At 71.4% G+C, this 42,946-nt stretch carries 35 protein-coding genes and 1 pseudogene; 14 read left to right on the top strand and 22 right to left on the bottom strand.

Going from position 1 to position 42,946, the window contains the following annotated elements:
- Positions 1–222: 222 nt before the first annotated feature.
- Entirely contained in the window at positions 223–2,613 is a 2,391-nt protein-coding gene (locus tag JHN45_RS33535; protein ID WP_307783268.1) for a DUF5682 family protein, read from the bottom strand.
- Between the two features lie 66 nt (positions 2,614–2,679).
- Positions 2,680–3,819: an AAA family ATPase gene (locus JHN45_RS33530; RefSeq protein ID WP_201052816.1), complete on the bottom strand. Its 1,140-nt coding sequence runs from the start codon at positions 3,817–3,819 to the stop codon at positions 2,680–2,682.
- 156 nt (positions 3,820–3,975) lie between these two features.
- Here JHN45_RS33530 and JHN45_RS33525 point away from each other — a divergent pair, with 156 nt between their 5' ends.
- Positions 3,976–5,328, top strand: a complete 1,353-nt coding sequence (locus JHN45_RS33525) for an SWIM zinc finger family protein (RefSeq protein WP_200714158.1) — start codon at positions 3,976–3,978, stop codon at positions 5,326–5,328.
- 67 nt (positions 5,329–5,395) lie between these two features.
- Positions 5,396–7,000, top strand: coding sequence for a DUF5691 domain-containing protein (locus JHN45_RS33520; protein ID WP_201052811.1), 1,605 nt, complete (start codon positions 5,396–5,398; stop codon positions 6,998–7,000).
- Positions 7,001–7,052: 52 nt separating this feature from the next.
- Here JHN45_RS33520 and JHN45_RS33515 read toward each other — a convergent pair whose 3' ends face one another.
- A complete protein-coding gene (locus JHN45_RS33515) occupies positions 7,053–7,469 on the bottom strand; it encodes a cobalamin B12-binding domain-containing protein (protein WP_019066802.1) in 417 nt (138 codons plus the stop codon).
- 401 nt (positions 7,470–7,870) lie between these two features.
- Here JHN45_RS33515 and JHN45_RS33510 point away from each other — a divergent pair, with 401 nt between their 5' ends.
- Positions 7,871–8,737, top strand: coding sequence for a triacylglycerol lipase (locus JHN45_RS33510; RefSeq protein ID WP_200714160.1), 867 nt, complete (start codon positions 7,871–7,873; stop codon positions 8,735–8,737).
- Positions 8,738–8,767: 30 nt separating this feature from the next.
- Here JHN45_RS33510 and JHN45_RS33505 read toward each other — a convergent pair whose 3' ends face one another.
- Positions 8,768–8,971, bottom strand: coding sequence for a hypothetical protein (locus JHN45_RS33505; RefSeq protein WP_201052809.1), 204 nt, complete (start codon positions 8,969–8,971; stop codon positions 8,768–8,770).
- A 331-nt stretch (positions 8,972–9,302) separates the two neighbouring features.
- Between JHN45_RS33505 and JHN45_RS33500 the strand changes: the two genes are divergently transcribed.
- Complete coding sequence (locus JHN45_RS33500; protein WP_201052818.1) at positions 9,303–10,835, top strand: M23 family metallopeptidase; 1,533 nt, start codon at positions 9,303–9,305, stop codon at positions 10,833–10,835.
- Between the two features lie 12 nt (positions 10,836–10,847).
- Here JHN45_RS33500 and pcrA read toward each other — a convergent pair whose 3' ends face one another.
- Positions 10,848–13,352: a DNA helicase PcrA gene (gene pcrA, locus JHN45_RS33495; protein ID WP_201052807.1), complete on the bottom strand. Its 2,505-nt coding sequence runs from the start codon at positions 13,350–13,352 to the stop codon at positions 10,848–10,850.
- 232 nt (positions 13,353–13,584) lie between these two features.
- Here pcrA and JHN45_RS33490 point away from each other — a divergent pair, with 232 nt between their 5' ends.
- On the top strand, positions 13,585–14,394 hold the full coding sequence (locus tag JHN45_RS33490) for a C40 family peptidase (protein WP_236584390.1): 810 nt from the start codon (positions 13,585–13,587) through the stop codon (positions 14,392–14,394).
- Positions 14,395–14,519: 125 nt separating this feature from the next.
- Positions 14,520–15,509 carry a tellurite resistance/C4-dicarboxylate transporter family protein gene (locus JHN45_RS33485; RefSeq protein ID WP_201052798.1) on the top strand — a complete coding sequence of 330 codons (990 nt, stop codon included), beginning with the start codon at positions 14,520–14,522 and terminating at the stop codon, positions 15,507–15,509.
- Here JHN45_RS33485 and JHN45_RS33480 read toward each other — a convergent pair.
- Positions 15,487–15,840, bottom strand: coding sequence for a hypothetical protein (locus tag JHN45_RS33480; RefSeq protein ID WP_200714165.1), 354 nt, complete (start codon positions 15,838–15,840; stop codon positions 15,487–15,489). The genes JHN45_RS33485 and JHN45_RS33480 overlap by 23 nt on opposite strands.
- Before the next feature lie 414 nt (positions 15,841–16,254).
- Between JHN45_RS33480 and JHN45_RS33475 the strand changes: the two genes are divergently transcribed.
- On the top strand, positions 16,255–17,331 hold the full coding sequence (locus tag JHN45_RS33475; RefSeq protein ID WP_201052796.1) for a C40 family peptidase: 1,077 nt from the start codon (positions 16,255–16,257) through the stop codon (positions 17,329–17,331).
- A 56-nt stretch (positions 17,332–17,387) separates the two neighbouring features.
- Here JHN45_RS33475 and JHN45_RS33470 read toward each other — a convergent pair whose 3' ends face one another.
- On the bottom strand, positions 17,388–18,107 hold the full coding sequence (locus tag JHN45_RS33470) for a response regulator transcription factor (RefSeq protein ID WP_201052794.1): 720 nt from the start codon (positions 18,105–18,107) through the stop codon (positions 17,388–17,390).
- Positions 18,104–19,396: an ATP-binding protein gene (locus JHN45_RS33465; RefSeq protein ID WP_201052792.1), complete on the bottom strand. Its 1,293-nt coding sequence runs from the start codon at positions 19,394–19,396 to the stop codon at positions 18,104–18,106. The genes JHN45_RS33470 and JHN45_RS33465 overlap by 4 nt, the downstream gene beginning before the upstream one ends.
- Positions 19,397–19,617: 221 nt before the next feature.
- Here JHN45_RS33465 and JHN45_RS33460 point away from each other — a divergent pair, with 221 nt between their 5' ends.
- Together JHN45_RS33460 and JHN45_RS33455 are read left to right on the top strand one after the other, a co-directional pair.
- On the top strand, positions 19,618–21,054 hold the full coding sequence (locus JHN45_RS33460) for a PspC domain-containing protein (protein WP_201052790.1): 1,437 nt from the start codon (positions 19,618–19,620) through the stop codon (positions 21,052–21,054).
- Entirely contained in the window at positions 21,041–21,283 is a 243-nt protein-coding gene (locus JHN45_RS33455; protein WP_201052789.1) for a hypothetical protein, read from the top strand. Before JHN45_RS33460 ends, JHN45_RS33455 begins: the two co-directional genes overlap by 14 nt.
- A 7-nt stretch (positions 21,284–21,290) precedes the next feature.
- Here JHN45_RS33455 and JHN45_RS33450 read toward each other — a convergent pair whose 3' ends face one another.
- The 3 genes from JHN45_RS33450 to JHN45_RS33440 form a co-directional block, all read right to left on the bottom strand.
- On the bottom strand, positions 21,291–21,821 hold the full coding sequence (locus tag JHN45_RS33450; protein ID WP_200714171.1) for a DoxX family protein: 531 nt from the start codon (positions 21,819–21,821) through the stop codon (positions 21,291–21,293).
- 140 nt (positions 21,822–21,961) lie between these two features.
- Positions 21,962–22,450, bottom strand: a complete 489-nt coding sequence (locus tag JHN45_RS33445; protein ID WP_201052787.1) for a hypothetical protein — start codon at positions 22,448–22,450, stop codon at positions 21,962–21,964.
- Between the two features lie 8 nt (positions 22,451–22,458).
- On the bottom strand, positions 22,459–23,739 hold the full coding sequence (locus tag JHN45_RS33440) for a hypothetical protein (protein WP_200714173.1): 1,281 nt from the start codon (positions 23,737–23,739) through the stop codon (positions 22,459–22,461).
- Between the two features lie 218 nt (positions 23,740–23,957).
- Between JHN45_RS33440 and JHN45_RS33435 the strand changes: the two genes are divergently transcribed.
- Positions 23,958–24,851 carry a DUF4429 domain-containing protein gene (locus JHN45_RS33435; RefSeq protein WP_201052785.1) on the top strand — a complete coding sequence of 298 codons (894 nt, stop codon included), beginning with the start codon at positions 23,958–23,960 and terminating at the stop codon, positions 24,849–24,851.
- Between the two features lie 25 nt (positions 24,852–24,876).
- Here the strand turns inward: JHN45_RS33435 and JHN45_RS33430 are convergent, their stop codons facing one another.
- Entirely contained in the window at positions 24,877–25,671 is a 795-nt protein-coding gene (locus JHN45_RS33430; RefSeq protein ID WP_201052783.1) for a class II aldolase/adducin family protein, read from the bottom strand.
- A 120-nt stretch (positions 25,672–25,791) separates the two neighbouring features.
- Here JHN45_RS33430 and JHN45_RS33425 point away from each other — a divergent pair, with 120 nt between their 5' ends.
- Positions 25,792–26,265 carry a pyridoxamine 5'-phosphate oxidase family protein gene (locus JHN45_RS33425; RefSeq protein ID WP_201052781.1) on the top strand — a complete coding sequence of 158 codons (474 nt, stop codon included), beginning with the start codon at positions 25,792–25,794 and terminating at the stop codon, positions 26,263–26,265.
- A gap of 18 nt (positions 26,266–26,283) precedes the next feature.
- On the opposite strand, the gene guaA is transcribed toward JHN45_RS33425, so the two are convergent.
- A complete protein-coding gene (gene guaA / locus JHN45_RS33420; RefSeq protein WP_201052769.1) occupies positions 26,284–27,852 on the bottom strand; it encodes a glutamine-hydrolyzing GMP synthase in 1,569 nt (522 codons plus the stop codon).
- A gap of 345 nt (positions 27,853–28,197) precedes the next feature.
- Between guaA and JHN45_RS33415 the strand changes: the two genes are divergently transcribed.
- Positions 28,198–28,461: a chorismate mutase gene (locus JHN45_RS33415; protein ID WP_201052756.1), complete on the top strand. Its 264-nt coding sequence runs from the start codon at positions 28,198–28,200 to the stop codon at positions 28,459–28,461.
- Between the two features lie 611 nt (positions 28,462–29,072).
- Here the strand turns inward: JHN45_RS33415 and JHN45_RS33410 are convergent.
- Complete coding sequence (locus tag JHN45_RS33410; RefSeq protein WP_374195656.1) at positions 29,073–30,236, bottom strand: hypothetical protein; 1,164 nt, start codon at positions 30,234–30,236, stop codon at positions 29,073–29,075.
- A gap of 175 nt (positions 30,237–30,411) precedes the next feature.
- On the opposite strand from JHN45_RS33410, the gene JHN45_RS33405 reads away from it, so the two are divergent.
- On the top strand, positions 30,412–31,470 hold the full coding sequence (locus JHN45_RS33405) for an LAETG motif-containing sortase-dependent surface protein (protein ID WP_200716678.1): 1,059 nt from the start codon (positions 30,412–30,414) through the stop codon (positions 31,468–31,470).
- 118 nt (positions 31,471–31,588) lie between these two features.
- Here JHN45_RS33405 and JHN45_RS33400 read toward each other — a convergent pair whose 3' ends face one another.
- The 4 genes from JHN45_RS33400 to JHN45_RS33385 form a co-directional block, all read right to left on the bottom strand.
- On the bottom strand, positions 31,589–33,367 hold the full coding sequence (locus JHN45_RS33400) for a GMC oxidoreductase (RefSeq protein ID WP_201052752.1): 1,779 nt from the start codon (positions 33,365–33,367) through the stop codon (positions 31,589–31,591).
- A gap of 47 nt (positions 33,368–33,414) precedes the next feature.
- Entirely contained in the window at positions 33,415–35,046 is a 1,632-nt protein-coding gene (locus JHN45_RS33395; RefSeq protein ID WP_201052751.1) for a succinic semialdehyde dehydrogenase, read from the bottom strand.
- A 126-nt stretch (positions 35,047–35,172) separates the two neighbouring features.
- Positions 35,173–36,681: a serine/threonine-protein kinase gene (locus tag JHN45_RS33390; protein WP_201052749.1), complete on the bottom strand. Its 1,509-nt coding sequence runs from the start codon at positions 36,679–36,681 to the stop codon at positions 35,173–35,175.
- A gap of 44 nt (positions 36,682–36,725) precedes the next feature.
- Positions 36,726–37,619 (bottom strand): MBL fold metallo-hydrolase, encoded by an 894-nt coding sequence (locus JHN45_RS33385; RefSeq protein WP_201052747.1) that lies wholly within the window; start codon positions 37,617–37,619, stop codon positions 36,726–36,728.
- 102 nt (positions 37,620–37,721) lie between these two features.
- On the opposite strand from JHN45_RS33385, the gene JHN45_RS33380 reads away from it, so the two are divergent.
- Positions 37,722–38,615 (top strand): AraC family transcriptional regulator, encoded by an 894-nt coding sequence (locus JHN45_RS33380; protein WP_201052745.1) that lies wholly within the window; start codon positions 37,722–37,724, stop codon positions 38,613–38,615.
- On the opposite strand, the gene JHN45_RS33375 is transcribed toward JHN45_RS33380, so the two are convergent.
- The 4 genes and pseudogenes from JHN45_RS33375 to JHN45_RS33360 form a co-directional block, all read right to left on the bottom strand.
- Entirely contained in the window at positions 38,616–38,960 is a 345-nt protein-coding gene (locus JHN45_RS33375; RefSeq protein ID WP_201052743.1) for a hypothetical protein, read from the bottom strand.
- Positions 38,961–38,988: 28 nt separating this feature from the next.
- Positions 38,989–40,668, bottom strand: coding sequence for a LamG domain-containing protein (locus tag JHN45_RS33370; RefSeq protein ID WP_200716670.1), 1,680 nt, complete (start codon positions 40,666–40,668; stop codon positions 38,989–38,991).
- A gap of 126 nt (positions 40,669–40,794) precedes the next feature.
- Complete coding sequence (locus tag JHN45_RS33365; RefSeq protein WP_201052741.1) at positions 40,795–42,396, bottom strand: serine/threonine-protein kinase; 1,602 nt, start codon at positions 42,394–42,396, stop codon at positions 40,795–40,797.
- Positions 42,397–42,479: 83 nt separating this feature from the next.
- Positions 42,480–42,946, bottom strand: a pseudogene (locus JHN45_RS33360) (serine/threonine protein kinase); the annotation flags it as partial.

The following is a 42,946-nucleotide window of genomic DNA, read 5'->3' as shown; positions in this document are numbered from 1 at the left end:
CCCGCCCCCGCCGACTCGCCCACCGCCGACCCCGTCGCACCGGTCGCCGTCATCCGCGCACCCCGTCCCGCAGCCCTTCCCACAACGGGACGACCCGCACGGCAGTCGCGGGACGATCCTCGGTCCGACAGCCGGCACCCGCCGCCGTCCGCCGCCCGGCACCCGAGGCCTGAGCCCGCTCCCCCGGCCTCCTCGTGCCCTGCCTACCGCTGCTCGCCGTCATCATCCCGCCACCCCCACAAGCTCGTTGTCGCTGTTCCCCGCCAAGTCGTCCAGCCCCAGCATCAGTCGCAGCACCGGCACCACCGCGTCCGCCCGCCCGGCGTCCAGCTCCGCGCCGAACCCGGATATCCCGACCGCCGTCGCCACCGCTCCCGTCTGCTTCCCGGGCCCGCGCCGCACCAGCTCGCCGAGCGTTCTGCGCACCCCCGGCTCGTACGCCGAGAACGTGCGCCGCAGCAGCGGCAGTACGTCCGTGAACGCCTCCGCCGGCACCCCGGTCAGCCATGCGTCCACCAGCCCGAGCAGTCGCTCGTCGTGCACGAGGAGCAGCCCGCCCCCGCCGCCGACGAAGCCCTCGATCCACGCCGCCGCGTCCGCCGGCGGTGTCCCGGGCGAGAGCACCAGCCCCATCAGCCGGGCCGCCTCGTCCGGCCCCAACTCCCCACCGTCCAGCAGAAGTCGTACGGCACGTCCCCGGATGACGCCCGGCACGGTGTCCCGCGCGGAGAGCGTCCGAAGCACCGCACGCCAGCGGCCACTCAGGTCCGAGGTCTCACCGCCGGCATCCCCCAGCAGTCCCACCGCCCCGTGCACCGCGTCCACATGGCGTCGCATCTCCTCGGCCGCGTCCGCGTCGAGGGCCGTGCAGGCCGGGGGCAGGCCGACGAAGATCCGCTCGGCCAGGCCCGCGGCGACCTCCGTCAGCGCGCCGGTGTCGGTGCCGCGTACGTCGCCGTAGCGCAGTGAACGGACCAGGGCGGGCAGCGCCTGGGCGAGGTGGCCGACGTCCGTGTCGAGGGCGGCGCGGTCCGCGAGGATCCGCATCACCACGGGGAGCGTGTCCGGCAGTTCGGCCAGCAGGCAGTGCTCGGCGAGGGCGGTGACGTCGGCGAGGCTCTGCGCCCCGATCGCGTCGGCCTCCGCCTTCGCGGTCGCCGCGGCGAGCACCGTGGTGCCCCAAACGCCCGCCTCGGCGACCCGCACCGCCAACTCCGGTTCCCAGCGCAGCCGCCACGTCTCCCGGAACGTACCCGTGCTGCCCCGCGAGGCGATCGGCTCGCCCCACTCGACCGCCAGCAGTCGCAGGCGGTGCAGCAGTCTGCTGCGCGCGGCGTCGGTCTCCTTGCGCAGGTCGAGCTCCAACTCCCGCTCCAGCGCCTCCGGTTTGAGCCGCAGTCTGCGCTGCTGCCGGTCGAGGTCGCGCTGCAACGGCACGGCGGGGGCGCCCGGCGGCACCTCGCCCAGCACATCCCCGACGACGAGCCGGTCGCGCACCAGGGACAGCGGGACGTCCGAGCCCTCGCACATCACCGCGCGGATCGCGTCGGTGGTCTCGCCGAGCCCCGCCAGTGGACGGCCCCGCATCACCGCGAGGGTCTCCGCCAGCCGTACCGCCTCGATGACATGGGCCGGGGAGACGATCCGGTCCTCCTCCCGCAGCAGCCCCGCGACCTTGGTCATCCAGCGCTCGACGGGCCGGTCCGGCGCGGCGAACAGATGGCCGTACCAGCCCGGCGAGTCGATGCCCGCGCCGTACCCGCCGGCCCGGGACAGGCGGCGGTGTGTCCAGGGCACCCAGGTCAGCTCGGCCTTGACCTTGGGCAGCCCCTTCAGCAGCGCGCGGTCCGCTGCGACAGCCGTCCGCTGCCGTAGCGCGGGCACATGCCAAGCCCCGCACACCACGGCTACGTCGTCCTCGAACTCCCGCTGTGCCGCGCGCACTTGGAGTCGCATGTACGCCTCGCGCACCAGGTCCCGGTCGTGCCCGCCGGCCCCGTACGTCTCGCGGAGCGCCCCCATGGCCTCCTCCAGCGCGGTGAACGGCGCGAACGGGTCCCGCTCCCCCGCACCCCGGTGCTCGACGACGTCCTCCCACCAGCGCTCGGGGTCGTCGTACCCCGCGGTCTCGGCGAGCACGGCGAGGGGATCGACGCGGATGTCGGGGCCGGAGGGTGTGTCTGGGTCGGAGGGCGTATCGGGGGCAGTCGGGTCCGGCTGCCGCTTCTCTCCCGTGGGCTCGCCCTCGGTGTCCGGTGTTTCCGAGGTGTCCTTCTCTTCCCTCCCCCACGCCAGTGTGTGCGTGGCCGGAAGGTCGATGAAGCGGGCCGGTACCCCGTGTTCCAGGGCCCAGCGGATCGCGACCCATTCCGGGGAGAACTCGGCCAGCGGCCAGAAGGCCGAACGGCCGGGCTCGTCGACGGCGTGGGCGAGGAGCGCGACCGGTGGCCGCATGTCCTCGTCGGCGGCCAGCGGAATCAGCGGGTCGGCCTCGGGCGGCCCCTCGATCAGTACGACCCGCGGCCAGGCGGCCGCCAGTGCCGCCCGCACGGCCCGCGCCGAACCGGGCCCGTGATGCCGCACTCCGAGCAACAGCGGCTCAGTTCCGGTCACTTCGTCCCCCTCCTCTCCGGGTCCAGCTCCAAGTGGAGTCCTCGTCGACGGTCCCCCTGGCCGCGCTCACGCGCTCACCTCGCGGCAGGCCCGGTAGAAGTCCTTCCAGCCGTCGCGCTCCCGGACGACCGCCTCCAGGTACTCCTGCCAGATGACCCGGTCGGCCGCCGGGTCTCGGACGACGGCGCCGAGGATGCCCGCGGCGACATCGCTCGGCCGCAGCAGTCCGTCGCCGAAGTGGGCTGCCAGGGCCAGTCCGTTGGTGACGACGGAGATCGCCTCGGCCGTCGAGAGCGTGCCGCTGGGCGACTTCAGCTTCGTCCGCCCGTCCGCCGTGATCCCGTCGCGCAGCTCACGGAAGACGGTCACCACCCGGCGGATCTCGTCGACCCCTTCGGGGACCGCCGGCAGGTCGAGCGAGCGGCCGATCTGGTCGACGCGGCGGGCGACGATGTCGACCTCGGCGTCCGCGCTCTCCGGCAACGGCAGCACCACCGTGTTGAAACGGCGGCGCAGGGCGCTGGAGAGGTCGTTGACACCGCGGTCGCGGTCGTTCGCCGTGGCGATCAGGTTGAAGCCGCGGACGGCCTGCACCTCCCCGCCCAACTCCGGTATGGGCAGCGTCTTCTCCGACAGGATCGTGATCAGCGAGTCCTGTACGTCGGCGGGGATCCGGGTCAGTTCCTCGACCCGTGCCGTCATCCCCTCCGCCATGGCCCGCATGACGGGGCTGGGCACCAGGGCGTCGCGGCTCGGGCCGTTGGCGAGCAGCTGTGCGTAGTTCCAGCCGTAGCGGATCGCCTCCTCCGGTGTGCCGGCCGTGCCCTGCACGAGCAGCGTCGAGTCGCCGCTGACGGCGGCGGCCAGGTGCTCGGACACCCAGGTCTTGGCGGTGCCGGGCACGCCGAGCAGGAGCAGGGCGCGGTCGGTGGCGAGTGTGGTGACGGCGACCTCGACGATGCGGCGCGGGCCGACATACTTCGGTGTGATCACCGTGCCGTCCGGCAGGATGCCGCCGAGGAGGTAGGTGGCGACCGCCCACGGCGACATCTTCCAGCGGACCGGGCGCGGCCGGTCGTCCTGTGCGGCGAGCGCGGCGAGCTCGTCGGCGAAGGCGTCCTCGGCGTGCGGACGCAGTGCCTCCGGCCGCTCGGCCGTCTGCTTCTCACACGCCTGCGCGTTCATGGATTCTGCGGACACAGTCATGGCTGAGGCCCCCTCCAGCTCGGCCGGTTCGGATCTGGTGTCCACCGTGCACCACGCCACTGACAACGCGATCTGACCTGCGGAAACGCGCTGGCGGAGGCATCCGCCGAACCGCTCGCGGCCCGATTGTCAGTGCCGGGATCTACCTTCGATGTCATGACTCAGCAGGGGGTGCGCTGGACGGCTGACCAGGTGCTGGCACTGGCGCCTGACGCAGCGTCACGCAAAGCGGGAAGCAAGCTCGGGGCGGCGGGGCCGTGGTCCGAGGCGGGGAGTTCCGACGAGGGGACGGTGTGGGGGCTGTGCAAGGGCAGCGGCAGCAAGCCGTATCAGACGGTCGTCGACATCGCGGACGCCGCGGGGCCGGCGTACAAGTGCAGTTGTCCGAGCCGCAAGTTCCCGTGCAAACACGCGCTGGGACTGCTGCTGTTGTGGGCGGGCGAGGACGGCGCGGTGCCGGCGGGGCAGGCGCCGGACTGGGCCGAGCAGTGGCTGGCGGGGCGGCGGAAGCGGACGGAGGAGAAACGGGCGGCGGACGCGTCCGGTTCCCCGGCCGCCGCTGATCCGGAGGCGGCCCGGCGCAGGGCGGAGCGGCGGGCCGAGCGGATCACCGCGGGCGCGGGCGAGTTGGAGCAGCGGCTGACGGACCTGCTGCGCACCGGGCTGGCCTCGGCGGAGCAGGCGGGGTACGGGCTGTGGGAGGAGACCGCGGCCCGCATGGTCGACGCGCAGGCTCCCGGACTGGCCGCGCGGGCACGGGAGTTGGGGGCGATACCGTCCTCGGGACCGGGCTGGCCGGTGCGGCTGCTGGCGGAGTGCGCGCTGCTCCACCTCCTCGACCAGGCCTGGTTGCGCCGCGAGCTGCTGCCAGACGGTCTGGCGGCGACGGTCCGTTCCCGTATCGGCCTGCCCGGTTCGGCGGACGGTCCGCCGCTGCGGGACAGTTGGCTGGTCCTCGCCCAGTACGACACGGCGGACGCGAAACTGACGACGCGCCGCATATGGCTGCACGGCACGGCGTCGGACCGCACGAGCCTGCTCCTCTCGTACGGCGCGGCGGGCCGTGCCCCGGAACTCGCGCTGCCGGTCGGGCTGGCCCTGGAGGCGGAGGTCTCGGCGTTCCCCGGTGCCGGGCAGCTGCGGGCGGCCCTGGGCGAGCAGTTCGCGCCGCCCGGTCCTACGACGGCACGGCCGCGAGGTGTGACGACGGCACAGGCCGCCGTCCGCTACGGGGAGGCGCTGCGGGACGACCCGTGGCTGGACGCGGTCCCGGTGACCCTGGACCGGGTGGTGCCGACCCCGGACGGCGACTCCTGGCAACTGGCGGACGCCGACACGGAGTTGGCGCTTCCTCTCACTCCCGCCGCCCGTTCCCGGCCCGGACTGTGGCGGCTCGTCGCGCTCTCCGGCGGCGCCCCGGTCAAGGTCTTCGGCGAACTGGGCCACCGGGGCTTCACGCCGCTGACGGCCTGGCCGGAGACGGCGGGAGAGCCGGTGTCCCTGTGCTGAGCGCATCCACCAACTCACCGGTGTCGCCGTGCTGAGCGCACCCACCAACTCGACGGAAAGGCACCGCATGAACAGCACCTCCGCCGCGGGCGACTGGGAGGAACTCGTCACCACGGCGCTGCTCGGCACGGACCGCCGTACGCCTGCGTGGTGTGCGCCGGGCCAGGACGCGCCCGTGACGCTGCTGGACGCGGCGGCCGTGGAGACCGTACGACGGCGGGCCGGGCTCCGTCCGGCGCGGGCGGCCGAACGGCCGGAGCCGGCCGTGCCCGACACGCGTCCGGCGCTGCCCGTGGCGGCGGCCCGCAGGCTGGTGATGCTGCTGACCGACCGTCCGGGCACGGGCGGTGGGGGACGGCGGGGCAGCTCGCCCGATCTCATGGAGTTGCTGCCCCAGTGGCTGGCGGCGGCCAACGCGCGCGGTTTCGGTGCGCCCGTCCAGGTGCTGCCCGCGCTGCTGGACGCGGCCCGGGGGCGTACTGATCTGCGGCCGGCGGCGCTGGAGTTCGCGGGCCCGCGCGCGTTGTGGCTGGCCCGGCTGAACCCGGACTGGCGGTTCGCCCTGCGCGCCACCCCGGGCGGCGGCACAGCCCTGCCAGATCTCGACGACCCGGGCCAGGTCCAACAGCTTTGGCAGGAAGGGCTGTTCGCCGAGCGGGTCTCCCTGCTCGCGGCGATACGCGCACAACAGCCTGCGGTCGGACGGGAGTTGCTCGTCACCACGTGGGCGACGGAGCGGGCGGAGGACCGGCTGATGTTCCTCGACTCGCTGCGGACGGGGCTCACGGCCGAGGACGAACCCTTCCTGGAACAGGCGTTGGCCGACCGGAGCCGCAACGTACGGGCCACGGCCGCGGAGTTGCTGTCGGCGCTCCCGGACTCGGCGCTCGCCGCGCGGATGGCGGTCCGGGCCACGGCCTGCGTGGCCGTCGACCGCACGAGCGGGGAACCCGGACTGGTCGTGGAGGCGCCGCACGAGTGCGACCCGGGCATGGAGCGGGACGGTGTGGTCGCCAAGGCTCCGGCCGGGCGCGGTGAACGGTCGTGGTGGCTGGGCCAGTTGGTGGAGGCGACACCGCTCGGGACCTGGGAGCGACGACTGGGCGGCCGTACGCCCCGGGAGATCGTGGCGCTCGCGGTGGCGGACGACTGGCGGGGCGAGCTGCACGCGGCGTGGTGCCGGGCGGCCGTACGGCAGCGGAACGCGGAGTGGTCCCGGGCGTTGCTCGGGTCGCCGTCGGCGCCCGAGGCGGGCGGGCCGGGGGCGGTGTCGCTGGCCGAGCGCGCCAAGCTGCTGAGCACGCTCGGCGGGGGCGAACGGGCCGAGTGGGTGGCCGGGTTCATCGCGGCGCAGGGCCTGTCCGAGGCGTTTCAGCTGCTCGGGGTGTGCGCGGTGCCGTGGGCCGCGCCGCTGGGGCGGGCCGTGGTGGACGCGCTCAACATCGCGCGGGACGCGGGGAGTTACCCATGGAGCTTCAGTGGGGTGATGGGACTGGCCGAGCGGTGCCTCGACCCGGCCGAGGCGAGCCGGCTCGACGGGTTGCTGGCGGTGCCGGACGAGTCGGAGGACGCGGCACCGGGAGCGGGGGGCTATTGGGCGGAGGCGTTTCAGCGGTTGGTGACGACGTTGCGGTTGCGGGGCGCGATGGCGGCGGAGTTGGAGGCGCCGTAGATCGGATGATCACCGGCATCGCAGAGTGAAGCCCCTGGCCTTACGCCCCGCCTTACGCCCCGGCCGGTTGCCGCACGTTCTCCCGTACCCAGTCGACGATGGACTGCGTGGTCGCCCCGGGGGTGAAGATCTCCGCGACGCCCTTCTCCTTGAGGGGGGCGATGTCCGCCTCGGGGATGATCCCGCCGCCGAACACGAGGATGTCCTCCGCCTCGCGCTGCTTCAGCAGGTCGATCACCGCGGCGAAGAGCGTGTTGTGGGCGCCGGAGAGGATGGAGAGGCCGATCGCGTCGGCGTCCTCCTGGATCGCGGTGTCCACGATCTGCTCGGGGGTCTGGTGGAGGCCGGTGTAGATGACCTCCATACCGGCGTCGCGCAGCGCCCGCGCGATCACCTTGGCCCCGCGGTCGTGGCCGTCGAGCCCCGGCTTGGCCACCACCACGCGGATCGGACCGGCTGCCACACCCATCACTGCCTCCATGAAGCGACTGCGTTCATCCCTACCGACGGGTACCGCGGCACCCGCTCCGGCGCGGGGAGTGAACGAACGTTATCTCCAGCATCCCGCAACCGGCAGTTTCGCGGTGGATACCGAGGGGGAAATCACACGATGGGACACGTTCACCGCGCAGCGTTCCAGCGGGAACAAGCGCAACGGGAGCCGCAACGAGGTCGCCGCACCACCGCGCCGCAGGCCGCGCGCCGTGGTGGTGCGGCGCATCGGCGCAGGCACGAAGGGCACGCAGGGCAGGTGCGCCACGCCCGCCCCGCGCGTACCCCTCGCGCTCCGTCGGTGGTCCTCGCGGTGGCCTCCCACGAGGGCACACGGGGGACGGAGCTGTCGATCCGTGTGCCGACAGGAGGTCGGCCATGAAGGTCACCAGGGCGGTGCAGCCCCTTCTCCCCCTCTGTCAGCGCCTTCTGCCCAGCAGGCTGGCGGGGCTCTCCATGACCCTCCTGAAAGCGACGGCCCTGGAGATCGCGATCCTCGCGGGCCACCTTCTCCTCTATCCGTCCGGCATCACCCAGGAACGCAGGCTGCCGCTTCCTCCGGCCCCCTCCCCGGAGGACGCGGCACCCCTGCCGACCGAGGCGAAGCCCCCGGTGGTGCTGTTGCACGGGTTCATCGACAACCGCTCGGTGTTCGTGCTGCTGCGCCGGGCTCTGGCCCAGCACGGCCGCCGGCCGGTCGAATCGCTCAACTACTCGCCGCTGACCTGCGACATCCGTACCGCGGCCGAGCTGCTCGGCCGGCACATCGAGGAGATCTGCGAGCGCACGGGCAGTGAGCAGGTGGACATCGTCGGGCACAGCTTGGGCGGGCTGATCGCGCGCTACTACGTGCAGCGGCTCGGCGGTGACCTGCGGGTCCGCACGCTGGTGACGCTCGGGACCCCGCACTCCGGCACCGCCGTGGTCCCGCTGGCCAACGCCCATCCGATCGTCCGCCAGATGCGCCCCGGCTCGGCGGTGATCGAGGAACTGGGCCTGCCCGCCCCCGGCTGCCGTACGCATTTCGTCAGTTTCTGGAGCGACCTCGACCACCTGATGGAGCCACTGGAGACCGCCCGTATCGACCACCCGGACCTGATCGCAGAGAACGTGCAGGTCAGCGGCATCGGCCATCTAGCGCTCCCCGTACACCCGGCCGTCGCGTCGGGCATCCGCCAGGCTCTCGACACGCCACGCACGCAGGCACCGGCCGCCACTCGCCGGGGCGGCCTGACGGTGGCCTGACCGACGCCGCGATTCAACGGCGCGCGACTCCTACTGGTAGCAGGGAGACCCGCACCGCACACTGACGGTGCCCGCCGCCCCGGCCGGGAGCACCGCCGCGCCCTGTGCCGGCGTGGGCCGGTGGGCGCGGCTGATGTCCCACGGCGCGGGGGCGGCCGATGCCGCAGGCCCCACGAGGCCGACCGTCGCCGCGGCCAGCACGACAGCGATCCCCGCCCGTTTCCACACCCTCATGACGTTCTCCCCACGCCGAATGCCGTCGACCGCAGTCAACGCGCCCGGCCTCCGGCACGGGAAGCATTTCCATGCTCTTCGAAGCGTGCGCACAGGTCGCCTACAGCGCCCGAACAGCCTCCGACCTCGAACGTCATTCGAACGCAAGGCCAAACCCGTGCCCGCCGTCCCCCGAAACACGGCCGAATGCCCGTTTCCGGCGGACGCGAAACCTGAGGAAGATTGTCGGGCCCGCGTACTGCCGGGTACAGTCGCCGCACTGCTCTGCCAGCCCCTGTTGTCGAGGCGAAAGAGAAGGAAGTTGGTGAACGACCGTCACCCGTCGGGGATCATGACCACCCCGGCTCCGGCTTCCGATGCCACCTCGGCGCAGTACGCGTCGTACGGCGGACAGGACGCTCAGTACGGTGACTTCACCACGTACGGCGACCACTCCGCCACGGGTTTTCACCCCGGCGCGGACAGCGGCCAGGCCACCGCGAGCTTCGCGACCGACCCGCTCTTCGGCGACATGCAGAGCCACGACACCGTCTCGCACGCCACCGGCGCCTACGACTCCTCGGCCTGGTCCACGGGCGGTCAACACACCCTGAACTACGACCCGTACGCGGCCCAGCACCACGCCGCCTACAACGACACGGGCGCGTACGAGACCACCGCCTGGGCGGCCGACTACCAGCAGCTGTCCGCGATCCCGCCGCAGGCCACCGGCCACGACCACAGCGGTCAGTGGGATGCCAACGCCTGGCTCCAGCCCGACCAGTCGGCCCATTCCGCCGCCCCCGCCGACCAGACCCAGCAATGGGTATGGGGCACGCAGGCCTTCGACACGGGCGCCTACGACGCCACGCAGTGGAACGCCGACGGCAGCCCCGCCGACGCGACCACCACCTTCGAGCAGGCGTCGTACGACATGACGCACGAGGGCGCGTACGACGGGACACACGGGGACTCGTACGACGAACCCGCCCCGGAAGACGGCGAGTTGACCGCCACCGGTGAGCTGCCCGCCCTCGACGAGGCCGAGCAGGACCGGGACGGATCCGAGGCGCAGCCCGAACTCCTCGAGGACCAGGAGGAGTTCACCCCGGCCCCGGCGACCGCCTCGCGGGCCGCGGGCCGCAACGGGAGCCGTTCGCGGCGCCGTACGCCTCCGAAGCGGTCCGCGCTGATGACGATCGCCGTGCCGTCCGCGTGTGTGATGGGGGTGGCGGGGATCGCCGCCGCGTCCGTCGGCACCCTGACCGGCGGCAGCGACACGACGGCCTCCGCCTCCGACGCGACCACGGTGAAGCCGTCCGTCGCGAACAACAAGCTCGACGCACAGATCAAGAGCCTGTCGGCCGGTGCCGACGACTTCGCCGACCGGGCCAGCCGTACGCAGGAACGCATCGACCTCAAGGCCCAGCAGGAGGCCGAGAAGAAGAAGGCGGCGGCGGAGGCGGCCCGCAAGGAGCGGCTGCGCCCCAAGTACGTGCTGCCGGTGACGCAGAGGGGCCTCAGCGCCTACTTCGGCCAGGCCGGCGTCAACTGGATGTCCGTGCACACCGGCATCGACTTCCCCGTCTCGTACGGCACGACGGTGATGGCCGCGACCGACGGCGTCGTCAGCACGAAGTGGAACAGCGCGTACGGCAACATGCTGATCCTCACGGAGAAGGACGGCACGCAGACCTGGTACTGCCACCTCTCCAGCTACCGCGTCCCTTCGGGGACCACGGTGAAGGCCGGCGACCCGATCGCGTACTCCGGGAACTCCGGGAACTCGACCGGCCCGCACCTGCACTTCGAGGTGCGCCCGGCGGGCGGAGCGGCGATCGACCCGCTCCCGTGGCTTCGCAGCCACGGGCTCGACCCGACGTAACTCCCGCTCCCCCTACAGCTTTTCCACCGGCGCGTACCGCAGCAGCAGCCGCTTCGGCTTGGCCTCTCCGAAGTCGACCGTCGCCTCCGCGTTCGCCCCCGTGCCGTTCACACCGACGACCGTGCCGAGGCCGAACTGGTCATGGGTGACCCGGTCGCCGACCGCCAGGGACACGACCGGCTTCTCCGAGGCCCTGCGCGTGGCGAAGCCCGACGCGCCCGAGGCCGACGAACGCGAACGGGTCGAGGACAGCGAGGCCGCGATGCCCGAGGCCGGACCCGTGGACGGCGGGGCCGCCATGGCGCCGGTCCGCTTCCACTCCACGTGTGCCGCCGGGATCTCCTCCAGGAAGCGGGAGGGCGGGTTGTACGACGGCTGTCCCCACGCGCTGCGCAGCGAGGACCGGGTCAGGTATAGACGTTCCCGCGCGCGCGTGATGCCGACGTAGGCGAGGCGGCGCTCCTCCTCCAGCTCCTTGGTCTGGCCGAGGGCGCGCATGTGCGGGAAGACGCCGTCCTCCATGCCGGTGAGGAAGACGACCGGGAACTCGAGTCCCTTGGCGGTGTGGAGAGTCATGAGGGTGATGACTCCGGAGCCGTCCTCGTCCTCGTCGGGGATCTGGTCCGAGTCGGCGACCAGCGCCACCCGCTCCAGGAAGGCCGCGAGCCCGACGGGCGTCTCGCTCTCGCCGTCCCCCGCACTGTTCTCCTGCTCGAACTCCAGCGCCACGGCGGCGAGTTCCTGGAGGTTCTCGATGCGGGTCTCGTCCTGCGGGTCGGTGGAGGCCTGCAACTCGGCGAGATAGCCGGTGCGTTCGAGGATGGCCTCCAGGACCGTCGCCGGTCCGGCGCCGGACTCGACGATCGTACGGAGGTCCTCCATCAGCGTGTTGAACTTCTTGACCGCGTTCGTCGACCGCGCGGCCATGCCGTAGGCCTCGTCGACGCGCTTCAACGCCTGCGGGAAGCTGATCTTCTCGCGCTGCGAGAGGGCGTCGATCATCGCCTCGGCGCGCTCGCCGATGCCGCGCTTGGGGACGTTGAGGATGCGGCGCAGCGGGACCGTGTCCTCCGGGTTGGCCAGGACGCGGAGGTAGGCCAGGACGTCCCGGACCTCCTTGCGCTCGTAGAAGCGGACGCCGCCGACGACCTTGTAGGGCAGGCCGACGCGGATGAAGATCTCCTCGAAGACACGGGACTGGGCGTTCGTCCGGTAGAAGACGGCGACATCGCCCGCCTTCGCGTCGCCCGCGTCGGTGAGACGGTCTATCTCCTCGGCGACGAACTGCGCCTCGTCGTGCTCGGTGTCGGCGACATAGCCGGTGATCTGCGCGCCCGCGCCCGCGTTGGTCCACAGGTTCTTGGGGCGGCGGGACTCGTTGCGCTCGATGACCGCGTTGGCGGCGGAGAGGATCGTCTGGGTGGAGCGGTAGTTCTGCTCCAGGAGGATCGTCGTCGCGTTCGGGTAGTCCTCCTCGAACTGGAGGATGTTGCGGATCGTCGCGCCCCGGAAGGCGTAGATCGACTGGTCGGCGTCGCCCACGACGCACAACTCGGCGGGCGGCAGGTCGTGTTCGCTCGGCGGTACGTCCTCGTCGTGCTGGGCGGCGCTGCCGACGAGTTCCCGTACGAGCGCGTACTGCGCGTGGTTGGTGTCCTGGTACTCGTCGACCATGACGTGCCGGAAGCGGCGGCGGTAGTGCTCGGCGACGTCCGGGAAGGCGCGCAGCAGGTTGACCGTCGTCATGATCAGGTCGTCGAAGTCGAGGGCGTTGGCCTCGCGCAGCCGCGACTGGTACATGGCGTAGGCCTGGGCGAGGGTCTTCTCGAAGCCGTCGACGGCCTGGGCGGCGAAGTCCTCCTCGTCGATCAGCTCGTTCTTCAGGTTGCTGATCTTGGCGCTGAAGGACTTCGGCGGGAACTTCTTCGGGTCCAGGTCCAGGTCGCGGCAGACCAGTGCCATCAGGCGCTTGGAGTCGGCGGCGTCGTAGATCGAGAACGAGGAGGTGAAGCCGAGCTTCTTCGACTCGCGGCGCAGGATGCGCACGCACGCGCTGTGGAAGGTCATCACCCACATCGCGTTGGCGCGCGGGCCGACGAGCTGCTCGACGCGCTCCTTCATCTCGCCCGCGGCCTTGTTGGTGAAGGTGATCGCGAGGATCTGGCCCGGGTGCACATGGCGCTCGCCGAGGAGGTGGGCGATGCGGTGGGTGAGCACACGGGTCTTGCCGGAGCCCGCGCCGGCCACGATGAGCAGCGGGGTGCCGGAGTGGACGACGGCCGCGCGCTGGTTCTCGTTCAGCCCGTCCAGGAGGGCTGCCGGGTCCACCGCCGGGCGCGGGGCGCCGTCCCGGTAGTAGGCGTCTCTGCTCGCGGGCACGTCGAACTTCCCGCCGAACAGGTCGTCCGGAACCGGCTCCGGTCCGTGCTCGTCCTCGGGCGGTGGCGGGGGCTCTTCATCGTGGGCCCGAGGGGCCTTGAGATCCGCCAGGAAGCTGTCGTCAAAGAGGCTGCTCATCGCCCTCCGAGTTTAGGGCGCCCCACTGACAACCGGCCGCCACCCCGAGAACTGGGGAAAAATCACGGACCAGAACCGGTCGATAGCGATCAGCGACGGCCAGACCCACTCATGACCGAGTTCACACAAACGTATCAGGCATATCAGCCATCGACCTTCACACAAGCCACACAAGTTGGTTAGCGTGCGATCAAGCTCCATGGCCCCACCGACCTCGGAAGGAGTCGCCTCCTTGGCGTCGTCGCACCGCAAGCCGCGTTCCGCGGGCTCGCGCATCGCAGGCATATGGACCCCCGCCGACGACGGCGGCGACCGGAGCCCCGGAGAGGTCGAGCAGAAGATCGACGACCTCTACCGCCGGGCGGATTCGGCGACCGAGAGGCGCAGCGCGCCCAAGCGAACCCAGAAATTCAACTCCGTGCGGGGAAAGCCCAGTTCGTTCACCGCCACCCCGCACGACCACTACGACCAGGCCCAGTTGATGAGCCGACTGGCCGCCCGCCGCAAGGCCGCGGCCGACGCGCACGTCACGGAGCGGTCCACGACGACGGAGAGCCTCCAGAGCACCGGCGGGACGCGGAGCGACCCGAGGACGGCCAAGGTCGCCGTCCAGAAGAAGCTCTCCACCGCACGCGCGCTGTTGTCGCGGTCGGCCGCGCGCCAGCAGCGCCAAGAGGCGGCAGCGGCACTCGCACGGCAGGCCGTCGCCTTCGCCCGCGCCCAGGTCGGCAAACCGTACGTCGTGGGTGCCGCGGGCCCCGGCTCGTACGACTGCTCGGGCCTCGCCCAGGCCGCCTGGAAGGCCGCCGGAGTCACCCTCCCGCGCGGGACCACCGGCCAGGCGAACGCGGGCACGACGGTCCCCCTGGCCGACGCGCAACCCGGTGACCTGGTCTTCTTCCACGACGACGTCAGCCACGTCGGTGTCTACGCGGGCGACGGCATGATGATCCACGCCCCGAAGCCCGGCGCCTACGTCCGCGAGGAGTCGGTCCACTACGGGGACGCGTCGGTCATCCACCGCGTGGTGCGGCCGGCCTGAGCGGAATCCGTGGGCACGCACGCGTGCGGCTGTTTTTGACGGCCACGCACGCGTGCAGGTGTTTTTGAGCTCCACGCGCGCGTGGCCCCCTGCCTGCACCGGGACGGCTCCCTAGCATCGAAACCATGTCCGGTACCGGTACCTCCCGTTTCCGCGCCTGGTGGGCGCAGCGTCCGCCGGCGGCCGGGGCCGTCGTCATGGCGACCGGCATCGTCTCGGTCGGCCTGCATCTCACCGGGTACGAGGTGCTGTCCCGTATCGCCTTCGCGCTGGCCTGCGCCTTCTGGCTGGGACTGGCCGCGGACTTCGCCGTACGGCTGCTGCGGGACCGGCGGAGGTGGCTCACGGAGGCGGGGACGCCCGGTGCGCTGACCGCAGTCGCCGCGACCGCCGTACTCGGCACCCGGTTCTCCATCGCGGGCCGGCAGACCGTGGCCGAGGCGCTGCTCGCACTGGCGGTGGTGCTGTGGCCGGGGCTGCTCGTACGGGTCCTGGGGAACTGGCGGGGGCGGATGCCCGGGACGGTGTTCCTCGGCTGTGTGGCCACCCAGTCGCTGGCCGTGCTGGGGGCCACGATCGCCGGGGCCGAGTCGGTGGCCTGGCTCGCGCACACGGCCCTGGTGCTGTTCTGGTTCGGGCTGGTCCTCTACGGGTTCGCGCTGGCCCGTTTCGAGTGGCGGCAGGTGATCATCGGAGCCGGCGACCACTGGATCGTGGGCGGCGCCCTGGCTGTGTCGGCACTGGCCGGGTCGAAGCTGATCGCCGCCGACAGCGCCCGCCTGTACCTGTGGAACTCCGACGACCGGGGCGTCCTGCGAGCGGTGACCGTGGCGCTGCTGGTGCTCGATGTGGCCTGGTGCGTGGTGCTGCTGGCCGCCGAGATCGCCTGGCCCCGGTTGCGCTACGACGTGCGCCGCTGGTCGACGGTGTTCCCGCTCGGGATGACGGCGGCGACCACGCTGTCCGTGGGCAGCGCCGTGGACGACCCGTGGCTCAGGACGCCCGGGCAGGTGGTGCTGTGGATCGCGGTGGCGGCCTGGCTCGTGGTGGCCGCGGGGACGGTCCGGTTCTATCGCGCCGGCACGTCCGGGGTCACGTCCACAGGACCGCGATGAAGATGTTGACCATGGTGAGGCCGCCGACCAGCGCGAACTGGTTCCTGTCGACGGTCTCCTCGTCCCGCTTCACATAGACGAGCCCGAGGATCACGACCAGCAGCGCGAGCTTGATGCCGATCTTGATGTTGTTGACGTGCTGATCGTCGGCCTGGTTGAGGCCGACCAGGATCGCGCCGGTGACCAGCATGGTCAGCGCGCCGTGCAGCATGCCGGGGACGAAGCGGGCCGTGCCCTGGCCCATCGCCTTCATCTGGGTGAGGAAACCGCCGAGCAGCGCGGCGATGCCGATGATGTGCAGGCCGACGAAGAGATGGATGAGTACGTCCATGGTTCCGGAGCCTATGCAGGGGTCCGGGACCGGCCGACACCGGGCTGCCCTGCCACCCACATGACCTTGCATATATGCGGCCCATAGCACCGCGTCACCACCCGCCGCGCCGGAACCGCCGCATCGGTCAGCGCGCCGCGCGAAGGCGGTGGCCCCGGACCGGAATCACAGTCACTTGACGTCAAAAGACGATCACCTCACATCATTTCCGTACATGCGTTACCGGGCCGTCATCTTCAGGTTTAGCGTCCTCCACCAGGTGACCGGCTCCCCACCGCCGCCCGGACCAGGGGCGGCCGTCGGACACCACCGCCGAGAAGGTCCGGCGGCGGCCTGCTCCCCCTGTGCGGGCCGCCGCCGGACGCGCAAACCGCCCGCTCCCCCGGCGGTCGTACGAAAGGACGTGCAGTCCACGTGGCAGCGCACCGCAAGCCCCGACAGCGCTCGCTCAGCGGCCATACGGCCCGCACCGCCGCCACGATCGCCCTCGCGGGCGCGGCGACGGCGACCGGCTTCGACGGGACCTCGCAGGCCGAGCCACAGCTGACACCGACACAGGTCAAGGCCAAGGTGGACAAGCTGTACCAGGAGGCGGAGGTGGCCACCGAGAAGTACGACGGCGCGAAGGAGAAGGCAGACGCGGCCGAGAAGCAGCTGAACACCCTGCGGGACGAGGCGGCGCGCAAGACGGAGAAGCTCAACTCGGCACGGGACGCGCTGGGTTACGTGGCCGCCGCCCAGTACCGCAGCGGCGGCATCGACCCCGCGGTGCAGCTCATGCTCTCGAACGACCCCGAACAGTATCTGGACGGCGCCGAGTTCGCCGACCGTGCGGGCCACCGGCAGACGGCCGCCGTCGCTCTCGTACGGCAACAGCTGCGGGAGATCGAGCAGTTGCGCGGCGCCGCGCACATCGAGCTGACCTCCCTGAAGTCGCGGCAGGCAGAGCTCGGCCGGCAGAAGAAGACCATCAACGGGAAACTGGACCAGGCGCGACGGCTGCTGTCCGCACTGCCTCCGCAGCAGCGGACCCAGGTCGAGCAGACCGCGGGCACCTCGGGGCGCGCCTCACGGTCGGCGACCACGGCACGGGACGGGCTGCACGCGCCCGGCTCCTCGGCCGCCACGGCCGACGCCCCCAACTCCCGTGCGGCGGCGGCCGTTTCCTACGCCTACCAGAAGCTCGGCAGCCCGTATGTCTGGGGCGCGACCGGCCCCAACGCCTTCGACTGCTCGGGCCTCGTCCAGGCCGCCTACAACTCCGCCGGAGTCTCGCTGCCCCGCACGACCTACGCCCAGATCAACGCCGGCCAGCGGGTCTCCCGGGACGAACTGCGCCCCGGCGACCTGGTGTTCTTCTACTCGGGCATCAGCCACGTCGGCATCTACGTCGGCGACGGCCAGATGATCCACGCCCCGAACCCGACCGCTCCAGTGCGGCTGGCGCCGATCGACCAGATGCCGTTCGCCGGGGCGACACGGGTCGTGTGACGGCCCCGCCGACCCCAGCCCCGCCCGACGCTCCCCCAGGTGAACTCCCTTACGGGTCACACCAGTCGGCGGGCCGTCGCCCAGCGGGTCAGCTCGTGCCGGTTCGACAGCTGGAGCTTGCGCAGCACCGCCGAGACATGGGACTCGACCGTCTTCACCGAGATGAACAGCTGCTTGGCGATCTCCTTGTAGGCGTAACCGCGGGCGATCAGGCGCAGAACCTCGCGCTCGCGCTGGGTGAGGCGGTCGAGATCCTCGTCGACCGGCGGGGCGTCGGTCGACGCGAAGGCGTCGAGGACGAAGCCGGCCAGCCGCGGGGAGAAGACCGCGTCGCCCTCCTGGACCCGGAAGACGGAGTTGACGAGGTCCGTGCCGGTGATCGTCTTGGTGACGTAGCCGCGCGCACCGCCGCGGATCACCCCGATCACGTCCTCCGCCGCGTCCGACACGGACAGCGCGAGGAAGCGGACGGGCTGCTCGGCGTCGCTCATCAACGGGGCGCAGCGGCGCAGGACTTCGACCCCGCCGCCGCCCGGCAGGTGGACGTCGAGGAGGACCACCTCGGGGCGGGTCGCGGTGATGACCGTGACCGCCTGGTCGACGTCCGCGGCCTCGCCGACCACCTCGACACCGGTCTCCTCGGTGCGGCCGATCTCCGCCTGGACCCCCGTACGGAACATGCGGTGGTCGTCGACGAGGACCACGCGCACGTGCCGCCCGCCCGCGCTCCCGCCGGTCGGCTCCACAGGCTCGTTCGTCTCGGTCGCGTCGCTCATGACGTCTTCTCCGCCCTCTCCATCTCCAACTCGACCTCGGTACCGCCGTCGGGCACCGCGCGCAGCCGTGCCGTGCCGCCGTGTCGCTCCATACGGCCGATGATCGATTCTCTGACGCCCATGCGGTCGGCGGGTATCGAGTCGAGGTCGAAGCCCGGTCCGCGGTCACGGACGGACACGAAGACCTTCTTCCCCTCCACCTCGGCGTAGACCTGCACGGCGCCGCCCTCGCCACCGTACTTGGCCGCGTTCACCATCGCCTCGCGCGCGGCCTGCATCTGGGCACCGATTCTCTCGTCGAGCGGGCAGTCCCCGACGATGACGACCTCGAGGGGGACGCCGTGCTTGTCCTCGACCTCGGCCGCGCTGCGCCGCACCGCCTCGGCGAGGGTGTCGGGTTCGTCGGCCTCGTCCTTGCCGGTGCCCTCCGGTTTGTAGAGCCAGGCGCGCAGGTCGCGCTCCTGGGCGCGGGCCAGTCGGCGCACCTCGGCCGGGCTCTCCGCGTTGCGCTGGATCAGGGTCAGGGTGTGCAGCACGGAGTCGTGGACATGGGCGGCGACCTCGGCGCGCTCCTGGGCGCGGATGCGCATCAGGCGCTCCTCGGAGAGATCCTGGGTCATCCGCACGAGGTACGGGCCGGCGAGCAGGGTGATGCCGACGAGGACCGCGAGGGCGGCCTGGAGCACCGAACCGAGGTGGGCGGCGGAGCCCTGCAGCACGAAGATCGCGGTGGCGCCGGCGGTGACCAGCAGGACGCCGCCGCCCGCGCGCAGCAGGCTGAGCGTACGGCGACGGCCGCCGACCTCGGCCCAGCGGGCGCGGCGGGCGTTGTCCGCCTGGCGCCAGACGAGGGCGACGCCCGCGCCGACGAGGACGACCGGGAAGAGATAGGCCTTGGCGCCGTCGCCCAGATTCACATTGCCGACGAAGACCAGCGCCACGACGACCATGAGGAGCAGGGCGACGATCTGGCCCTTGTCCGGCTTGCGGGCGACGAGTCTGCGGCGGCCGTCCGGCGAGGTCTCGGTGGAGACGAGTGACGGGGGTCGCTGGCCGGCGACGCCGCCGATGCCGAGCGGCACGAAGAACCAGAACGAGGCGTACAGCAGCGCGCCGAGTCCGTCCGCGAGGAACAGGCCCACGAACACCAGCCGCACCCAGATCACCGGCAGGCCGAGGTGCCCGGCGAGCCCCCGCGCCACTCCGCCGAGCCAGCGTCCGTCGCTGCTGCGGTAGAGCTTGCGCGGTGGCCGCGGGTCCTCGACTGGCACTGCTGCGGCTTCCGGCATGCCACCGATGTTCACACGCCCCGCCGCCGGGAGCATCAGGGTCGGCCCCGGAGACTCCCCTGATCTTCGGAATCGGCGTGGCTCAGGGGCCTTTCGCGGTGTCGGGCGCGGTGTCGGGGTCGGGGTCGAACACTCCCCCGGTCGCTGTCAGGGCGGATTTCAGGGTTCGGCCAGGGTCGTCCCGACTGCCATCGGCGCCTCGCGGCGGGCAGCATGGACGCATGACAGATCACGAGCACGCCGCGACGGGTCCGGGACCCGGCTCCGGCCCCGGCCCGGCAGCGGGCGGCGGGCCGCAGGACGCCGTGCCCGCAGCGGGTGCCGCGTCGCCGCCGGGTGCCGCGTCGCCGGGTGCCGCGCCCGGCGACACCCTCACGGCCGCGCCTCCGCACCGGTTCCGGCGGGACCGGCGGTCCAAGGTGCTCGCGGGGGTGTGCGCGGGGCTCGGGCGGCAGTGCGACATGGACCCGGTGATCTTCCGCATCACCCTCGCCGTGCTCTCGGCGACGGGCGGCATCGGCCTCATCTTCTACGGCTTCGCCTGGCTCTTCGTCCCGTACGACGACGAGGAGGAGAACGAGGTCCGCAAGCTCTTCACCGGCCGCGTCGACGGCCAGGCCCTGGCTGCCGTGCTGTTCGCGCTGGTCGGCTGCGGCGTGTTCCTGTCGATGCTGAGCAACGCCAGTGTGCTCACCTTCGCCGTCGTCCTCTCCCTCCTTCTGGCGGGCGCGGGGTACTGGTCGCAGCAGCGCGGCGCCCCCGACCCCGACCCGCTGGCCGCGCAGGCCGTCGCCGACGCCCCGCCGGAGGCCCAGGCACCGCCGGTGCCCGCCTCCTATCCCTCCTGGTGGCGCGACCCGATCGTCAAGGACGGCACCCACGTCGGTGGCACCGGCTATCTCTGGGGCCCCGGCGACTCCCGCACCCGCGACATCACGGACGCGGTCCACATCAGCCTCGGCCCTTCCTACCCGCACTGGCCCCAGGATCTGCGGCCGCCGCGCCCGCCGGCTCCGAAGCCGCGCGGTCCGCGCTGGATCGGCGGCTGGGTCTTCCTGCTCGCGCTGTTCGCCGGTGCCCTCGGCACCGCCGCGCGGTGGGACGACCAGGCGCTCGGCACCAGCCTGCAGACGGGCCTGGCCTGCGCGCTCGTCGTCTTCGGACTGGGGATCGCGTTCAGCGCGTTCGCCGGGCGTACGGGGGCGGGCTCGGTGTTCCTCGCGATCGTCACGGCCGGCCTGCTCGCCGCCTCCGCGGCCCTGCCCAAGGACCTCACCACCCACTGGGAACGCCTCACGTGGCAGCCCGCGGCGGTGGCCCAGGTGCAGCCGAAGTACGACCTGGGGAACGGCGTGGGCACCCTCGACCTGACCCGGCTGCGGCTGACGAAGGGGCAGACGGTGACGACGTACGCCACCGTGGGCATCGGGCAGTTGAAGGTGATCGTGCCGTCGGACGTGACGGTGAAACTGAGCGTGGACGTGGGCGTCGGGGACATCCAGTTGCCCGGTGACGACAAGAAGGACGTGGACGTGGAACCGGGCAAGCACAAGCAGCTCACTCTGACCCCGGCGACGGGCGTCAAGAGCACCGGCACGCTGGACCTGGATCTCCGGGTCGACGTCGGACAGGCGGAGGTCAGCCGTGCTGCGTCATGAGTTCCAGCCCGGGAAGCTGGTCATCGGTCTCTTCCTCGTCGCCGCGGGCGTGGCCTACGCGGGGGACGCGGGCGGGCTGTGGGTGACAGAGTGGTTCGCGGTGATCCCCCTGGTCGTGGCCGGCCTGGTGCTGGCCGGTGTGGTGGCGGGCATCAACGGGGCGGTCCGCAGACGACGCAGGGTCGGCCGTAGGAGCACGGCCGACCCTGGTCCTGAGATATCCGGCTGACGGCCGACTACCGGTAGCCACCCGCCCGTTGCCTTCGCCTCGCTCGTAGTGCCGCGTCGAGGGAGAACACGGAGGCCCCGGCGAGGACGAGGGGCAGCCAGGCCATCAGATAGGCGAGGTCGTTGCCGTAGTAGTACGGGTCGGACTGCCAGCTGATGGTCAGCCACAGGCTGAGGGAGATCAGCGCGCCGCCGAGTGCGGCGATGCGGGCCAGCAGGCCGATCAACGTGCCGATACCGACGGCGAGTTCACCGAAGGCGATGGCGTAGCCGAAGCCGACGGGGCTCTTCAGGGAGAGGTCGACCAGGGCCGGGATGGCGGACGAGTCGCGGACCGCGCGCATCGTCTCGCCGACCGACCCGGCGCCGGAGGCCTTCATGAAGGCGCTGTCGGTGAGCTTGTCCAGGCCCGCGTAGATGAAGGTGACGCCCAGGAAGACGCGCAATGGGAGAAGGGCGTATCGGGTGGCGGTGTCCCGCCAGCTCCGGTCGCCGTCGAGGTACGGGGTTTGCGTATCCATTCGAGTGCCGTGAGTCATCGCCCTTAGCCGCCTCTCGCCCGCCGTTGACCCCTCAACAGACCATACGTACGAAAAGGGGGACCCGCTCAACCATGCTTCGGACAGTTTTTCGGACTTCGGCCCCGTTCGGGCGGCGATCGACGACGTTCTGTGGAGATTCAGATGTGGGCGCGGATCTGCCGCACGGGGTGCCCGAGGGTTTCGGCGACGGCCGACAGCTCGTCGTCGCCGAACCGGATGAGGCGTCCCGGGTTCCAGACGGCGATCTCGAAGCGGGCGAAGCCGCACGGCCAGTCGTAGTCGAGGGCGTCCAGGGAGGTGCCGGCGGCGCAGCAGGGGACGGTCACGGCGAGGGTCGGGAAGCCGTGCGGGTGGTGCTCCACCAGGTCGGCGTACCACTCCCTGTCGATCGGGGCGCCGCAGTGGGGGCAGCCGATGCGGTGCAGGTTGCCGCCGCAGTCCACGGCGGTCGGGATGGGGTACCAATCGACGTCGATCCGCGGATCCTCGTCGGCGTCCAGGTCGTCGGCAGCGGCCCCGTGGTGCGCGGACAGCCGGGTCACCAGGGCCGCCGCGCGCTCGCCGGCCTCTCGCCCGGGCTGCCAGTGGGGGTCGGTCGGGATGACCGACAGGACGTCCTCGCTCATGGGCGGTTTCAGTCCGCCACGTCGACGACGCAGGCGTTGGTCTCCACGCCCGCCGCGGTCACGACCTGTACTTCCACCCGTCCGGGCTCGACGTCCACGGGGACCGGGACGGTGAGGAGGGTGTCCGTCGGGTTGGAGAAGCCGCCGGTGACCGGGACCAGGGGGACGTGGACGTTGACCGGGCCGATGCGGACGACCATGCGGGAGAGGCGGTCGGCGGTCCCGGCGCCCGGGGGCACGAAGCCGGCGCCGCGGATCTCGATGTCGTCGCCGGTGCGGATGGGGGCGTCGAGGTCGCCCGCCTCACGGGACCGCACCACCGAGAGGATGACCGGACGGCCGCCCTCGGCGTACTTGCCGGCCAGGTATGTCGCGGCGGAGATCAACACCACCACCGCCAAGCCCCAGGGCAGGTCGGGCAGTTGGTCGGGGCGGCGGGCGAGTCTCACGGCCGCGAAGACGAGGGCGACGGCGCTGATCGCGACGTACTGGATGTCGGCGAAGGTGCCGCGGCCCGCGTCGTCGGTGAGGAGGTCGGCCGCGCGCGGGCGGTCGGCGGGGATCTTCTGGAGGCGCTGGCCGAGGACCCGCAGGCCGACGACCCGGCGGACGAGTACGGCGATCGCGCAGACCACGGCAAGGACGGTCACCACACCGGCGCCGCGGGCGAGTTCGAGGCCGGAGATGAGGGCATCGCGTTCGGCGTGGTCGGAGGCGGCGGCGAGGCGGCCGGCCAGGACCAGCACCGCGTACGCCACGAACAGCACCCAGGACACTGCCACCGCGCGGGAGGTCGACAGCCGGTTGTCCTCACCGATGACCGGGGCCAGCGCCCCGCCGCGCGCCCGGTGGAACCAGGAGGCGGCACTCAGCGCGCCGGCGACCACGAGCGCGGCCAGCAGTCCGGCCGTACGGGCCGCCGTCCAGCCCGCGCCGATCGCGGTGAACGCCTGCACCAGAAGCAGCAGGACGAAGCCGCCCCACACGGCGAAGGCCGTGCGGTGCCACAGGCGCGCCAGCCAGGCACCGCCCTCGGCACGGCCGCGCTCGGCGACGTCGTCGGCGGACTGGGTCAGTTCGTCCGAGACCCACTGCCGGGAGGCGGACGCCGAGTGCGCCACCGCGGCCGGCAGGCCCTCGCCGGCCGCGAAGCCGTCCCGCTTGACGAGGAACGCGGCGACCGCGCGCCGATGCCCCTCGCGTGCTCCGTGCGGGCAGTCCCCGCAGGTGCAGCCCCCTCCGTGGGCACCGATGTGCTCGCCGCCCTGTCTCGCCTCCTGCACCGCCACGCCCGACGCCTGCCTTCCCCACGACCCTCATGGACCTCGGCCCTCGACTCCGGGCCCTCACGTTCGGCGACCGGCTCCGAAGCCTTTGGCCACCGCCTTGCAACTCCCGCACGACAACAGCGGATTGTGCCCTACGGGACACGGCTCGCGTCCGGCAGGTCTGGTCAGGGCGGGTGAAGTGAGCACCGCCGTGTTGACCCGGCTGCGAGAATTTCCGTATGGCCGAGATCATCCAGCGCGACGGGACCTGGGCCTTCGACGGCACAACGGTCAGGATCACACCGGGACTTCACCGCTCGGTGCCCCTGTTCCGGCAGACGTACGGCGAGATCGCGGTGCCTCTCGAAGCCGTCGCGGGCGTCGTCTACGAACCCGAACGCAGACGTGGCCGGCTGCGGCTGAGGCTGCGCGAGGGTGCCGATCCGCTGTTGCAGGCGACCGGTGGGCGGCTGCCGGACGCGGCGGATCCGTACCGGCTGATCGTGGACATCGACCGGTCCGGGGTCGCCGAATACGTGGCGGAGGAGATCCGGCACGCGCTGCTCCTGGACCAGATCCCCAAGGAGCCGACCAAGACCTATCTGCTGCCGGGTCCGCCGGTGCCCGTGTCGGTGCGTTCGTCCGACGGCACGGTGTCCTTCGACGGCGCGCAGGTGCGGATCGACTGGGCGGACACCTCGGAGCGCGTGAAGCGGGCCACCGGGCCGCGGATAGTCGCCGTGGGCGATCTGGTGCAGGTGGAGTGGTTGCCCAACTCCGGTTACGAGGACGGGTTCATGCGGTTCGTGACCCGGGAGACGGTGTTCTCCAAGCTGCCGCCGGAGAAGGACCCGTACGCACTCGACCTGTGGGGCAGCACCCGCCGTGATCTGCTCACCGCGCTGGTGGCGACGGCGGTGACCGCGCGGCTGCCGCATCCGTCGGTCCGTGAGCTGGAGAACGGCGAGTTCACGGACCGGCCACCGCGAGCGGCCACTGTTCCGCCTCAGGGCGACCATCACGACATACTCCTGCGCAGGCTGCGGGAGTTGGGCGAGCTGCATCGGGAAGGGGTGCTCACGGACGAGGAGTTCAGGATGACCAAGGCGGCGGTGCTGCGCGGTTTCAGATAGATCGGAGAGATCAGCCAGAGGGGCCTCAGCTGAGGAGGTCGGGTTCGGTGCGGCTGATGTCCTGCCACAGGGGCTGGTAGTTGATCCATGCCACGAGGTCGCCGCCGGTCTGTTCGCGGGTGGCGACGGCGAGTTTGTGGTCGATGAGGAGGGGTCGGCCGGCCGCTTTGGCGAGGAGCTGCACCTGGCAGGAGCGTTCCATGGACAGGAACCACCAGGCCGCCGCGTCCACCGAGTCGCCGACGGTCAGCAGGCCGTGGTTGCGCAGCACGAGCGCCTTGCGGGAGCCCAGCGCGGTCGCGATCCGCTTGCCCTCCTCGGCGTCGACGGAGACCCCGCTGTAGGCGTCGTAGAGCGCGTGGTCCTCGTAGAAGGCGCAGCTCTCCTGGCTGATCGGGTCGAGGAAGTCGCCGAGGGCGGAGAGGGCGCGGCCGTGCACGGAGTGGCAGTGGGCGACCGCGACGACGTCCGGGCGGGCGGCGTGGACCTGGGAGTGCACGGTGAAGGCGGCCTGGTTCACATGGTGGCCGCCCTGGAGCACCTGGCCCTCCGAGTTGGAGAGCACGAGGTCGCTGACGGTGACGTGCCGGAAGGGCATCCCGAAGGGGTTGACCCAGAAGCAGTCGGTGAACTCGGGGTCGCGGGCGGTGATGTGGCCCGAGACCCCGTCCTCGAAGCCGAGCCGGCCGAACAGGCGCAGGGCGCCCGCGAGCCGTTCCTTGCGGTGCCGGCGTTCGTCCTCGACCGACTCGTGCATCGGCGGCATGGCGAACCGCAGCCGGTCGGTGGGCAGGGGGGAGGGCGGCGTCGGCCCGTGCATCGGTCCTCCAGCACTGGGTTTTGTTGTAAGGGCGAGAAGTTACCGCCGGTCGGTCGAAAAGGGCAGTGCAGGTCTGTAAAGAGGACAGAGGTTGTCGGTTATCGGCGGAACACTCGCCGTATGACAGCGAACTGGGCCACCTTCACCGCCGCCGAACCGGATCTCGCCGCGATCGTCGAGACACGCTTCGGGGCCTTCACGCACCACATCCTCGCGACCGTACGCGCGGACGGTTCGCCGCGCACGAGCGGGCTCGAAGTACGGTTCCTGGACGGCGAGTTGTGGCTCGGGATGATGCCCGACTCGCTCAAGGCGTTGGATCTGCGGCGTGATGCGCGGTTCGCGCTGCAGGCGAACCCGGGGCCGGGGACGGACACCCACGGCGGGGACGTACGGGTGAGCGGGCGGGCGGTGGAGGTGACGGATGCCGGGGTGAAGGGGGCGTACATGAAAGAGGTGGAACCGCCGGAGCCGTTCCACCTCTTCCGCACCGAGTTGACGGAGGTCGTGCGGACCTACGTCGAGGACGAGAAGTACCTCGTCGTGCAGGTCTGGAAGCCCGGAGAGCCGGTGCGGACCCTCAAGCGGACCTGATCGTCATCAACAGCGGGACTACTCCCACTCGATGGTGCCCGGGGGCTTCGACGTGATGTCGAGGACGACTCGGTTGACGTCGGCGACCTCGTTGGTGATGCGGGTGGAGATCTTCGCGAGGACGTCGTACGGCAGGCGGGACCAGTCTGCCGTCATGGCGTCCTCCGAGGAGACCGGGCGCAGGACGATCGGGTGACCGTAGGTGCGGCCGTCGCCCTGGACGCCGACGCTGCGGACGTCCGCGAGGAGGACCACCGGGCACTGCCAGATGTCACGGTCGAGGCCGGCCGCGGTCAGTTCCTCGCGGGCGATGGCGTCGGCGTCACGGAGCAGGTCGAGGCGGTCCTTGGTGACCTCGCCGACGATACGGATGCCGAGGCCGGGGCCCGGGAACGGCTGGCGCTGGACGATCTCGTCCGGGAGGCCGAGCTCCTGGCCGACCATCCGGACCTCGTCCTTGAACAGCTTGCGGAGCGGTTCGACCAGCTCGAATTCGAGGTCTTCGGGGAGGCCGCCGACGTTGTGGTGGGACTTGATGTTCGCGGTGCCGGTGCCGCCGCCGGACTCGACGACGTCCGGGTACAGGGTGCCCTGGACCAGGAAGGCGACCTCGGGGCCCTCGTCCGCGATGATGTCGGCCTGCGCCTGCTCGAAGACGCGGATGAACTCGCGGCCGATGATCTTCCGCTTCTGCTCCGGGTCGGAGACCCCGGCGAGCGCGCTGAGGAAGCGCTCCTCCGCGTCCACGACGACGAGCTTGACGCCGGTCGCGGCCACGAAGTCCTTCTCGACCTGCTCGGTCTCGCCCTTGCGCATCAGACCGTGGTCGACGTAGACGCAGGTCAGCTGGTCGCCGATGGCGCGGGCGACGAGCGCCGCCGCTACGGCGGAGTCGACGCCGCCGGACAGACCGCAGATCGCGCGCTTGTCGCCGACCTGCTCGCGGATGAGGGCGACCTGCTCGTCGATGACGTTGCCGGTGGTCCAGTCCGGGGTGAGGCCCGCGCCCCGGTACAGGAAGTGCTCCAGGACCTGCTGGCCGTGCGTGGAGTGCATGACCTCGGGGTGGTACTGGACGCCGTAGAGCTTCTTCTCGTCGTTCTCGAAGGCGGCGACCGGGACGACGTCCGTGGACGCGGTCACCGTGAAGCCCTCGGGGGCGGCGGAGCAGGCGTCGCCGTGGGACATCCAGACGGACTGCTCGTCGGGAGTGCCCTCGAAGAGGGTGGAGGACGAGCGGGAGACGTGCAGGGGCGTACGGCCGTACTCGCGGGCGCCGGTGTTGTCGACGGTGCCGCCGAGGGTCGTCGCCATCAGCTGGAAGCCGTAGCACATGCCGAAGACCGGGACGCCGGCCTCGAAGAGTTCGCGGTCGAGGCGGGGGGCGCCCTCCGCGTACACCGAGGACGGGCCGCCGGAGAGGATGATCGCCGCCGGGTTCTTGGCGAGCATCTCGGCGACCGGCATGGTGCTCGGCACGATCTCGCTGTAGACCCGGGCCTCGCGGACGCGGCGGGCGATGAGCTGGGCGTACTGCGCGCCGAAGTCGACGACCAGGACGGTGTCGGGGGCGGGGGTCGCTGACACGGGAGCGTGGCCTTCCGGCGGTGGGGCAGGGGGTCTGGGTACCGATTCTAACGGGGTCGGCGTGGGGCACCTGGTCGTACCGCGGGCTCCGCCCCCGGACCCCCGGGCCTGTGCCCACCCAACGCCCGGCTCGGCCCGCTGCAAAAGTGCTGTGGCATACTCGCCCCCATGCTCACGCACCCGACCTTCCTCTTTACCTATGGCAACCGGCCCGCCGGCTGCCATGGTCGAGCTGCTTGAGCTACTGACAAGCGACTTTCCAGGCGCCCCGGGCCGACAAGGCCCGGGGCGCCTGTCGTTTCCCGGTCCGTCGGTCCAGGCGCTCCAAGCCACCAGGAGCCCCTCATGACCACCTCCACCTCCACCCCCGAGCAGACCATCGCCGACGCCCGTGAGCGCATCGACGCTCTCGACGACCGGATCATCGGGCTGATCCAGGAACGGGTCGCCGTGTCCGCCGTCGTCCAGGAGACACGGATCGCCTCCGGCGGCCGGCGTGTGCACCTGTCGCGGGAGAACGAGATCCTCGGCCGTTACAGGGACGCGCTCGGCAAGCCCGGTACCTCGCTCGCGATGAAGCTGCTCGAACTGTCGCGGGGGCGGATCTGAGTTCGAGCCCGGTCTCACCCGTACGGCGCGTGACCGCTTCGTGAACCGCTTCGTTGGTGGGGGTGTCCGTGCCAGCCAGGGGCGGGCCCGAAAGAACCACGCGTGGCTCGCTGGGGCGATGAGACGTACGGATCGTGCCGTACGTCGTGGGACCTCGCTCCAGGGTCGTGACCGGACGGCAGGGGACAGCAGCCCGGTCACCCAAGAGAACGGTCGGCTCCGGGGACGCCCGGGGCCGCCCGGCGGAAACTGCAAAAATGCACAAAGCCGGATCGAACGGTTGCGGTGGCCGTCTCCATCCAGCACGATGCGTAGAAGCCCCCCGAGCGCCTCTCCGAGCCCCAAGTCCCAAAGCAGTCAACCGCATTGCGGTGCACCGTCCCACTGCCAAAGGTCGAGACCAAGCGCGCGCCCCCGGTGCGCGGGGGCGCCGACCCGGGGCACTTCGGACAACTTCAGACCAGCGGCGCAACCCCCCGGCGCCGCTCCCAGGCACCGGCGCTGCCCTGACGTCGGTGCTGACGGAGAAGGGCCCCGCGGCTCCGTCCCGCGGGGCCCTTCGCTTGCCCGTCAGCCACGACCGTTGCCCGTCAGCCATGACCGTGACCTGGCTAGGTCCGGCTCACCGTCCCGCAGGTGCCCTGGTCCTTGCTGATGTCCTTGCTGCGGTCGTACGGGTCCGTCGTCGGGCCCGAGGGCGTCGCGCCCGTGGGGGACGACGTGGCGTCGGAGTCGAACTGCGGGTGGAGATAGCCGTCGTAGACGTCGCAGGCCGAGTTGCCGAAGTCCGCGTTGTTGAGGGTGAGGGTCAGCAGGCCGGGGGTGACCACGTAGTGGGCGGGGTCGAGGATCTCGGTGTCGATCACCCGGCGGACGATGGTGCGGGCGACCTCGGTGGAGCCGTCGGTCCGGACCAGCGGGTAGACGAAGGTGTAGTCGGCGTGGACGGTGACGCCCCCGCTGGAGTCCTTCGCGAAGGTGATGCGGCCGCGGGTCTTCACGACCTTGCCGACCAGCCGTACGTCCTTGGGGTCGAAGCGGCTGAACAGCAGCGTGGGGTCGTTGGCCTTGGTCGGGAGGGCCAGGGAGGCTTTCAGGTCGGCGAGGACCTTGGGCTGCTTCGGGTCGAGGACGGCGAGCGCGGCGGACGGGCGGGCGCCGCCGATCGTCTTCGGGTCGAGGTTGGACGCGACGAGCAGGATCTTCGTCTGCTGGAGGGCCAGTTCGACCCGGTCCTTGGAGAAGGTGCCCACGGCGGTCGCCTTCGGCAGGATGATGCCGGCCGCGCCGTCGGCCCAGTTCAGGGCGGGTGAACCGGCGAACGGCCGGTCCAGGGTGGGTATTTGGGGGTCCACGGTGGAGGGCGCGGCGGTCGGGGCGGCGGTCTCCGGGGCGAGCGGGGAGGCCGAGTCGGTGTGGTTCGCGCCGAAGGGGTCGCCGGGCAGCAGCGACGGCCGCATCGCGACCACGGCGACGGCCACGGCGAGCGGGACACCGAGGACGGCCCACAGGCGACGCCTGCGCCGGGCGCTCCCGTTCATCTCCTGCCAGGCCGGACCGGTCCGCCAGCCCTCGGGCTGCTCGGCCTTCTTCAGGCGTTCGGTCACCTCGCGGGCGCGCGCGGATGGTTCCTTCTGTGCGGAAGCCCGGATGTCACGCTCCGTGTCACGGGCGAACTTGTCCCAGACGTCGTCGGGGATCTCCGGGGTCGAGGACGGTTCCTCGGACGGTTTGTCAGACACCAGGTAGTTGTAGGCGCCCGAAAGCGTGTTCACAAGAAGAACTTGGGTGTGACACAGCCCACATAAGAATCCCGTGAGGTTGACACAACCATTCACAGGCTTCCCGGGTCACACCTGCATAACAAGGGCCACACCCGCGCCCCACACGCGGAGCCCTCCGACCCAGCGTGCTGCGCTGTCGCAGCACTCCGGACTTCTTGAGGACTTCATGAAGCTTCGTCGTGTCATGGCCACGGTCGCCGCGACGGCCGCCATCGCTCCGCTCGCCCTGCTGTCGGCGCCGGCCGCGTTCGCCGACTCGCCCGACACGTCGTCCAGCAGTCCGGCGGCCGACGCCAGCACCCCGGCGGCGGACACGAGCAGCCCCGCGGCCGACAACAGCACGCCCGCGTCGGACACGAGCAGCCCGGCCGCGGACACCAGCACCCCCGCCTCGGACACCAGCTCGCCGGCCGCGGGCAGCAGCAGCCCCGCCGCGTCGGGCACCCCGAGCGGGAGCGCGTCGCCGAGCCCGTCCGCGTCGCCGAGCAAGCCGTCCGACGACTTCGACCCGTACGCGGACTGCAAGACGTTCGACCTGGACGAGAAGCTCACCGCGTCGATCACCGGGCTGCCGAACAAGATCGTCGCCGGTTCCGGCTGGCACACCTTCAAGTTCGTGGTGAACAACTCCTCGGACAAGGACCTGCAGAACGTCTGGATCAACGCGCTCACCGAGTACAGCGACGATGTGGACGACAACGCGTCGCTGCTGCTGGGCCTGGCCGAGATCCAGCTGAAGCAGGACGGCAAGTGGACCGACTCCTACCAGCAGACCGTCGGCTCCGGCAGCAGCGAGACCACGCTGTCCGGGAGCGTCGTCGCGGTTCTTCCCACCCTGGAGAAGAACTCCTCGACCACGCTCGACCTGCGCGTGGCGATCAAGCCCAAGGCCCCCGCGGGCTCGTCGTTCGCGCTGAGCCAGGCGGTGTACGCGGGCAAGGGCAAGTCCTGCTACGTCAACGGCGACTACTACGAGTTCTCCGTGCTCGCCGCCGGCAGCAACCCGGGCAGCACGGGTGAGGCCAAGCCGACCGGCCAGAAGCCCAGCGGGACCGACGAGGACCTGAAGCCGCAGGGCGCGGTCAACGAGGCCACCGGCAACCTCGCCGAGACCGGCTCCAGCTCCGCCCTGCCGGTGATCGGCCTCGTGGGCGGCGCGGCGGTCGTCGCGGGTGCCGCAGCCGTGGTCATGGTGCGCCGCCGCAAGACCGGAGAGAGCGCGTAACACGCAGCTCGCTCGAACAAAGGACCTGCGCTCGGAGGGGGGCGCAGGTCCTTCTGTTTGCCCGGATGCCTCTCTACGACTTCTACGGCTTCTACGGCTTCTACGAGTTCGGCGGCCTCTACGGCTTCGGCGGCACCGTCGGCATCCCCAGGAACGGCAGCTTCAGCGCCCCGAACGCGCCCTCGGGGACGGCCGGTTGACGCGGCTCCACCGCCTTCAGCCGTTCGTACGACGCCCCTTGGCGCGGACGCGGGTCCGGCTCGCCCTTGTTGGGCCAGTACGACATCGCGCGCTCGGCCTGCGCGGTGATGGTGAGCGACGGGTTGACGCCGAGGTTCGCCGAGACGGCCGCGCCGTCGACGACCGAGATGCCGGGGTGGCCGTAGAGGCGGTGGTACGGGTCGATCACGCCGGTCTCGCGCGAGGCGCCGATGGGACAGCCGCCGAGGAAGTGAGCGGTGAGCGGGGTGCCCATCAGTTCGCCGACGTTGGAGCCCGCGAAGCCGTTGATCTCGGCGGCGATGGCCGCCGCGGCCTCCGAAGCCGCCCTGATCTGCTTGGGGTTGTGAGCGCCGTGCCCCTGACGGGCCGTCAACAGCCCCTTCCCCACGCCGTCCTGCTTCAGATAGGTCGTCAGCGAGTTGTCCAGCGACTGCATCACCAGGCCGATGATGGTCCGTTCCGACCAGTGGCGGTTGGAGAGCGAACGCAGGACCAGGAGCGGGTGGCGGGCCGCGTTCGCCAGCCAGGCCAGCGCCCTCGACGAGCCCTCCGCGTACGGGACTTGGAGGATGGAGAGGCCGCCCATCGAGTTGGAGCCCTTGCCGTAGCGGACCGGTTCGATGTGGGTGTTCTCGTCGGGGTGGATCGAGGAGGTGATGGCGACTCCGCGTGTGAAGTCGGCCTTCGCGGTGCCGGTCGCTTTGCGGTAGCGGCGGTCGCTGGTCTGCGCGCCGACCAGCGCCTCCGAGTTGGTGCGGGTCAGTTCGCCCAACTTCTCGGAGAGGTACGGCAGTTGCCCGCCCGCCTTCATGCGGTGCAGGAGGGTCTGGGTGCCGTAGGTGCCGGCGGCGAGGACGATCCGGCGGGCCTTGAAGGTGCGGCCCTCGGACTTCCGGCGGGCGTCGGTGGGCAGGGTCGCGACCGCGTAGCCGCCCTGCGAGTCGTCCGTGACCGACACGACCGTCGTCATCGGGTGGACCTCGGCGCCCGCCTTCTCGGCGAGGTGGAGGTAGTTCTCGTTGAGGGTGTTCTTGGCGCCGTGCCGGCAGCCCGTCATGCACTCGCCGCACTCGGTGCAGGCCTTGCGGGCCGGGCCCGCGCCGCCGAAGTACGGGTCGGCGACCTGCTCGCCGGGCCTGGCCTTCGCGGTGCCGTCGGCGTCCTCGCCGTCGCCGAAGAAGACGCCGACCGGGGCCATGTGGAAGGTGTCGCCGACGCCCATCCGCTGGGCCGCGGCCTTCAGATGGACGTCGGACGGCGTCGTCGTCGGGTTGAGGCGCACGCCGAGCATGCGGCGGGCCTGGTCGTAGTACGGGCCCAACTCCTCCTGCCAGTCCGTGATGTCACGCCACTGGGGGTCCTCGAAGAACGGCTTGGGCGGGACGTACAGGGTGTTGGCGTAGTTCAGGGAGCCGCCGCCCACGCCCGCGCCGGCGAGGACCATGACGTTGCCGAGCAGGTGGATGCGCTGGAGGCCGTAGAGGTTGAGCCTGGGGGCCCAGAGGTAGTTCTTGAGGTCCCAGGAGTTCTTGGGGAGGGTGGCGGGGGTGAAGCGGCGGCCGGCCTCCAGGACACCTACGCGGTAGCCCTTCTCCGTCAGGCGCAGGGCGGTGACGGAACCACCGAAGCCGGAGCCGACGACGATGACGTCGTAGTCGTAGGTGTCCTGTGACACGTGCTCTCCTCGTCGAGAACCAGAAGCAGAACCAGAACCGGGGACTGCTACTTGAGACGCAGGGCCTTCATCACCCGGAGGCTCCTGCTCATGAACTGGGCGTACGCCTCGTCGGTCATCCCCAGCGAAGGAGCCATCGGCAACAGCCGCTGCTGGGCGACCGTTTGGGCCTCCGTGTACTTGAGGATGCCCTCGGAGCCGTGGCGGCGGCCGAGGCCGGAGTCCTTCATGCCGCCCATGGGGGACTGGACGCTGCCGTAGGCGGAGGCGTAGCCCTCGTTGACGTTGACCGTGCCGGTGCGCAGACGGGCGGCGACGGCGCGGCCGCGGCGGCCGTCCTTCGTCCAGACCGAGGAATTGAGGCCGTAGGACGTGGAGTTGGCCGCCTCCACCGCCTCGTCCTCCGTCTTGAAGCGGTAGATGGAGACGACCGGACCGAAGGTCTCCTCGCCGCACACCGACATGGGGGCCTCGACGCCGTCGAGGATGGTCGGTTCGAAGAAGTACCGGCCGATGTCCGGGCGGGCGACTCCGCCCGCGACTACCTTCGCGCCCTTGGCCACGGCCTCCTCCACATGGCGCGTCACCGTCTCCAACTGGCGCTCCCCCACCAGGGATCCCATGTCGGCGCCGTAGGCGAGGGAGGTGCCGAGGCGCATGGCCTTGGTGCGGGCGGCGAAGCGTTCCAGGAAGGCGTCGGCGATCGACTCGTGGACGTACAACCGCTCGATGGAGATGCAGAGTTGGCCGGCGGAGGAGAAGCAGGCGCGGACCGCGCCCGCCGCCGCCTTGTCGAGGTCGGCGTCCTCCAGGACCAACATGGCGTTCTTTCCGCCGAGTTCGAGGGAGACGCCGACCAGCCGGGCGGCGGCGCCCTGAGCGACCTCGCGGCCCGTGCGGGTGGAGCCGGTGAAGGAGACGTAGTCGGCGTGCTTGACGACCTCGGGGCCGACGACCGGGCCCTCGCCCAGGACGACCTGGAAGACGTCGGCGGGCAGGCCGGCCTCGATGAGGAGGTCGCGCGCCCAGAGGGCCGTGAGGCAGGTCTCGGTGTCCGGCTTCATGACGACCGCGTTGCCCGCGACGAAGGCCGGGAGGGCGTCGCCGACGGAGAGTTCGAGCGGGTAGTTCCAGGGGGCGATCTGACCAACTACCCCGCGCGGGTGGCGGAGTTCGGTGACCTTGGTGAGGGTCGGGACGGCACCGGTGTGGCGCTTGGGGCGGAGGTAGGCGGGGGCCTTGCGGCCGTAGTGGCGGGCCGCGACGGCGACGGCCTGCACCTCCTCGTGCGCGTGCAGCCGCGCCTTGCCCGTCTCCAGCTGGATCAGGTCGAGGACCTCGGCCTGGCGGGCGAGGACGAGATCGTGGAAGCGCAGCAGGACGGCCGCGCGCTGCCGTACCGGAGTCTGCTCCCAGAGGGCCTGTGCGGCGCGAGCCGCCTCGAAGGCCTTCGCCACGTCCTCGGGGGTGGACTCGGGCAGGTCGGCGAGCTTCTCGCCGGTGAACGGCGTGTGGTTGGCGGTCCGCCCGGAACCGGCCACCCCCTTCGTGAGCTGGGCGACCAGCTCCGGGGTGACCACATCGGCGGCGGTACGGGCGCCTGTGGGGGCCGGTGCGAGGGGGTTCGTGCCGGTCGTCGTTTCCGTACCGGTCTTTTCCGGGGCCTGCGAGTCCGTCATGTGCGGCAGGGTATGCCGCCACGGAGGGTTTGGGTACCCGTCGGTAATCGGGATTCACCAGGCGCTCACACCACGCCAGCGATCACTGGCAACGAACGCGCTGATCAGGGCGTTGTGCGGGGATGATCAACGGCCGGTCGCCGCCGGACCAGTTTCCGGGAGGGTGAGCCGGGCGCGGGCGCCCTTGAAGAGCGCGGTGCCCTTCTTCTCCGCCGGTGTGCCCTTGGGCATGTCCACGCGCAGTTCGTACATGCGCTGGTCGGCGGTGCGGACGATCAGGGCCATGGCGCGGGTGGGGACGCCCGACTGCGTGTAGGTGGTGTCGGCGAGGACCGCGTCCTTGTTCCCGCGGAAGCCGGTGCGGGTGTACTGCGGGTCGGACGTGCCCCGGCCCAGCGTGTGCGCTTCGGCGAGGGGCGTGTCGGCGGCCTTGTCCCATTCGGTGAGGCGGACGCGGAGAGCGCCGACGCCGTAGGTGACCGTGCGGCTGCCGGCTGCCGCCTGTGTCTCCAGAAGCTGGTACTGGGGCGGGAGGAAGAGGACCGCGCTCATGCCGTCCCGCTGGTGGGCGGTCCAGGAGTCCGAGTCCTTGCCGAGGAATCTCTCCAGGAGAGTGCCGAAGACAAGACCCGCCAGGAGGAGCACCCCGAGGGTGACGAGAAGGGCGCGCCGGGGACGGGACCTGGGTCTCCTGAGCTCCGGCCCGGGTTCGGGTACGGCGTCGGGGACGGCGGCCGCCTCTTCGGGCTCCGGGGCGGGCGCCGCGTCCTGGGTGGCGACCGCCGGCTCCGGTACGTCCTTCCCCGCGGCCACCGCCTCCAGTACCGCGCCGACCTCCTCCGCCCCCGGCCGTTCCTCCGGGTCCCGGGCCAACATCCGTACGAGCAGCGGTCCGAGAGGCCCCGCCCGGGTCGGCTCGGGCGGTTCGCCGGCCAGGATCGCGCCGAGCGTGGACTCCACGGTCGTACGGCGGAAGGGGGACGCCCCTTCGACGGCCGCGTACAGGAGGACGCCGAGGGACCACAGGTCGGAGGCCGGTCCGGCGCCGGTGCCCGACATGCGCTCGGGGGCGATGAACTCGAGCGAGCCGACGAACTCCCCGCTGGCGGTGAGGGATTCCTCGCCCTGGATGTGCGCGATGCCGAAGTCGGTGAGGACGACGCGGTCGTGGGGACCGAGCAGGACGTTGGCGGGCTTCACGTCACGGTGCACGATCCCCACGGCGTGCGCGGCGCTCAGGGCGCCGAGGACGGCGCGGCCGATGCGCGCGGACTCGGCGGGGGTGAGGCGTCCGCGCCTGAGCAGTTCGTGCAGGGACTCGCCGCGCACCAACTCCATGACGATCCACGGGAGTTGGTCGTCCTCGATGACGACGTCGTGGATGGCGACGGCGGAGGGGTGGTCGACCCGGGCGGCGGCGCGCGCCTCGCGGTAGAGCCGGTGGGCGGCGCGCCGGAACTCCTCGTCCTCCGGGTCGCCGGGCAACCGTGGCTGTTTGACGGCGACTTCACGGTCCACGAGTTCGTCGAAGGCCCGCCATACGGTGCCCATGCCGCCGGAACCGATCCGTTCGAGCAACCGGTAGCGACCGCCGACCAGCCGTCCGTCGCGCACCTGTTCGCCGACTTCGCTCATGCCCCATCAGTACCGTGCCGGATACGGCCTTGTCGACGCGCGCCCTACTTCCCGAGCGCCAGCGTGTCGCCCGTCCGCCACACCTTCGCGACCCCGGTCCCGCCGAAGTGTGCCGGAATCACCAACTCCCTTTTGTCGGCGGCCCGTTCGAGTACGCGCCGGCGGCTCGCGGCGGCCTGCCGGGGATCGAGGCAGAAGCAGCTGCTGCGCTCGGGATGCCCGATCTGGACCGGGCTGTGCAGCAAGTCCCCGACGAACACGGCCCGTTCACCGCCGGAGGCGAGCCGCAGGACGCAGGAACCGGGGGTGTGTCCGGGCGCGGACTCCAGCGTGAGGTGGTCGTCGATGTGGTGGGTGCCGTCCCACAGGGTGGCCAGCCCGGCGCGGTGCACGGGCGCGATGCTGTCCTCGTAGGTCAGGCGGTCGTCGGGCGTCACCTCGCCGCCGTAGTGGTTCTCGGGGCCGAAGTGGAAGTCGTCGGCGGCGGGGAGGAGATAGCTCGCGTTGGGGAACAGCGGCTGCCAACTCCCGTCCACGTCATGGGTGTTCCAGCCGACGTGGTCGCCGTGGATGTGGGTGTTGACGACGACGTCGACCTCCTCCGGCCGTACGCCGGCCCGTGCCAGCCGTCCCGGCAGGTCGCCCTGGCTCATGTGGAACAGCGGATTGCCGGGCCGCTCGCGGCCGTTGCCGACGCCGGTGTCCACGAGCACGGTCCGCCCGGCGCTGCGCAGCACCCAGGTCTGCAGTGCCACGACCGCCCGATCGCTGTCGGGGTCCCAGTGGTCGGGGGCGAGCACGTCGCGGTTGTCCTGCCACACCTCGGGCGGCACGTCCGGGACGAGGGTGCGGGCGGGAATGAAGGGCTGGTGCCATTCGACGACTCGGACGACCTCGACGTCGCCGATCTTCAGGGTCTGTGTGTTGTCCTCGGTCATGGAAACGAGCCTAGGGAGGCATCGGCGAGTGTCTCAATGCGTGAATGACTCATTCGGATACGCACACGGCTCATCGATGCCCCCTGGGCGTAGTCTGACCGCATGGATGTGGTGAGCGACGCGATCTCCGCCGTGCGGACCGGGCAGCCGTCCTCCAACCGGCTGCGGGTGGGCGGGAGTTGGTGCACCCGGCTGGCGCCGTACGAGGGTGCGGGGTTCCATGTCGTGCTCGCGGGGAGTTGTCGGCTGGTGGCCGACGGGGGTGGCGAGCCGGTGGTGCTGGGCGCCGGGGACGTCGTACTGCTGCCGCACGGAGCCGGGCATGTGCTGGCGGACCCGTCCGGCGACACGGCACGTGCGGTGCCGTTCGAGGAGATGCGCCGGCCGGTCGGGGACGGGCCCGAGGTGGAGCTGTTGTGCGGGAAGTACCGGCTAGACCGGAGCCGTACGCATCCGCTGATGGCGGAGCTGCCCGAGGTGGTCCATCTGCCGAACCGGGTCGGCCGCCATCCCGAACTCCGGGCCGCGGTGGACCTGTTGGCGCAGGAGCTGGACGAACGACGGCCGGGGGCCTGCCTGGCGCTGCCGAGCCTGCTCGACCTGCTGCTGATCTACATGGTGCGGGCGTGGATGTCCCAGGCGGAGAGCGGCAGTTGGCCGTCCGTGCTGAGCGATCCGGTGACCACGGCCGCGCTACGGGCGCTGCACTCCGACCCGGCCGCCCCCTGGACCAACGACCGGCTGGCCGCGACGGCGGGGGTGTCCCGGGCGACGCTGGTCCGCCGGTTCACCGCGCTGGTGGGGCGGGCGCCGATGGCGTATCTGACGTGGTGGCGGCTGACGTTGGCGGCGACCCGCCTGCGGGACACGGACGCCTCGCTGACAACCGTGGCCCGCGAGGCGGGATATGGCAGCCCCTATGCCCTGTCGCACGCGTTCAGCCGGGAGTTCGGGGTGACTCCGGGCAAGTACCGGATGTCGGCGGGGAGTTCGTAGCTATCCGTCCTCGGGGTCGTCGTACTCCTCCGCGAGTCTCAGGCCCAGGTCGGATTCCCATTCCAGGGCCCATCGCCGCAGCTCCTCGATCTCCTCCGGGCCGAGTCCGTGGGCCGCGAACTCCTCGTCGCTCATCCAGACCACGCCCTCCAGCCGGTCCCGCAGGCCGGGGAGGTCGAACTCGGGGCCCGCGTCCCGCAGTCCGAGCTGTTCGAGTTCGATGACGGAGAAGTGGCGGCAGGCCGCGCGCACGGCGATCACGTCCTGCGGCAGACCTCGGTCGGCGAGCGCGCGCACGCTCGCGGCCGACAGGTCCTCGTGACTCGCCGTCTCCGGTGTCCCCACCGCCAACTCTCCTTATCCCAGCGCCCGGTCAGGCATCCGAGCCGCCCAGTCGCAACATCGCCAGCCGGGTCTGGTCGAGCACGCCGGCGTAGGTGTGGACCTCGTCGAGCTCACCGGTCAGGTAGTCCGTCCCGGTGCCCGCCGTGACGCTGCGGCCGATCTGGAGGTCGCCGGTGGGGGTCCAGGTGTCCTTGCCCGTCACGCTCGCGGAGTCGGAGGCGTAGATGTCGTCGACGTACAGGCGGAGTTGGTCCGTCTTCTCGTCGTAGACCACCGCGAGGAACTCGTCCTCCCCCGCCCCGAACGGCGAGGCGGGCGCGGTGACCGTGGTGGTCGGTGCGTCGGCGCTGTCCTCGTGGGCGACCACGGCCTGCCAGGACTTGGAGGCCGCGACATAGCGCAGGGTGAACAGGCTTGTGTGGTCCCCGGGTTGGGACAGCAGCGTCATGTCGTGCGTGGCCGTGTCCCCGTCGATGCGGACGTGGGTCGTGACGGAGAAGCCCGCGTCGGACGGGCGGACCGCGTCCGGTGTGGTGGCGTAGTCGCCGTCGCCGTCCAGGAGGAGGTCGCCGGAGCCCACCAGGGGGTACTGCGCCGGGGTGCAGTCGGGGTTCACGTCGCAGTCGTCGGTGGCCGTGTGGATCGACGCGTCGCCCGCCAGGGTGAGCGGCGCACCGCCCGCGTACTCGGGGCTGCTGCCGCCGGTCGCCGTCTCCAGGTCCCAGTAGCCCTGGCGCTGCGGGGTGCGCGTGGCGGCGGCCGTGATCTCCTTCGGGACGTACACGCGGTCCCAGACGTTCACGTCGGTGAGCAGACCGTGCCAGTGGCCGGTGCTCTCAGTGCCCTCGGTGTCCCCTTCGGAACCGAGCCGCAGGGGTCCCGTGCCGCCGGCCGCGACGGTGTTCTCCGCCGTGGCGACGAGGTCTCCGTCGACGTAGAGGCGGGCCGTGTGCTGCTCGCTGTCGTACACGCCGACCAGATGGGCCCACTCGCCCGGCTCGGGGGAGCCGCCGGTGAGGTGGACCGAACCGCCGCTCGCCGTGGGGAGCGCGAAGGACCAAGTGGCCGTGGATCCCGGGGAGTTGGTCGTCGTACCGAGGGAGAAGCCGGTCCGGCCGACGGCGGTCATGTCGGCGTCGAGCGCGTCCGGGCGGACCCAGGCGCCGACCGAGAAGATCTTCGCCGTGTCCACCGGGGAGTCGAGCGTGGCGTACGCCTCGGCCGTGCCGTCGAACCGGGCGGCGGAGGTGACGCTCGTCCCGGTGGGGCCCTGTGCGTCGGGGGTGACGCCGGTGCCGGTGTCCGCGCCGGAGTCGTGCTGCGGGTCCCAGTGGGTGACCGCGGCCCGGCCCGCGCTGACCAGGATGAAGTAGGTCGTCCGGGAGCTGACGTTCCCCGCGGCGTCGATCGCCTGGGCGTAGAGGTACGTCGGGCCGTTCGTCTGCGGCAGTCGGCGCAGGGAGACCGGGGCGCCGGGCTCGGCCGCCGTGAGGGTCCCCGGCGCCTCGCCCATCCACTCGTAGCGGTACGACACCACGTCGTCGGACGCCGAGTCGATGACGAACGTGCCGTAACTGCCCACCCCGTCGTGCCAGTTCCCGTCGTCCGGGTACTCCGGCGACGAGACGACCGGTGCCTGTGGCGCCTCGGTGTCACCGGCCGCCGTCGCGACTCCGGTCAGAGCGGCGGTCGTCAGTGCCAGGGTCACGCAGGTCACCCCGGCGCGTCTCCAGTCGGACATCCTCAAGGCCAATCCCCTCCCAAGGAACAGTAAAGAGAGAATGACCTTAACTGCCGCCACTGACAACGGAATTGATCGCCGCCGCGGCACCGCTCACAGTTTGTCGACGTCCAGGTTGGCGATCGCCGCCCTCGCCACCTCGCGGCCACGGGTCGTGAAGTCGCCCTTGCCCGGGTAGCTGATCGTGAGCCGGTACATGTCCCCGGCGGAGGTCTTGTAGTAGAGGATCCGCAGCTCGCGAGGGAGCGGGTTCTGGGTGTCGTCGGAGTCGTAGACGACCGTGTTCTCGGCGGACGGTTCGCCCTGGTACGTCCCTGTCGGCTTCGGGACGGTCTCCGCGGCCTTTCCCATGTCGAGGTCGACACTGCCGTTGGTCTTGAAGTCGCCGTTGTCCGAGTACATTTCGGCCGCCGCCGAGTCCTTGATGTAGCCGTTGGTGTCCTCGGACTTCTTGTCGAGGCTCAGGAAGACCCAGATGCTGCCGCTCGGGTCGGTGTACGTGACCCAGTGGCTCTTGTCCGAAGTGCGGTCGGGGGTGGTCCGCTTGTACGCGGCCGGGACCGCGAGCGTGGCGGCCACATCGGACTCGTGGTGCTTCTTCCAGCCGTCCGGCAGCGGCCCCGCGAACGGATCGGCGATCAGCACATACGCGGCGGCCACCGCGGCCGCGACGGCCACGGCACCGAGCCCGAACCACACCTTGCGGCCCAACCGGCGCTTTCCCGCGGGCCGTTGGACGTACCCCACCTCCTGGTGCCGCACCTCCTGCGTCGACGCCGGAGCCGGCGGGTTCGCCACCGCTTCGAGCACGGCGCGCACCTGGACCGCGTTCGGACGGCTCGACGGGTCCTTGGCGAGCAGGGCGGTGATGAGGTCGGCGAGCGGGCCCGGCGCCGAAACCGGCGGCGCGGGCACGGAGTTGAGGACCGACTGCAGGGTGGCGGGGGTGTTGCTGCGGCGGAACGGGGAGACGCCCTCCGTCGCCGCGTACAGGACCACGCCGAGCGACCACAGGTCGGAGGCGGGTCCCGGTCGCTGGCCCAACACCCGTTCCGGCGCGATGTATTCGGGCGAGCCGACGAAGCCGCCGGTGTCGGTCAGGTTGGTCTCGCCCTCGATCTGGGCTATCCCGAAGTCGGTCAGGACGACCCGGTCGTGGCGGCCGAGCAGGACGTTGTCCGGCTTGACGTCACGGTGCAGGACACCCGCCGCGTGCGCGGCTTCGAGGGCGCCCAGCACCTGGAGGCCGATCCGGGCCGCGTCGCGCGCGCCGAGGGTGCCCTCCTGCAGCACCTCACCCAGCGAGCGGCCGGTCACCAGCTCCATCACGATCCAGGGCCGGCCGTCGACGACGGCCACATCGTGCACGGTCACGACGGCCGGGTGGTCGAGCCGGGCCGCCGCGCGTGCCTCGCGGCGCATGCGTTCGAACGCGTTGTCACGTTCGCGTTCGGGAAGATGGTCCGGGAGGCGGGGTTCCTTGACGGCGACCTCGCGGTCCATCGTCTCGTCCCGGGCCCGCCACACCGTGCCCATGCCACCGTGCCCGAGCTTGGCGAGCAGCCGGTAGCGCCCGGCGATCAGACGTTCGGTGCCACCGTCCCGCGAGGGCTGCGGCACCTTCGGTCTCGGTGGTTGCAGAACAAAACTCGTCGTCTCGTCGGACCCGCCGCCCTGTCCCCCGTCACTGCTCATGGGTCCATCCATATCGCGGCGACCGCTCCCGTATCCACAGGGAACGCGTTCCGGTCACACACCCGTGACTCGAACGGTCACCTTTATTGCTTTTGCTCCGGTACGAACGTGTCCAGCGCGACATCGAAGTACTCCTTCGCCTCCCGCACCTTCCCGACCGGCGCCGACACCCACACGTCGTACAGCCGGCCGCCCTCCTCCCAGCACAGGTCGTAGGTGTGCCGGGGCCCCTCCGCCGTGCTGAAGCCGTTCCAGGTGAACTCCCAGAGCGCGGCGGGGTGTCCGTAGTGGGTGGTGTCGGTGACCTTGCCGTCGTGGTAACCGGGGTTCGTGTCCGCCCCCTTGGCCGCCGCGCTCTTCATCACCGCGAGCGGGCCGCCCGTCGCGGGGTCGGACATCCTGATGCCGAGCCGGAAGGTCTCCCCCGGCGACATGTAGAAGATCCGCTCGCCCTGCGGGACGCGCGTGAAGTCCTCCGGTACGGCGAGCGCGAAGCCGTCGGGGTCGTGGGCGACGCGGTAACCGGAGGGTGCGGTGGGGGTGTTGGGGG

This window comes from Streptomyces sp. MBT53 (genome assembly GCF_016654115.1).
GTDB lineage: Bacteria > Actinomycetota > Actinomycetes > Streptomycetales > Streptomycetaceae > Streptomyces.
The sequence above is the reverse complement of the archived record's forward strand: the minus strand, read 5'-3'. Positions and strand labels throughout refer to the sequence as shown.

Excerpts from the sequence above, each read along its gene's own strand:
- JHN45_RS33460 (WP_201052790.1), top strand. The coding sequence starts at position 19,618 with ATGACAGATCACGAGCACGCCGCGACGGGTCCGGGACCCGGCTCCGGC.
- JHN45_RS33520 (WP_201052811.1), top strand. The coding sequence starts at position 5,396 with ATGAACAGCACCTCCGCCGCGGGCGACTGGGAGGAACTCGTCACCACG.
- JHN45_RS33450 (WP_200714171.1), bottom strand. The coding sequence starts at position 21,821 with ATGACTCACGGCACTCGAATGGATACGCAAACCCCGTACCTCGACGGC.
- JHN45_RS33430 (WP_201052783.1), bottom strand. The coding sequence starts at position 25,671 with ATGCACGGGCCGACGCCGCCCTCCCCCCTGCCCACCGACCGGCTGCGG.
- JHN45_RS33500 (WP_201052818.1), top strand. The coding sequence starts at position 9,303 with ATGACCACCCCGGCTCCGGCTTCCGATGCCACCTCGGCGCAGTACGCG.
- JHN45_RS33445 (WP_201052787.1), bottom strand. The coding sequence starts at position 22,450 with ATGAGCGAGGACGTCCTGTCGGTCATCCCGACCGACCCCCACTGGCAG.
- JHN45_RS33505 (WP_201052809.1), bottom strand. The coding sequence starts at position 8,971 with ATGAGGGTGTGGAAACGGGCGGGGATCGCTGTCGTGCTGGCCGCGGCG.
- JHN45_RS33435 (WP_201052785.1), top strand. The coding sequence starts at position 23,958 with ATGGCCGAGATCATCCAGCGCGACGGGACCTGGGCCTTCGACGGCACA.
- JHN45_RS33405 (WP_200716678.1), top strand. The coding sequence starts at position 30,412 with ATGAAGCTTCGTCGTGTCATGGCCACGGTCGCCGCGACGGCCGCCATC.
- JHN45_RS33470 (WP_201052794.1), bottom strand. The coding sequence starts at position 18,107 with ATGAGCGACGCGACCGAGACGAACGAGCCTGTGGAGCCGACCGGCGGG.
- JHN45_RS33510 (WP_200714160.1), top strand. The coding sequence starts at position 7,871 with ATGAAGGTCACCAGGGCGGTGCAGCCCCTTCTCCCCCTCTGTCAGCGC.
- JHN45_RS33485 (WP_201052798.1), top strand. The coding sequence starts at position 14,520 with ATGTCCGGTACCGGTACCTCCCGTTTCCGCGCCTGGTGGGCGCAGCGT.
- JHN45_RS33480 (WP_200714165.1), bottom strand. The coding sequence starts at position 15,840 with ATGGACGTACTCATCCATCTCTTCGTCGGCCTGCACATCATCGGCATC.
- JHN45_RS33390 (WP_201052749.1), bottom strand. The coding sequence starts at position 36,681 with ATGAGCGAAGTCGGCGAACAGGTGCGCGACGGACGGCTGGTCGGCGGT.
- JHN45_RS33415 (WP_201052756.1), top strand. The coding sequence starts at position 28,198 with ATGACCACCTCCACCTCCACCCCCGAGCAGACCATCGCCGACGCCCGT.
- JHN45_RS33425 (WP_201052781.1), top strand. The coding sequence starts at position 25,792 with ATGACAGCGAACTGGGCCACCTTCACCGCCGCCGAACCGGATCTCGCC.
- JHN45_RS33385 (WP_201052747.1), bottom strand. The coding sequence starts at position 37,619 with ATGACCGAGGACAACACACAGACCCTGAAGATCGGCGACGTCGAGGTC.
- JHN45_RS33380 (WP_201052745.1), top strand. The coding sequence starts at position 37,722 with ATGGATGTGGTGAGCGACGCGATCTCCGCCGTGCGGACCGGGCAGCCG.
- JHN45_RS33465 (WP_201052792.1), bottom strand. The coding sequence starts at position 19,396 with ATGCCGGAAGCCGCAGCAGTGCCAGTCGAGGACCCGCGGCCACCGCGC.
- JHN45_RS33525 (WP_200714158.1), top strand. The coding sequence starts at position 3,976 with ATGACTCAGCAGGGGGTGCGCTGGACGGCTGACCAGGTGCTGGCACTG.
- JHN45_RS33530 (WP_201052816.1), bottom strand. The coding sequence starts at position 3,819 with ATGACTGTGTCCGCAGAATCCATGAACGCGCAGGCGTGTGAGAAGCAG.
- pcrA (WP_201052807.1), bottom strand. The coding sequence starts at position 13,352 with ATGAGCAGCCTCTTTGACGACAGCTTCCTGGCGGATCTCAAGGCCCCT.
- JHN45_RS33365 (WP_201052741.1), bottom strand. The coding sequence starts at position 42,396 with ATGAGCAGTGACGGGGGACAGGGCGGCGGGTCCGACGAGACGACGAGT.
- JHN45_RS33395 (WP_201052751.1), bottom strand. The coding sequence starts at position 35,046 with ATGACGGACTCGCAGGCCCCGGAAAAGACCGGTACGGAAACGACGACC.
- JHN45_RS33515 (WP_019066802.1), bottom strand. The coding sequence starts at position 7,469 with ATGGGTGTGGCAGCCGGTCCGATCCGCGTGGTGGTGGCCAAGCCGGGG.